At 54.2% G+C, this 57,671-nt stretch carries 54 protein-coding genes and 1 other annotated feature (1 of these 55 running past the window's edge); of the genes, 37 read left to right on the forward strand and 17 right to left on the reverse strand.

Features of this window, described 5'->3' with window-relative positions:
- Positions 1-284: 284 nt before the first annotated feature.
- Entirely contained in the window at positions 285-1,313 is a 1,029-nt protein-coding gene (gene rsmC / locus OGV67_RS16475; protein ID WP_047459087.1) for a 16S rRNA (guanine(1207)-N(2))-methyltransferase RsmC, read from the reverse strand.
- A gap of 103 nt (positions 1,314-1,416) precedes the next feature.
- Between rsmC and OGV67_RS16480 the strand changes: the two genes are divergently transcribed.
- From OGV67_RS16480 to OGV67_RS16515, 8 genes are all read left to right on the forward strand, one after another.
- Positions 1,417-1,830 (forward strand): DNA polymerase III subunit psi, encoded by a 414-nt coding sequence (locus tag OGV67_RS16480; protein ID WP_024130737.1) that lies wholly within the window; start codon positions 1,417-1,419, stop codon positions 1,828-1,830.
- Positions 1,799-2,245 carry a ribosomal protein S18-alanine N-acetyltransferase gene (gene rimI, locus OGV67_RS16485; protein WP_012134203.1) on the forward strand — a complete coding sequence of 149 codons (447 nt, stop codon included), beginning with the start codon at positions 1,799-1,801 and terminating at the stop codon, positions 2,243-2,245. The genes OGV67_RS16480 and rimI overlap by 32 nt, the downstream gene beginning before the upstream one ends.
- 14 nt (positions 2,246-2,259) lie before the next feature.
- Positions 2,260-2,937, forward strand: a complete 678-nt coding sequence (yjjG, locus tag OGV67_RS16490) for a pyrimidine 5'-nucleotidase (protein WP_024130736.1) — start codon at positions 2,260-2,262, stop codon at positions 2,935-2,937.
- A 92-nt stretch (positions 2,938-3,029) separates the two neighbouring features.
- Positions 3,030-4,619, forward strand: a complete 1,590-nt coding sequence (gene prfC / locus OGV67_RS16495) for a peptide chain release factor 3 (RefSeq protein ID WP_012134201.1) — start codon at positions 3,030-3,032, stop codon at positions 4,617-4,619.
- A 329-nt stretch (positions 4,620-4,948) separates the two neighbouring features.
- The gene (gene osmY / locus OGV67_RS16500) at positions 4,949-5,566 is read left to right on the forward strand and encodes a molecular chaperone OsmY (RefSeq protein WP_047459081.1); all 618 of its coding nucleotides are present in this window, start codon (positions 4,949-4,951) and stop codon (positions 5,564-5,566) included.
- A gap of 128 nt (positions 5,567-5,694) precedes the next feature.
- Positions 5,695-5,856 (forward strand): DUF1328 domain-containing protein, encoded by a 162-nt coding sequence (locus tag OGV67_RS16505; RefSeq protein ID WP_047459078.1) that lies wholly within the window; start codon positions 5,695-5,697, stop codon positions 5,854-5,856.
- Between the two features lie 123 nt (positions 5,857-5,979).
- A complete protein-coding gene (locus OGV67_RS16510; protein ID WP_047459075.1) occupies positions 5,980-7,053 on the forward strand; it encodes a patatin-like phospholipase family protein in 1,074 nt (357 codons plus the stop codon).
- Positions 7,050-7,826: a metal-dependent hydrolase gene (locus tag OGV67_RS16515; protein ID WP_286465770.1), complete on the forward strand. Its 777-nt coding sequence runs from the start codon at positions 7,050-7,052 to the stop codon at positions 7,824-7,826. Before OGV67_RS16510 ends, OGV67_RS16515 begins: the two co-directional genes overlap by 4 nt.
- Before the next feature lie 91 nt (positions 7,827-7,917).
- Here OGV67_RS16515 and OGV67_RS16520 read toward each other — a convergent pair whose 3' ends face one another.
- Together OGV67_RS16520 and OGV67_RS16525 are read right to left on the reverse strand one after the other, a co-directional pair.
- On the reverse strand, positions 7,918-8,772 hold the full coding sequence (locus tag OGV67_RS16520) for a YjjW family glycine radical enzyme activase (protein WP_049011482.1): 855 nt from the start codon (positions 8,770-8,772) through the stop codon (positions 7,918-7,920).
- A 70-nt stretch (positions 8,773-8,842) separates the two neighbouring features.
- Entirely contained in the window at positions 8,843-10,429 is a 1,587-nt protein-coding gene (locus tag OGV67_RS16525; protein WP_024130734.1) for a YjjI family glycine radical enzyme, read from the reverse strand.
- Positions 10,430-10,691: 262 nt separating this feature from the next.
- On the opposite strand from OGV67_RS16525, the gene deoC reads away from it, so the two are divergent.
- The 4 genes from deoC (at position 10,692) to deoD (ending at position 15,024) form a co-directional block, all read left to right on the forward strand.
- Entirely contained in the window at positions 10,692-11,471 is a 780-nt protein-coding gene (gene deoC, locus OGV67_RS16530) for a deoxyribose-phosphate aldolase (RefSeq protein ID WP_024130733.1), read from the forward strand.
- 135 nt (positions 11,472-11,606) lie between these two features.
- Positions 11,607-12,929 (forward strand): thymidine phosphorylase, encoded by a 1,323-nt coding sequence (deoA, locus tag OGV67_RS16535; protein WP_115615154.1) that lies wholly within the window; start codon positions 11,607-11,609, stop codon positions 12,927-12,929.
- Positions 12,930-12,981: 52 nt separating this feature from the next.
- On the forward strand, positions 12,982-14,205 hold the full coding sequence (gene deoB, locus OGV67_RS16540) for a phosphopentomutase (RefSeq protein ID WP_024130731.1): 1,224 nt from the start codon (positions 12,982-12,984) through the stop codon (positions 14,203-14,205).
- Between the two features lie 99 nt (positions 14,206-14,304).
- Positions 14,305-15,024: a purine-nucleoside phosphorylase gene (gene deoD, locus OGV67_RS16545; protein WP_012134191.1), complete on the forward strand. Its 720-nt coding sequence runs from the start codon at positions 14,305-14,307 to the stop codon at positions 15,022-15,024.
- Positions 15,025-15,217: 193 nt separating this feature from the next.
- Here deoD and OGV67_RS16550 read toward each other — a convergent pair whose 3' ends face one another.
- The 6 genes from OGV67_RS16550 to OGV67_RS16575 all read right to left on the reverse strand — a co-directional run bounded on the left by OGV67_RS16550 (position 15,218) and on the right by OGV67_RS16575 (position 21,841).
- The gene (locus OGV67_RS16550) at positions 15,218-15,784 is read right to left on the reverse strand and encodes a DUF1120 domain-containing protein (RefSeq protein WP_071257487.1); all 567 of its coding nucleotides are present in this window, start codon (positions 15,782-15,784) and stop codon (positions 15,218-15,220) included.
- Positions 15,781-18,201 (reverse strand): fimbrial biogenesis outer membrane usher protein, encoded by a 2,421-nt coding sequence (locus OGV67_RS16555; RefSeq protein ID WP_115182020.1) that lies wholly within the window; start codon positions 18,199-18,201, stop codon positions 15,781-15,783. The genes OGV67_RS16550 and OGV67_RS16555 overlap by 4 nt, the downstream gene beginning before the upstream one ends.
- Positions 18,202-18,232: 31 nt before the next feature.
- The gene (locus OGV67_RS16560; protein ID WP_047459060.1) at positions 18,233-18,943 is read right to left on the reverse strand and encodes a fimbria/pilus chaperone family protein; all 711 of its coding nucleotides are present in this window, start codon (positions 18,941-18,943) and stop codon (positions 18,233-18,235) included.
- A gap of 82 nt (positions 18,944-19,025) precedes the next feature.
- Entirely contained in the window at positions 19,026-19,724 is a 699-nt protein-coding gene (locus OGV67_RS16565; protein ID WP_200003589.1) for a DUF1120 domain-containing protein, read from the reverse strand.
- A 398-nt stretch (positions 19,725-20,122) separates the two neighbouring features.
- The gene (gene lplA, locus OGV67_RS16570; protein ID WP_012134186.1) at positions 20,123-21,139 is read right to left on the reverse strand and encodes a lipoate--protein ligase; all 1,017 of its coding nucleotides are present in this window, start codon (positions 21,137-21,139) and stop codon (positions 20,123-20,125) included.
- A gap of 54 nt (positions 21,140-21,193) precedes the next feature.
- Entirely contained in the window at positions 21,194-21,841 is a 648-nt protein-coding gene (locus tag OGV67_RS16575; RefSeq protein ID WP_012134185.1) for a YtjB family periplasmic protein, read from the reverse strand.
- A gap of 117 nt (positions 21,842-21,958) precedes the next feature.
- Between OGV67_RS16575 and serB the strand changes: the two genes are divergently transcribed.
- From serB to nadR, 3 genes are all read left to right on the forward strand, one after another.
- Entirely contained in the window at positions 21,959-22,927 is a 969-nt protein-coding gene (serB, locus tag OGV67_RS16580; protein ID WP_024130729.1) for a phosphoserine phosphatase, read from the forward strand.
- Between the two features lie 97 nt (positions 22,928-23,024).
- Positions 23,025-24,407, forward strand: a complete 1,383-nt coding sequence (gene radA, locus OGV67_RS16585) for a DNA repair protein RadA (RefSeq protein ID WP_024130728.1) — start codon at positions 23,025-23,027, stop codon at positions 24,405-24,407.
- A gap of 125 nt (positions 24,408-24,532) precedes the next feature.
- Positions 24,533-25,765, forward strand: coding sequence for a multifunctional transcriptional regulator/nicotinamide-nucleotide adenylyltransferase/ribosylnicotinamide kinase NadR (gene nadR, locus OGV67_RS16590; protein ID WP_012134180.1), 1,233 nt, complete (start codon positions 24,533-24,535; stop codon positions 25,763-25,765).
- 88 nt (positions 25,766-25,853) lie between these two features.
- On the opposite strand, the gene ettA is transcribed toward nadR, so the two are convergent.
- Positions 25,854-27,521 (reverse strand): energy-dependent translational throttle protein EttA, encoded by a 1,668-nt coding sequence (gene ettA, locus OGV67_RS16595; protein WP_024130727.1) that lies wholly within the window; start codon positions 27,519-27,521, stop codon positions 25,854-25,856.
- 214 nt (positions 27,522-27,735) lie between these two features.
- On the opposite strand from ettA, the gene sltY reads away from it, so the two are divergent.
- Positions 27,736-29,673 carry a murein transglycosylase gene (gene sltY, locus OGV67_RS16600; protein ID WP_012134178.1) on the forward strand — a complete coding sequence of 646 codons (1,938 nt, stop codon included), beginning with the start codon at positions 27,736-27,738 and terminating at the stop codon, positions 29,671-29,673.
- Between the two features lie 90 nt (positions 29,674-29,763).
- On the forward strand, positions 29,764-30,093 hold the full coding sequence (gene trpR, locus OGV67_RS16605; protein ID WP_024130726.1) for a trp operon repressor: 330 nt from the start codon (positions 29,764-29,766) through the stop codon (positions 30,091-30,093).
- Positions 30,094-30,333: 240 nt separating this feature from the next.
- Here trpR and yjjX read toward each other — a convergent pair whose 3' ends face one another.
- Complete coding sequence (gene yjjX / locus OGV67_RS16610; protein WP_012134176.1) at positions 30,334-30,849, reverse strand: inosine/xanthosine triphosphatase; 516 nt, start codon at positions 30,847-30,849, stop codon at positions 30,334-30,336.
- Between the two features lie 51 nt (positions 30,850-30,900).
- Between yjjX and gpmB the strand changes: the two genes are divergently transcribed.
- Positions 30,901-31,548 carry a 2,3-diphosphoglycerate-dependent phosphoglycerate mutase GpmB gene (gpmB, locus tag OGV67_RS16615; RefSeq protein WP_012134175.1) on the forward strand — a complete coding sequence of 216 codons (648 nt, stop codon included), beginning with the start codon at positions 30,901-30,903 and terminating at the stop codon, positions 31,546-31,548.
- Here gpmB and robA read toward each other — a convergent pair.
- On the reverse strand, positions 31,545-32,414 hold the full coding sequence (robA, locus tag OGV67_RS16620; RefSeq protein ID WP_012134174.1) for an MDR efflux pump AcrAB transcriptional activator RobA: 870 nt from the start codon (positions 32,412-32,414) through the stop codon (positions 31,545-31,547). The genes gpmB and robA overlap by 4 nt on opposite strands.
- 211 nt (positions 32,415-32,625) lie before the next feature.
- Between robA and creA the strand changes: the two genes are divergently transcribed.
- Positions 32,626-33,096, forward strand: coding sequence for a protein CreA (gene creA, locus OGV67_RS16625; RefSeq protein ID WP_024130725.1), 471 nt, complete (start codon positions 32,626-32,628; stop codon positions 33,094-33,096).
- A 109-nt stretch (positions 33,097-33,205) separates the two neighbouring features.
- On the opposite strand, the gene arcA is transcribed toward creA, so the two are convergent.
- On the reverse strand, positions 33,206-33,922 hold the full coding sequence (gene arcA, locus OGV67_RS16630) for a two-component system response regulator ArcA (protein WP_001194359.1): 717 nt from the start codon (positions 33,920-33,922) through the stop codon (positions 33,206-33,208).
- Positions 33,923-34,017: 95 nt separating this feature from the next.
- Between arcA and yjjY the strand changes: the two genes are divergently transcribed.
- From yjjY to OGV67_RS16665, 7 genes are all read left to right on the forward strand, one after another.
- Positions 34,018-34,158 carry a YjjY family protein gene (yjjY, locus tag OGV67_RS16635; RefSeq protein WP_001541509.1) on the forward strand — a complete coding sequence of 47 codons (141 nt, stop codon included), beginning with the start codon at positions 34,018-34,020 and terminating at the stop codon, positions 34,156-34,158.
- Positions 34,159-34,556: 398 nt separating this feature from the next.
- Positions 34,557-35,243, forward strand: coding sequence for a tRNA/rRNA methyltransferase (locus tag OGV67_RS16640; RefSeq protein WP_049010535.1), 687 nt, complete (start codon positions 34,557-34,559; stop codon positions 35,241-35,243).
- Positions 35,244-35,455: 212 nt separating this feature from the next.
- A complete protein-coding gene (gene thrL, locus OGV67_RS16645) occupies positions 35,456-35,521 on the forward strand; it encodes a thr operon leader peptide (RefSeq protein WP_060815970.1) in 66 nt (21 codons plus the stop codon).
- Positions 35,457-35,577: a sequence feature (Thr leader region), on the forward strand. Its footprint overlaps the gene before it by 65 nt.
- A 25-nt stretch (positions 35,578-35,602) precedes the next feature.
- Complete coding sequence (gene thrA / locus OGV67_RS16650) at positions 35,603-38,065, forward strand: bifunctional aspartate kinase/homoserine dehydrogenase I (RefSeq protein WP_115615152.1); 2,463 nt, start codon at positions 35,603-35,605, stop codon at positions 38,063-38,065.
- A 1-nt stretch (position 38,066) separates the two neighbouring features.
- Positions 38,067-38,996 carry a homoserine kinase gene (thrB, locus tag OGV67_RS16655; RefSeq protein WP_104867794.1) on the forward strand — a complete coding sequence of 310 codons (930 nt, stop codon included), beginning with the start codon at positions 38,067-38,069 and terminating at the stop codon, positions 38,994-38,996.
- Positions 38,997-38,999: 3 nt separating this feature from the next.
- Entirely contained in the window at positions 39,000-40,286 is a 1,287-nt protein-coding gene (thrC, locus tag OGV67_RS16660; protein WP_049010528.1) for a threonine synthase, read from the forward strand.
- A 237-nt stretch (positions 40,287-40,523) separates the two neighbouring features.
- On the forward strand, positions 40,524-40,814 hold the full coding sequence (locus OGV67_RS16665; protein WP_012134167.1) for a DUF2502 domain-containing protein: 291 nt from the start codon (positions 40,524-40,526) through the stop codon (positions 40,812-40,814).
- Positions 40,815-40,912: 98 nt separating this feature from the next.
- Here the strand turns inward: OGV67_RS16665 and yaaA are convergent, their stop codons facing one another.
- Together yaaA and OGV67_RS16675 are read right to left on the reverse strand one after the other, a co-directional pair.
- The gene (yaaA, locus tag OGV67_RS16670) at positions 40,913-41,689 is read right to left on the reverse strand and encodes a peroxide stress protein YaaA (protein ID WP_047459033.1); all 777 of its coding nucleotides are present in this window, start codon (positions 41,687-41,689) and stop codon (positions 40,913-40,915) included.
- A gap of 77 nt (positions 41,690-41,766) precedes the next feature.
- Positions 41,767-43,197 carry an alanine/glycine:cation symporter family protein gene (locus OGV67_RS16675; RefSeq protein WP_024130724.1) on the reverse strand — a complete coding sequence of 477 codons (1,431 nt, stop codon included), beginning with the start codon at positions 43,195-43,197 and terminating at the stop codon, positions 41,767-41,769.
- Between the two features lie 285 nt (positions 43,198-43,482).
- Here OGV67_RS16675 and tal point away from each other — a divergent pair, with 285 nt between their 5' ends.
- The 3 genes from tal to OGV67_RS16690 all read left to right on the forward strand — a co-directional run bounded on the left by tal (position 43,483) and on the right by OGV67_RS16690 (position 46,569).
- The gene (tal, locus tag OGV67_RS16680; RefSeq protein ID WP_012134163.1) at positions 43,483-44,436 is read left to right on the forward strand and encodes a transaldolase; all 954 of its coding nucleotides are present in this window, start codon (positions 43,483-43,485) and stop codon (positions 44,434-44,436) included.
- Positions 44,437-44,549: 113 nt separating this feature from the next.
- Complete coding sequence (gene mog, locus OGV67_RS16685) at positions 44,550-45,137, forward strand: molybdopterin adenylyltransferase (RefSeq protein ID WP_115615151.1); 588 nt, start codon at positions 44,550-44,552, stop codon at positions 45,135-45,137.
- A 124-nt stretch (positions 45,138-45,261) separates the two neighbouring features.
- On the forward strand, positions 45,262-46,569 hold the full coding sequence (locus tag OGV67_RS16690) for an MFS transporter (RefSeq protein ID WP_012134161.1): 1,308 nt from the start codon (positions 45,262-45,264) through the stop codon (positions 46,567-46,569).
- 34 nt (positions 46,570-46,603) lie between these two features.
- Here the strand turns inward: OGV67_RS16690 and satP are convergent, their stop codons facing one another.
- Positions 46,604-47,170: an acetate uptake transporter gene (satP, locus tag OGV67_RS16695; protein ID WP_012134160.1), complete on the reverse strand. Its 567-nt coding sequence runs from the start codon at positions 47,168-47,170 to the stop codon at positions 46,604-46,606.
- A gap of 400 nt (positions 47,171-47,570) precedes the next feature.
- Between satP and dnaK the strand changes: the two genes are divergently transcribed.
- The 4 genes from dnaK (at position 47,571) to nhaR (ending at position 53,020) form a co-directional block, all read left to right on the forward strand.
- Positions 47,571-49,487: a molecular chaperone DnaK gene (gene dnaK / locus OGV67_RS16700; protein WP_012134158.1), complete on the forward strand. Its 1,917-nt coding sequence runs from the start codon at positions 47,571-47,573 to the stop codon at positions 49,485-49,487.
- A gap of 87 nt (positions 49,488-49,574) precedes the next feature.
- Positions 49,575-50,708: a molecular chaperone DnaJ gene (gene dnaJ, locus OGV67_RS16705; protein WP_047463780.1), complete on the forward strand. Its 1,134-nt coding sequence runs from the start codon at positions 49,575-49,577 to the stop codon at positions 50,706-50,708.
- A 183-nt stretch (positions 50,709-50,891) separates the two neighbouring features.
- Positions 50,892-52,058 carry a Na+/H+ antiporter NhaA gene (gene nhaA / locus OGV67_RS16710; protein WP_012134155.1) on the forward strand — a complete coding sequence of 389 codons (1,167 nt, stop codon included), beginning with the start codon at positions 50,892-50,894 and terminating at the stop codon, positions 52,056-52,058.
- A 65-nt stretch (positions 52,059-52,123) separates the two neighbouring features.
- Positions 52,124-53,020, forward strand: coding sequence for a transcriptional activator NhaR (gene nhaR / locus OGV67_RS16715; protein ID WP_012134154.1), 897 nt, complete (start codon positions 52,124-52,126; stop codon positions 53,018-53,020).
- A 97-nt stretch (positions 53,021-53,117) separates the two neighbouring features.
- Here nhaR and rpsT read toward each other — a convergent pair whose 3' ends face one another.
- Positions 53,118-53,381, reverse strand: a complete 264-nt coding sequence (rpsT, locus tag OGV67_RS16720) for a 30S ribosomal protein S20 (RefSeq protein WP_001518655.1) — start codon at positions 53,379-53,381, stop codon at positions 53,118-53,120.
- Between the two features lie 102 nt (positions 53,382-53,483).
- Between rpsT and OGV67_RS16725 the strand changes: the two genes are divergently transcribed.
- The 4 genes in view from OGV67_RS16725 to lspA are tightly spaced (at most 37 nt apart) and all read left to right on the forward strand, a layout consistent with a single transcriptional unit that may run on beyond the window.
- Positions 53,484-53,684, forward strand: coding sequence for a DUF2575 family protein (locus OGV67_RS16725; protein ID WP_049008862.1), 201 nt, complete (start codon positions 53,484-53,486; stop codon positions 53,682-53,684).
- Between the two features lie 25 nt (positions 53,685-53,709).
- Complete coding sequence (ribF, locus tag OGV67_RS16730; RefSeq protein WP_115615150.1) at positions 53,710-54,648, forward strand: bifunctional riboflavin kinase/FAD synthetase; 939 nt, start codon at positions 53,710-53,712, stop codon at positions 54,646-54,648.
- Positions 54,649-54,685: 37 nt separating this feature from the next.
- On the forward strand, positions 54,686-57,502 hold the full coding sequence (ileS, locus tag OGV67_RS16735) for an isoleucine--tRNA ligase (protein ID WP_115615149.1): 2,817 nt from the start codon (positions 54,686-54,688) through the stop codon (positions 57,500-57,502).
- A protein-coding gene (lspA, locus tag OGV67_RS16740) for a signal peptidase II (protein WP_047459022.1) crosses the window boundary here: on the forward strand, positions 57,502-57,671 show its 5' portion. Its footprint extends 319 nt past the window's final position; the window shows 170 of its 489 coding nt (coding positions 1-170); its start codon is at positions 57,502-57,504; its stop codon lies beyond the right edge, outside the window. Before ileS ends, lspA begins: the two co-directional genes overlap by 1 nt.

The following is a 57,671-nucleotide window of genomic DNA, read 5'->3' on the forward strand; positions in this document are numbered from 1 at the left end:
GGGGGGGACTTGAACCCCCACGTCCGTAAGGACACTAACACCTGAAGCTAGCGCGTCTACCAATTCCGCCACCTTCGCATACCATCGATTCTTAAAAAGAATCGCTACCACGGAGGCGCATTCTAGTGGTTTTCAGCTTTTCGTCAATAGTTAATTACGCAGGATGGATTGATTGCTGCAAAAATGGGCGCTAACCGTAGGCCGGATAAGCGAAGTGCCATCCGGCATCCGCAAACCATGCCGGATGGCGGTGCAGGCACCTTATCCGGCCTACGATGACCACTCTATTTCTTCGCCTGGCGCGTCATCACCGTGCGGTAAACTTTAAAGCGTCCGGTTTGCGCAATCACTTCGTGGAAGCCAAACGTTTCATCCAGCACTTTCGGGTAGGGCAGGAAGGCGTTAGCCACGATACGTAACTCACCGCCGCTGTTGAGGTGGCGAACCGCGCCGCGAATCAGCGTTTGCGCGGCATCCAGGCTGGTTTGTATTCCATCGTGGAACGGCGGGTTAGAGATGATCATATCAAAACGCCCTTTTACGTCAGAAAAGACGTTACTGGCGAACACCTCACCCTCAACGCCGTTTGCCGCAAGCGTTGCGCGACTGGCCTCAACGGCAGGCGCGGAAACATCACACAGGGTTAAACGCACTTTTGGCGAGTGGCTGGCTAAGGCCGCAGAGAGCACGCCTGCGCCGCAACCGACATCCAGCACTTTGCCTTTGGTATGTGGCGTCAGCGTGGAAAGCAGCAACTGGCTGCCGACATCCAGACCGTCGCGGCTGAAAACGCCGGGCAGCGTTTTGATGGTCAGATCGTTAATGCGGTACTCGCCCCAGTATTTTTCCGCATCAAAGACAGGCTGTTTTTCCAGACGGCCATGATACAGCCCGCAGCGGCGCGCGCTGTCGATTTTGTTCAGCGGCGCGTAGTCGGCCAGCATTTGCTCTGCGCTGCGAACACCGCTACGGTTTTCGCCCACCACGAAGATGTCGGTGCCGAGCGGCAGCAGCGACAGGATATTCATCAACTGGAACTGGGCTTCAGGTTTATTTTTCGGCCAGTAGTAGATCAGCGTGTCGCAGTCCGCGACGTCGTCAGCGTGGGCGACCAGGCTAAAGCGCGCCTTCTCGCCCATCAGCTGGCTTAACAACTGCCAGTGGTGGAATTGTTGCGTATGCACGCGGCTGGCGGCGCTTTCGAAGCGGGCTGGCAGGTCATCCTGCAAATCTCCGGCAAACAGAATACGGCTTTGTTCGAAATCATCACTGTGGCGCAGCAAGACTTCACTTGCCGGGGTAAAAGCAGACATGAAAGGTTCCTCTATTGTTCCTGGCGGCGATTATAGTTGTTTGTTGGCGCAGTTTCGACGAATTTGCTATATTTGCGCCCCTGACAGACAGGAGCGTTTCGCTATGACATCCCGACGAGACTGGCAATTACAGCAACTGGGCATTACCCAGTGGTCGCTGCGTCGCCCTGGCGCGCTACAGGGGGAAATCGCGATTTCCCTTCCTGCGCACGTTCGTCTGGTGGTCGTGGCGGAAGAATTACCGGCGCTGACCGAACCCCTGATGAGCGATATTTTGCGCGCATTGACCGTCAGTCCCGACCAGGTATTACCGTTGACGCCTGACCGCGTCGCCATGCTGCCGGAAGGCAGCCGGTGCAACAGCTGGCGGCTGGGTACTGAAGAGCCTTTGCTGCTGGAAGGCGCTCAGGTGACAAGTCCTGCGTTTAATGAATTACGGGCAAACCCAACGGCACGCGCCGCACTATGGCAACAAATTTGCGCATATGAACACGATTTCTTCCCTCAATCCGACTGATTTACCTGCTGCGTTTCTGATTGAAAAACGCGCCCATGCGTTTCCGTGGAGTGAAAAAACCTTTGCCAGCAATCAGGGCGAACGTTACCTCAACTATCAACTGACGGTCGGCGGAAAGATGGCGGCGTTCGCGATTACGCAGGTGGTGCTGGATGAGGCGACGCTGTTCAATATTGCGGTCGACCCGGATTTTCAGCGTCGGGGGCTGGGGCGAGAACTGCTGGAACATCTGATTGATGAACTGGAAAAACGCGGTGTCCTGACGTTATGGCTGGAGGTGCGCGCCTCAAATGCCGCCGCCATCGCACTCTATGAAAGTTTAGGTTTTAATGAGGCAACGGTGCGCCGTAATTACTACCCGACGGCTGACGGGCGTGAGGACGCGATAATCATGGCATTGCCAATCAGTATGTAAGACAAGGTGGAATGATGAAGTGGGACTGGATTTTCTTTGATGCCGACGAAACGCTGTTTACGTTTGACTCGTTTACCGGCTTACAGCGGATGTTTCTCGACTATAGCGTCACCTTTACCGCTGAAGATTTTCAGGACTACCAGGCCGTCAATAAACCGCTGTGGGTGGATTATCAGAACGGCGCTATCACTTCGCTTCAGCTTCAGCGCCAGCGCTTTGTCGGCTGGGGCGAGCAACTGAACGTCCCGCCTGAAGAGTTAAATGATGCGTTTATGAATGCTATGGCGGAGATTTGCGCACCGCTGCCGGGTGCGGTTTCGCTGGTTAACGCCCTGCACGGTAAGGTGAAGATGGGCATCATCACCAACGGATTCACCTCATTGCAGCAAATTCGCCTTGAACGAACAGGGCTTCGCGATCGTTTTGATCTGCTGGTTATTTCTGAAGAAGTGGGCGTGGCGAAGCCCGATCCGCGCATCTTTGATTACGCGCTGGAGCAGGCGGGCAGCCCTGACCGCTCTCGCGTGTTAATGGTCGGCGATACCGCAGAGTCTGATATTCTCGGCGGCATTAACGCCGGGCTTTCCACCTGCTGGCTGAATGCGCACCATCGCGAGCAGCCTGCGGGTATTGAACCGACCTGGACCGTGGCGTCATTAAGCGAACTGGAGCAACTCCTGTGTAAACACTGATTGCCTCCCCCCCGTTGATGGGTAAAATAGCCGCAATTTTTCGTATTCAACATGCGTGGTCAGACGCCGCGCTTACTCAAGAAGATTGAACTATGACGTTGTCTCCTTATTTGCAAGAGGTGGCTAAGCGCCGCACTTTTGCCATTATTTCTCACCCGGATGCCGGTAAAACCACTATCACTGAGAAAGTATTGCTGTTCGGACAGGCTATCCAGACTGCCGGGACGGTAAAAGGCCGTGGCTCCAGCCAGCATGCAAAATCTGACTGGATGGAAATGGAAAAGCAGCGTGGTATTTCTATTACCACGTCGGTAATGCAGTTCCCGTATCATGATTGCCTGGTCAACCTGCTGGACACCCCCGGGCACGAAGACTTCTCGGAAGATACCTACCGCACGCTGACGGCGGTGGACTGCTGTCTGATGGTGATTGACGCGGCAAAAGGCGTCGAAGATCGTACCCGTAAGCTGATGGAAGTAACCCGCCTGCGCGATACGCCGATCCTCACCTTTATGAACAAACTTGACCGTGACATCCGCGACCCGATGGAGCTGCTGGATGAAGTTGAGAACGAGCTGAAAATCGGCTGTGCGCCGATCACCTGGCCGATTGGCTGCGGGAAGTTGTTCAAAGGCGTCTATCACCTTTATAAAGACGAAACTTACCTGTACCAGACCGGTAAAGGCCACACTATCCAGGAAGTGCGCATTGTAAAAGGTCTGGATAACCCGGAACTTGACGCTGCCGTAGGGGAAGACCTGGCGCAGCAGCTGCGCGACGAGCTGGAACTGGTGCAGGGCGCGTCCAACGAGTTCGACCATGAGCTGTTCCTGGCAGGTGAAATCACCCCGGTCTTCTTTGGTACAGCGCTGGGTAACTTCGGCGTTGACCATATGCTGGATGGTCTGGTGGAGTGGGCGCCTGCGCCGATGCCGCGCCAGACCGATACCCGTACGGTAGAAGCGAAAGAAGAGAAGTTCACCGGTTTCGTGTTTAAGATTCAGGCCAATATGGACCCAAAACACCGCGACCGCGTGGCGTTTATGCGTGTGGTCTCCGGTAAGTACGAGAAAGGCATGAAAATGCGTCAGGTACGTATCGGCAAAGACGTGGTGATTTCTGATGCGCTGACCTTTATGGCAGGCGATCGTTCCCACGTTGAAGAGGCGTATCCGGGCGATATTCTGGGTCTGCACAACCACGGCACCATTCAGATTGGCGACACCTTCACTCAGGGCGAAATGATGAAGTTCACCGGAATTCCGAACTTCGCGCCGGAGCTGTTCCGTCGTATCCGTCTGAAAGATCCGCTGAAGCAAAAACAGCTGCTGAAAGGGCTGGTTCAGCTGTCTGAAGAAGGCGCGGTACAGGTGTTCCGTCCGATCGCCAACAACGATCTGATCGTGGGCGCCGTCGGCGTGTTGCAGTTCGACGTGGTGGTTGCCCGTCTGAAGAGCGAATACAACGTTGAGGCTATCTATGAGTCCGTCAACGTCGCCACCGCACGCTGGGTTGAATGTACTGACGCGAAGAAATTCGAAGAGTTTAAGCGTAAGAATGAAGTTCAACTGGCGCTGGATGGCGGTGATAACCTCACCTATATCGCACCGACAATGGTGAACCTGAACCTGACGCAGGAACGCTATCCTGACGTTCAGTTCCGTAAAACGCGCGAGCACTAATTGTCCCTCCAGGGCGCGTCATCCGGCGCGCCCTGTTACTTTCCCTGCCTTTTTAACCGCTTGCGGAATGTTCTTAAATCCCTCAGTTTTTCTTATGGTTGCTTGTTTTTTAAGCGTATCAGCAAGCGATTTTGCGATTGTGATCTATATTTAACAAAGTGATGACATAAATGACGACTTTTAACACTGCTCAATGCGTGAATACTGGTTGTTAAGGCCGTCATTTATCTTGTCTGCGATATTAATAACTGAATAAAGATGGGATTAGCGCCGCGATTCTGCATAAGTATGTTGATTGTGACGGCTGCCATCCATACAGGAATGAATCGATGACGACGACAAGACTGAAGATTTCTAAAACTCTCCTGGCCGTAATGTTGACCTCCGCTGTCGCGACCGGTTCTGCATTTGCGGAAACCTCTACGCTGGATAAGGCACAGTCCAGCGCAGAAAGCGCGGGACAGAAAGTCGATAGCTCTATGAATAAAGTCGGTAACTTCATGGATGACAGCGCCATCACCGCAAAAGTGAAAGCGGCGTTGGTGGATCATGAAAGTATTAAGAGCACCGATATCTCGGTCAAAACCGATAACAAAGTGGTGACATTAAGCGGCTTTGTTGAAAGCCAGGCTCAGGCTGAAGAAGCCGTGAAAGTGGCGGAAGGCGTTGAGGGTGTGACCTCCGTCAGCGACAAACTGCATGTTCGCGACAGCAAGTCCGGCACGATGAAAGGCTATGCCGGGGATACGGCCACTACCAGCGAGATCAAAGCGAAACTGTTGGCGGATGACATCGTGCCTTCCCGCAAAGTGAAAGTCGAAACCACCGACGGCGTGGTGCAGCTCTCAGGAACCGTAGATTCTCAGGCGCAAATCGACCGTGCTGAAAGTATCGCAAAAGCGGTTGATGGTGTGAAAAGCGTCAAAAATGACCTGAAAACTCAGTAATTCGTCTTAATTCGCCCTCCCGACGTTTGTCGGGAGGCGCAATGTACACCACACTAAAAATATCGCGAATGAGCAACCTGAACGCTCATATCAAGCGGTCGACATTAACTATGGTAAAGGAGAAGCTTATGTTTCGTTGGGGCATTATATTTCTGGTTATCGCGTTAATTGCCGCCGCTCTGGGTTTTGGTGGACTGGCAGGCACCGCAGCTAGCGCAGCGAAAATTGTCTTCGTCGTCGGGATTGTCCTGTTCCTGATCAGCCTGTTTATGGGCCGTAAACGACCCTAGCACGTCACCCGTAATACCCATGATTCATGCTAAGCCAGTCCATCGGACTGGCTTTTACGGTTTTAGCTATCGCGAATTTGCGTTACTTTGTCATTCTATAAAATAAAACACAGGAAGGCAGAGGTGGGGCAGCGAATACCCGTGACGCTCGGCAATATTGCGCCATTATCATTAAACGCGTTCCGACCAGGCCGAATGGCTCTGGTGTGCGAGGGCGGAGGGCAGCGGGGAATCTTTACCGCTGGCGTGCTGGATGAGTTTATGCGCGCGAAGTTCAATCCATTCGACCTCTACCTCGGCACCTCTGCCGGGGCGCAAAACCTTTCTGCCTATCTCTGTAACCAGCCCGGCTATGGGCGCAAAGTTATTATGCGTTACACCACGAAGCGGGAGTTCTTCGACCCGGTGCGTTTTGTTCGCGGGGGGAACCTGATCGATCTCGACTGGCTGGTGGACGCGACATCCGGGCAGATGCCGCTGGCGATGGACACCGCTGCGCGTCTGTTCGATAGCGGAAAATCCTTCTATATGTGCGCCTGTCGTGGGGATGACTACACGGCGAACTATTTCTCGCCGACGAAGCAAAACTGGCTCGATATTATTCGTGCGACCAGCGCGATTCCGGGGTTCTACCGTACAGGCGTGGCGCTGGATGGCATCAATTATCTGGACGGCGGGATCAGCGATGCGATCCCGGTACAGGAGGCGGCAAAGCGTGGCGCGAAAACGATTGTGGTGATCCGCACGGTGCCTTCGCAAATGTACTATACGCCACAGTGGTTTAAGCGCATGGAGCGCTGGCTGGGGGAGAGCAGTTTGCAGCCGCTGGTGAATCTGGTACAGCACCACGAAACCAGCTATAGCGCCATTCAGCGTTTTATTGAGAAGCCGCCGGGTAAGCTGCGTATCATTGAAATCTACCCGCCGAAACCGCTGCAAAGCATGGCGTTGGGCAGCCGTCTTCCTGCGCTGCGCGAAGATTACAAAATTGGACGCCTGTGCGGGCGCTATTTTCTGGCGACGGTGGGGAAACTGCTGACGGAGAAACCGCCGCTCTCCCGCCACACGCCGAAGATTGTCATTCCTGGCCCGGTGGTGGTGCCTCCGGCGGCGGTGGCCAACGATATGCACGTAGCAACGGTCAGCGGCGCGGCGCAGGCCAACGACACTACCTTCAATAATGAGGATCTGGCGTGAGTTGCCGATTTATCGACACGCATTGTCATTTTGATTTTCCGCCTTTCACCGGTGATGAAGCGGCCAGCATCCAGCGTGCTGCTGATGCGGGGGTTGGCAAAATCATTGTTCCGGCGACGGCTGCGGCCTGTTTTTCACGTGTGCTGGCGCTGGCGGAACGCTTCCCGCCGCTGTTCGCGGCGCTGGGGCTGCACCCTGTGTTTATTGAGCAGCACGCAGATGACAGTCTGGAGCGCCTGCAACAGGCGCTGGATCAACGCCCGCAGAAAGTCGTGGCGGTAGGGGAGATCGGGCTGGATCTTTACCGCGATAATCCTCAGTTCGATGAGCAAGAACGGCTCCTGGAGGCGCAGCTTAAACTGGCGAAACGCTACGATCTGCCGGTGATCCTTCACTCGCGTCGCACCCATGACAAGCTGGCAATGCATCTCAAACGCCACGCCCTGGCGCGAACCGGGGTGGTACACGGTTTTTCCGGCAGTTTGCAACAGGCGGAACGCTTTGTTCAGTTAGGCTACAAAATTGGCGTTGGCGGCACGATTACTTATCCGCGCGCCAGTAAAACGCGTGATGTGATGGCGCAACTGCCGCTGGACGCATTGCTGCTGGAGACCGACGCGCCGGATATGCCGCTAAATGGTTTTCAGGGGCAGCCAAACCGCCCGGAGCAGGCGGCACGGGTATTCAGCGAGCTGTGTGCGCTACGCAATGAACCCTCTGAGGTGATAGCCGAAACGCTGTATCGCAATACGGCGGCGCTATTTCGTCTCTGATTGCCGGATGCGACGCAAAAGCGTCTTATCCGGCCAACGGGTCGACATCATTTGTAGGCCGGAGGATAAGGCGCAGCCGCCATCCGGCGATTCATAAATATAAAGCTGGGAAAATCAGGTTATGCACCCCGTGCGCCCATAATGCGTTTGCCAGTTGTTGCACGTCGTCAGGCGTTGCGCCCGGCCACGCTTTTGCTTCGCCATACACCCCATGCGCATGGAAAGCGTTTAACCGGACGGGAATATCGCCCAGACGGGAGATAAACGCGGCCAGCGGCGCTATCTGTTGCAGGTAATCCACCTGACCAGGAATCACCAGCAGCCGTAACTCGGCCAGCTTGCCATGCTCCGCCAATATCCTGATGCTGTGCTTGATCTGCGCGTTATCCCGCCCGGTAAGACGCTGATGGCAGGCGCTATCCCAGGCTTTTAGATCGAGCATCGCGCCATCACAAACGGGCAGCAGTTTCTGCCAGCCGGTTTCGCTCAACAGACCGTTGCTGTCGACCAGACACGTCAGCGTACACAGCTGCGGATCGGCCTTGATCGCGGCAAACAGCGCGCAAATAAACGGTAACTGAGTGGTGGCTTCGCCCCCGCTGACGGTGATGCCTTCAATAAATGGCGATGCCTTACGGATATGGCCCAGCACTTCATCGACGCTCATCGTCTGCGCCATCGGCGTGGCCTGCTGCGGGCACATCCGCAAACAGGTATCGCACTGCTCGCAGACGTCAGCCTGCCATACCACTTTCCCTGCGCTGAAGCCCAGCGCCTGATGAGGGCACTGGGGAACGCACTCACCGCAGTCGTTGCAGCGCCCGATCGTCCACGGATTATGGCAATTCTTACAGCGCAGATTGCACCCTTGTAAGAACAGAGCCAGACGACTGCCGGGGCCGTCCACGCAGGAGAACGGTATGATTTTACTGACTAAACACTTCATCCTTCGAACTGCCTCTTTGTTGGCTGCACTTATTCACCCCAGTCACGTACTACGTGTACGCTCCTGGGGGTCATTCGCTTGCCGCCTCGATGCCTCTCGAATGATTTTGCGTTAGGAAGCGCATCTGCTGTTCATGACTTATTACGCGTGCTTGTCGTTCCAGAATGCGCGTATTGCGCGCGGCTTCTTCCCCCAGCCAGGTGGTGTTTGTTCGCGATCCTTCGGCGCGATATTTTTCCAGATCCGACAGGCGCACCATATACCCGGTAACGCGCACCAGATCGTTGCCGCTGACGTTGGCGGTAAATTCCCGCATGCCGGCCTTGAACGCGCCCAGACAAAGCTGCACCAGCGCCTGAGGATTCCGCTTGATGGTTTCGTCCAGCGTCAGGATGTCGCTGATCCCGGCATGGTAGTGCGCATGATGGGGGGCGACGGTTTGCAGGTGGGTAATGGGATCGGGTTCATCGCCGTACGGTAAACGCGCGCCCGGCGTCGTACCGATATCGGAGCTGATGCCTGACTGGGCATGCAGCATCGCCCGCTGTTTCCAGCCATGCTTAACGGGCGTGTTTGCGACGAAATCGGCCAACTGCGCGCTGATGCGATAGCCCAGCGCATTGGCCGCGTCGTCTTTCCCGTAGCGCGCGTTCATCCCCGCGTTTTCACACAGCAGGTTTACCGCTTCGGCCAGGCCATACATCCCAAACATCGGTACAAAACGTCCGGGATCAAGCAACCCTTCCTGCACCAGGAAGCTATTCTCAAAGAAATGTGATTGTTCATAGAGGAAGTCACATCGGGCATCAATGATGGCGATTTGCTGCTGGCAGTAGTGCGGTAGCGTGCGCGTAAAGAAGTCATCGACAGAGGTGCTGCGCTCTGCAACGGCTTTCAGATTGATCCTGACCAGCGTGCTGCCGCCGCCCGCAAGCGGCAGAGAGTTGTAACAACTGACGACGCCATATTGACCTTTTGTGAAAATTTTATCATTTACCGGGCCATTAGAAATATGCGGTTTGCTGCATTCACAAATGTTTTTAGCGACATCAAGCAGTAAATCATCCGGTGTGATATCGGGATCGTAGATAAACGTCAGGTTAGGTGAAACCTGCTTTAACTCAGCATCGGCACGTAAAATAGCGCGGGTGACAGGCGTGTCGGCCGGGCCAATATTGGCATGCATAAAGGCGTCCGGCAGCGTTCTGTCGAGATAGCGCCAGAAACGTTTTATTCGAATATCGATCTCGTCTTGTGTTAGAATTTTAACATACGGCTGCAACAGCGCATCCAGTTGCCCCAGATAGACCGGCATCGATGTTACGGAAGGAACGTGATGGTAGAGGATGGTCAGCAAAGATAGTGCGTCATCCAGATCTTTTGCGCCTTCCAGCTCCAGCCACTGTGAGCCATTAGCCAGAAAACGGGCGTAATCGGGCAAAACATAACGAGGTTTGAACGGGGCATGACCTTCGAACATATCGCAGATAACCCCGTCGTCCAGCGCCTGGCGAGCCTCTGCGGGCAAGGCCGGATAAGGCAAAGCGTTCTCAGCTTCCAGCGCCAGAAAATGACGTTTTTGTTCGGGGCTGAGCACCGGACTGGTCACAATTTGCTGGCAACGATGTTGCAGCGCGGTTTCGCATGAAGTGGGCATCTTCGTTTCCTTTTTGTGCCGAAGGTTAAGCGCCATTGTAGGAAGTTGCGTGATGATGGCTTTTGATCAGGATGCGCCTGTTGCCCACTCGCGAGGCCGGGAAAGGTCATTTATTTGAAGTAGATCTCGTTACAGTAATGCAAATTTGTACGTAGTTTTCATTAACTGTGATGTATATCGAAGTGTAATGGCGAGCGGATGTTAGAATACTAACAAACTCGCAAGGTGAAATTTTATACCGGCGATGAGCCAGGAGAATGTAATGACTGATTTAACCGCAAGCAGCCTGCGTGCGCTGAAACTGATGGACCTGACCACCCTGAATGACGACGACACCAATGAAAAAGTGATCGCGCTGTGTCATCAGGCGAAAACCCCGGTTGGGAATACTGCCGCTATCTGCATCTACCCGCGTTTTATTCCGATTGCGCGTAAGACTCTGAAAGAGCAGGGCACGCCGGATATCCGCATTGCGACCGTCACCAACTTCCCGCACGGTAATGACGACATCGACATCGCGCTGGCAGAAACCCGCGCAGCCATCGCGTACGGCGCGGACGAAGTTGACGTGGTATTCCCGTACCGCGCGCTGATTGCTGGTAACGAGCAGGTGGGCTTCGATCTGGTGAAAGCCTGTAAAGACGCCTGTGCGGCGGCAAACGTGCTGCTGAAAGTGATCATCGAAACCGGTGAGCTGAAAGAAGAAGCGTTAATCCGTAAAGCGTCGGAAATTTCCATCAAAGCTGGTGCGGATTTTATCAAAACCTCTACCGGTAAGGTTCCGGTTAACGCAACGCCGGAAAGCGCACGCATCATGATGGAAGTGATCCGCGATATGGGGGTTTCCAAAACCGTTGGTTTCAAACCGGCTGGCGGCGTGCGTACCGCTGAAGATGCACAGCAGTTCCTGGCCATTGCTGACGAACTGTTTGGCGCTGACTGGGCGGATTCCCGTCACTACCGTTTCGGCGCATCCAGCCTGCTGGCAAGCCTGCTGAAAGCGCTGGGTCACGGGGACGGCAAGAGCGCAAGCAGCTACTAAGCCTTATATTGCCGGAGTTGTAGTGACGTAGGCCGGATAAGGCGCAGCCACCATCCGGCATCAATACGACTGCCGGGTGGCGCGTTGCTTACCCGGCCTACAATGGCCTTCTACTCTTTTCCCCTGGGGGTTACCGTGTTTCTCGCACAAGAAATTATTCGTAAAAAACGTGATGGTCATCCGTTAAGCGACGAAGAGATCCGCTTCTTTATCAATGGTATTCGTGATAACACCATCTCTGAAGGGCAGATTGCCGCTCTGGCGATGACCATTTTCTTCCACGATATGTCGATGCCTGAGCGTGTGTCGCTGACCATGGCGATGCGAGATTCAGGAACCGTTTTGGACTGGAAGAGTCTCAACCTTAACGGCCCCATTGTTGACAAACACTCCACCGGCGGCGTGGGTGATGTGACTTCGCTGATGCTTGGCCCTATGGTGGCGGCCTGCGGCGGCTACATTCCGATGATCTCCGGGCGCGGCCTCGGTCATACCGGCGGTACGCTCGACAAACTGGAAGCGATCCCGGGATTTGATATTTTCCCGGACGACAACCGTTTCCGCGAAATCATTAAAGACGTGGGTGTGGCGATTATTGGGCAGACCAGCTCGCTCGCACCGGCGGATAAACGTTTTTACGCCACCCGCGACATTACCGCGACGGTGGACTCCATCCCGCTGATCACCGCTTCAATCCTCGCGAAAAAACTGGCGGAAGGGCTGGATGCGCTGGTGATGGACGTGAAAGTGGGCAGCGGCGCCTTTATGCCAACCTATGAACTCTCTGCCGCACTGGCAGAAGCCATCGTTGGCGTTTCCAACGGTGCAGGCGTGCGCACAACTGCGCTGCTCACCGACATGAACCAGGTGCTGGCCTCCAGCGCTGGTAACGCCGTCGAAGTGCGCGAAGCGGTGCAGTTCCTGACAGGTGAATACCGCAACCCGCGTCTGTTCGACGTCACGATGGCGCTGTGCGTGGAGATGCTGATCTCCGGTAAGCTGGCGAAAGATGACGCTGATGCGCGAGTGAAACTACAGGCGGTGCTGGATAACGGCAAAGCGGCGGAAATCTTTGGTCGCATGGTAGCGGCACAGAAAGGGCCGAGCGATTTCGTGGAAAACTACGCGAAATACCTGCCGACGGCGATGCTCAGCAAAGCCGTCTATGCCGATACTGAAGGTTTTGTATCCGCGATGGACACTCGCGCGTTGGGCATGGCGGTGGTCTCAATGGGCGGCGGTCGTCGCCAGGCGTCGGACACCATTGATTACAGCGTCGGCTTTACCGACATGGCGCGTCTGGGCGACAGCGTTGACGGGCAGCGTCCGTTGGTTGTTATCCACGCCAAAGACGAAGCCAGCTGGCAGGAAGCGGCGAAAGCCGTCAAAGCGGCAATAAGCCTTGACGACAAAGCGCCTGAAATTACACCGACAGTCTATCGTCGTATTACCGAATAGCTGTATACTGATCTGATCGCTTTTTTGCAGCGCAAGATGTATGGAGAACAAGATGAAACGTGCATTTATTATGGTGCTGGACTCCTTTGGTATTGGTGCAACTGAAGATGCGGATCGCTTTGGCGACGTAGGTTCAGATACCCTGGGCCATATTGCAGAAGCCTGCGCCAGGGGCGAGGCCGACAATGGCCGTAAAGGCCCACTGAATTTGCCTAACCTGACCCGCCTGGGTCTGGTGAAAGCGCATGAAGGTTCTACCGGTAAAATTGCTGCGGGTATGGACGGCAATGCGGAAGTGATTGGCGCGTACGCGTGGGCGCACGAGCTCTCTTCCGGTAAAGATACCCCGTCTGGCCACTGGGAAATCGCGGGTGTTCCGGTTCTGTTTGACTGGGGCTACTTCAGCGACCACGAAAACAGCTTCCCGCAGGAACTGCTGGATAAGCTGGTAAAACGTGCCAACCTGCCGGGTTATCTCGGTAACTGTCACTCTTCCGGTACGGTCATTCTGGATCAATTGGGCGAAGAGCATATGAAAACCGGTAAACCGATTTTCTATACCTCCGCTGACTCCGTATTCCAGATCGCCTGCCATGAAGAGACCTTTGGGCTGGATAAACTGTACGAGCTGTGCGAAATCGCCCGTGAAGAGCTGACCGAAGGCGGCTACAACATTGGCCGCGTTATCGCGCGTCCGTTTATCGGCGATAAGGCCGGTAACTTCCAGCGTACCGGCAACCGTCACGATCTGGCCGTTGAACCGCCAGCGCCGACCATCTTGCAGAAACTGGTCGACGAGAAAAAAGGGCATGTGGTTTCCGTCGGTAAGATTGCGGATATCTACGCCAACTGCGGCATCACCAAAAAAGTGAAAGCCACCGGCCTGGACGCGCTGTTCGACGCCACCCTTAAAGAGATGAAAGAAGCGGGCGACGAGACGATCGTCTTTACCAACTTTGTTGATTTCGACTCATCCTGGGGGCATCGCCGCGACGTAGCGGGCTATGCTGCGGGTCTGGAGCTGTTTGACCGTCGTCTGCCGGAACTGATGGAACTGGTCGGTGAAGATGACATTCTGATCCTGACCGCCGACCACGGTTGCGACCCGACCTGGACCGGTACGGACCATACTCGCGAGCACATTCCGGTGCTGATTTATGGCCCGAAAGTGAAAGCGGGCTCGCTCGGTCACCGTGAAACCTTCGCGGATATCGGTCAGACGCTGGCAACGTACTTCGGTACGTCGCCGATGGACTACGGCAAAAACATGCTGTGATGCAATTGCCCGGTGGCGCAAGCTTACCGGGCCTACGGTTTTGTAGGCCTGATAAGGCGTAGCCGCCATCAGGCAATAACAACGAGATAAGGATAAAAGATGGCAACTCCACATATTAACGCAGAAATGGGTGATTTCGCTGACGTCGTTTTGATGCCGGGCGACCCGCTGCGTGCGAAGCACATTGCTGAAACTTTCCTTGAAGACGTGCGTGAAGTGAACAACGTTCGCGGCATGTTAGGTTTCACCGGGACGTACAAAGGCCGTAAGATCTCCGTCATGGGTCACGGTATGGGTATCCCGTCCTGCTCCATCTATACCAAAGAGCTGATCACCGATTTCGGCGTGAAGAAAATCATTCGTGTCGGTTCCTGCGGTGCGGTACGCAACGATGTGAAACTGCGCGATGTGGTGATTGGTATGGGTGCCTGCACCGATTCCAAAGTTAACCGTATCCGCTTCAAGGATCATGATTTTGCGGCGATCGCTGACTTTGACATGGTGCGCAACGCGGTAGACGCGGCGAAAGCGCTGGGTGTTGACGCGCGCGTGGGCAACCTGTTCTCCGCCGATCTGTTCTACTCTCCTGACGGCGAAATGTTCGACGTGATGGAAAAATACGGCATCCTGGGCGTGGAAATGGAGGCGGCGGGTATCTACGGCGTAGCGGCTGAGTTTGGTGCGAAAGCGCTGACCATCTGCACCGTGTCTGACCATATCCGTACTCACGAGCAGACCACTGCCGCTGAACGTCAGACGACCTTCAACGACATGATCAAAATCGCGCTGGAATCTGTTCTGCTGGGCGATAAAGCGTAAAAAAGAAGGGGGCACTTTGCCCCTTACGCCTGATGGCGCTTCGCTTATCAGGCCTACAAAATATTTTACGTGATTTGTAGGTCGGGTAAGGCCTGGCCGCCACCCGACATAAATGCTGCACAATCCTTTGTCAGCACTCTGAAGGGGCAGTTTGCCCCTTTTTCCTGCCTGTTTATTTACCGCCCTTTGGCGATTAATGCGTTAGCAACTCCCAGCTTAAATTACTCTCCATCTCAGTATTGTCGCTGACGTTACGGAACTGCTTTTCGTTCAGCACTGGCGTTAGCGTTAACGTAAAGTTCAACTGCTGCCCGCGCGCGGCTTCATTGTTCTCGATAGCGATAATGGCTTCATTATTGTGCAGCAGCTGTGTATCGGCATGGCCGTCTGCGGGAATGAACTCATTGCGATCGGTTGTTTTCCCGATCATATAGCTGCGGCCATCCAGTATCATTTGGCTGGCTTTCAATGCCAGCCCCCCGCCGTTACCGAAAAGAAATCGCCCTTGTGGGCCTGCGGCGCCATGTACAAATAGCGCCATCACCTGTGGTTGCGGGCAATAGATGCTGACATTGATATCGCGCGAGGGCATTTTAAACCAGTTTTGCTGTGAGCCGACGTTGTCATTTCGCTGCATCGGGGGAAAGGCCACGGTAGCGCGAGAGAGCGATACCTGGCAGTTCTCGTCTGCCCATGCTATGCGTGACCCCAGCGCTGCTAACGTACATAATGCAATGATCCACTTTCCGTATGACTTCATTGGCAAATACCCTCCGCCGTTTCGTAAAACGCCTCTTTATTCTGCACATTGCTTAATGTGTAAGTGATTTTGCAGATACGGTTCATATTGTCATCAACGCTATAGAGCGTTGGCGTTTCGTCAATATTGCTAATAAAGACGCGGCCGCTGTCCACTGCGCTGACCAGGTAGTTTCCTTTTTCATCAACAACAGACGTGCCTTTAGGAAGCCAGGAGCCATCCTGCTGTTTTATCTTCAGCATGACGCGACGGGTGTTTAGCACGTTAAAATCCAGGTCGCTGACGGTGGCATGAGCGGGCACCAGTAGCTTTGTTCCATTAGCCAGATCCATATTTTTGGGCAGCGTATTTGCATTCACCTCAATACGTGACTTACGCCACTCCGTCAGTCCAGGCACCACGGCCTGCCCCCAGAAATCTGTCCAGACCGGGCCTTGCGGTGTTGCGATTTCGATGCCGCTTTCCGGTTCGCTCAGGTGGGCAATACCAAAGGTATCTTTAATGGTATAGGGGGAGAAGGTTACCCCCTGGCGATGCAGGGCAATGCCGCCCGACAGCATTGCGCTGTAGGTACGCTGATCGTCATTGTTGGTTGTTGCGCCAACGCTCATCTGCGTGTAGTGCAGGTTGCTGTTGATGTTGCCGTTGAGGGTGTTGAGATCGTTTCCGATATCGCGATCCGCCGAAACGGAATAGCTGGTATTGTCGCTGAGAGGGCCACTGCTGCGTAAGCCATATGTCGTTCGGTCGCCCTGATTACGCATATATGCGTTAATCGACTGCGACTGGAAAGGAATGTTGAGGTTGATGTAAAACACATCATCGTCATAGTTGTCATCGTTGATGTCGTCATTATCGTTATCGTTGCTAACAGAGTGCTGCCAGTTCACGTTTATTGACGCGTATTTAAATGTTTTTCCCCATGAAAGACTCACGTAACTGGAGTCTTCATAATCATCCGTGGCCTGATTATAGCTATAGGCTAACGAGAAGGTTCCTGCTGTTCTGCCGCTCCAGTTCACATTGGCGCTATAGCTGCTTTGATAGCTTGCGCTGTCGTCGTCCATCGCCTCGGACAACTCACGATAGTCGTCAGAATAACGTGCGGTGCTGACCCCAACAGAGACATGGCCGGGAAGCGTCAGCTGGTTTTGAATTTCCGCCTTTATACCGCTGCGCGTATCACCGAAGGATTCGCGGCTGCCCAGCAGACTGGCAAATACTTGCCATTTCTCGTTTGAACTCCACTCCAGCATTGCACCGCTTGCCTGATAATCCTCGGCAAGAACCCCTGCCGCCAGTAAACTTGTTTGTGGGGTAAGGCGCCAGCCGTCTGAAATGTTATATACCCAGGGGTCGCTGTAATCGCTGTCGACGTTGCGCACCTGGCCTACTGACATCATAAGCCCTTGTGGTCGCGGAAGGCCGTTCAGGTTGATTGAGGAGGCAGGTACGATGAAACTGGTTGTGACGTTGTCGGTTTCGACGATGCTGACCTGAAGATCGGCGTTATTTAACAGGATAGGGACATTGTCCAGCCTGAATGCCCCCGCGTTTACCAGCGTGGAATAAACAAGCTGCCCCGCCTGGCGGACTTCTACTCGCGCCTGGTTCGTGCGGGCAATCCCCGTCACGGTGACGCCTGAATTATCAGAGGTCATGCTGGACTCGGGGAGTAACTGAATGCCGCTGAGGGATGTTCCAGAAAACAGCGCCGATCTGGAGCTGATCTGCCCAACCTGGACACGCATCTGTTGCGCTTCAAAAACGTGTTCGCCATAAGTGAATAAATTTTTAGCGCTGCGATCGCCGTCAGAGTCCAGCAGAAAATAGCGGCTGCGCAATGCCCAGTTGGCCAGATTGGCGCCCGCTTCGAGATCGCCCTGCGTGTAGTTATGGCTGTCGCCGCCGTTGTATTCATTTCGCGTGGAAAACAGGCTGTAGTTGAGCAGCCCGGCGCTGCCGCCGTGGCTATAGTTTTTCTCCCGGGACGCGCTATTTTCCAGTGCGTCGGGCGGGACAGTTAACTCCAGCATCTCCTTACCGGGAAGGGACTTTATGACGGCGGAGGGATAATCTTTTTGCAGGTCATGACAGTGTTCTTGCAGGGAAATCCCCAGAGGACGTAGCCCGATCGCTGTCAGAAAATCGTCATCTACGCAGAGTTGCCCTTGTTCGTCAAATTTGGCGCCCAGCGAACCTTTTTCTGACCCGTTTACGTTGATTAGAACGCTATGTACACCGGGCAAAAAACGCGGCTCTTCTGCGAAGTAATTTGCGATATTTTTACTGATGCCCCGCGTATTGAGTATATCGGTACTGAACGTTACCTCACGGGCTAACGCCGTTGAGGTTAATAACGTACATGAATATAACGCGATCTGAATATGGCGAGACAGCAGGTTGATTCCTTTCATATACACTTACTTTGTCCCCGTTTTTTATTGATTATGGTGTTAACGGCGCAGTGAAATTGGGTATGTCGATGCCGTAGCGGCTGGCCGGGAAGAAGCGTACAGATTGATCGGAAATGATGGATTTCTTGACGGTTACATCCAGAACTTCTCCGGGTAAAATATAGGTTTTTGCAATTTCCCCGGCCGTTTGCGAAGGTAAAAAAATCACCTGTTGCGCCAGGCGCACCACATAGGCGGAAGGGTTGCTGACTTTAATATGCTGCCCGGAGCCGGACCATTTCAGCAGCTTCCACGCATCGGTGACGACCGGTAAATTTTTGGGGCGAATTAATACCGGCAGATCCTGACGCAAATTGAAGTTAACTTTCATTGCGCCTTTAGACACGCCTGATGGCGGGATGCCTTCAAAGGTGACGCGTTTATAGTGCTCTTTGGTTAGCGGGGCGCTGCTTTCCATAATAAAGCGGACCTGCTGTTCCTGACCGGGTTCCACGCGTACGACGGGCTGGGTGACGTTGACGGTGATACCACTGTCATCTTTTACATCTTCTATTGTGGTGTACAGCAACATCGGAACCGTATCGCTGTTTTTGACATTTATCGTTCCGCCATTATGGCTTTCTTCAATAACCAGTAGCGTGGAGGCGGGAACCATTCCTGCCGCATAAGCCTGAGATAAAGGTAAACAGAGAAGCGTGGCGGCAAATATATACGCTTTAACGGTACAAGATTTGTCAGACATTATTGTAATTCCTTCTATTGGAAAAACTCCCCACCCATCCATGTAGGGAGTTGTTGTACAGATATGATTAATAACGATGTGATTAGATATATCTCAGGGTAATGGTGGCGGAACCTGAAATATCGGTATCATCGCTAATGGCCAGTTTGGTGGTATTATCTACAGCCAGAGAAACCTTAAGCGGATAAGTTGCATTGCTATAGGCTGCTGGTTCCAGCGTGCCTTTGGCTCCGACGGTGATGATATCCTGCGTCCCTTCCTGGTTCCGAAAAGAAGTTGCCGTTGTCGCCTTAGCCCACGAACCCATACTTGCGGCGGCGCCTATAATATAGTCAACGTCAAAGGTGTCTTCGCCATTGACGGCTTGCGCGTTTGCTGCCTTGGCAGAATCGATGGATACGGCATAGGCGCCAATGTTGACATTGCCTGCTGTTTTACCTACGCCGAATGAGACTCCTTTACCTTTAATGATGCCGGTTATCCAGATCTCTGCGTTGCTATCCGCTTTGTTATCGGTCAGCGTCCAGCCTACTTTTGTGGCGCTGGGGCACTCGATGACCAGATCGGTGTCTTTCGTGGCGATATCGTTGACGGCCGTTGAACTAAGGTCGCTGATCAGATGCGAGCCGAAGTCAAGTGCGTTGCCGCCGTTGACTGTCGCGGTACAGCCACCGACCAGCAGTTTCCCCGTTACGCGCAGTTCAGTGGTGGCGCCGTCGGCCGCCCATGCGTTAGACATGGTCAGTGCCGCGATTGCGGTGGCAAGAAGTGCTTTTTTCATTTGTTGATCCTTAACTTGAATTGTGTGATGGTACGAAAAGGCATGTTACTTGCCTTCTGAATACGTTTTATATCAACCAGATAGCTATGGAATATGGTTGGGATAGAGTTATATTCCAGAAGTAATATATTATCTGGACACAGCAGACAGTGGTTTTAGTTTTATTTAAAACTGATTTCTGGTGATCTTTGTTATTTTTTGTTTTAGAGTTGCTGCTATTTTGTATGCGGTTGGAATATGGCGAGAGTGTATGTTTATATATTCATGCGGTGAATATTATTGATAAATAATATGCCAGCCTGAGCGTTAATCGGCAGGCTTTTAATGTATTGCTGATGGTTATTGAGAAAATAACGTGCCGCCCTTGTTAAGGGGAAACGGGCACGTCCTGGAGAGGGTTAACGCACCGCCCGCGCAATCCACGCCGACAATTCCCGTAGCTCTTTTTCCTGCTCTGGAAAATCGACTAACAGCGCATCACACTCCTGTTGCAGCATATCCGCACGGTACAGACACCCCTGTAAACGGCCCGCCAGCGCTTCCAGCGGCGCAGGATTAAGGCTGTCGGTAAAAACCTGAGTGCGCGTGATGTGCCCTTTTTCAACGTCGAAGTGCAGTTCAACGCCGCCCCAGATAAAGCGTTCGTCCAGAAGATGCGTAAAAGCTGGCGCCTGGCCGAAGTTCCATTCCCAACTGCTCTGGCGAGCAAACGTTTCGGCAAAATTGGGCAGATCCGGCGTTTTATCTGGAGAGATTATTTCGGCTTCCACGCGTTCGCCGTAGTGGCTGAAGAACGCCTCGGTAATGGCGTCGCAGATGTGTTCATGGGTAATACCAGGCAGCAGTTCGACCAGATTGGCGACGCGCCCGCGTACGGAAGCGATCCCTTTGGCCTGTAATTTTTTCTTATCAGGATTGAGGTAGTTCGCCAGACGGCTGAGATCGGCATTCAACAGCAATGTGCCGTGGTGGAAGCCGCGATCTTTGGTTTCCCGATAGGCGGAGCCGGAAACCTTGCGGTCGCCTTCCGGCGTTTTCACCACCAGATCGTTACGACCGGAAGCCTCTGCGGTAACGCCCAGCGCGTTCAGCGCATTGAGCACTATCGCGGTGGAGATCGTTTTGTCGTACTCCGGCTTCCCGGCCATAAATGTAAAACAGGTATTGCCGAGATCGTGGAACACCGCGCCGCCGCCGCTGCTGCGACGCGCCAGCCGGACATTGTCTTCTTCCATGCGCCGGGTGTTGCACTCTTTCCACGGGTTTTGCGCCCGGCCGATGACGACCGTATCAGCGTTGCGCCACAGGAACAAAACGCGCTGTGTCGCGGGCATCTGGCGAAAAATACACTCTTCAACCGCCAGGTTGAACCAGGGATCGTAAGAGTCAGAGATAAGCAGACGTAATGTCGTCATGGCAGTATTCCTTTTCGTGGTCTCAACTATATTAACGACAAAGCGGCGGCTATCCTATGGTTCTTTCTTCTCGCTCTCTTCCTCTTCCGGTACGGATTTACTGGCGGTGAGCAGGAAAGGCGATTGCTGCCAGCGCGTGCGTTTGCCCTGTAGCAAGGTGCGCGTGAGCACCACGCCAATTGCCAGTGACAGGAGCAGCATCAGGCGTAAAATGTTGGTGGTGTTATCGACCTGTTTCGCTTCGGTCGCCAGCGTATGCGTATCCAGCGTCAGGCGCAGATAGCCCAGCGGGCCATTTTTACCCTGAATAGGTTCGACAATCTGCTGATTAAAATAGCCGCCCGCTTTTTTACCGTCCAGCGCCAGCCTGTCGCGCACATTGACGCTTTCGCCTGCGCGCGTAATAAGATCGCCTTGCTCGTCGTAGACGCCAGCATCCAGAATGCGGCTCTCTTCCGTTAGCTGGCGGAGTACGACGGCGATCCGCTTCTCATCCGGCGTTTCGGTGCGCATCAGCGGCGCGATATTTAAGGTCACCTGGCGCGCCAGCGTGCGGGCCAGTTCTTCGAGCTGCGGATTGCGCTGCCGTTGATGGTTTTGACTGAACCAGGACGCCCCCTGCATCAGCCCGACGAGCAGTGCGAGACAGAACAATACAATCACTGCACGATGAAGCCGGAATTTCAGTTTTGCGCGAGCCATATTCCACCTGCTGAAAATTTGAGGCTTAATGTTGCCAGAAGCGATGGTTACAGGGTAGCCTCATGCGTTATTTTCCCCAGGATGATTCCCGACCCGAACGATTTTACAGGAGCTTTAATGCCTAACATTACCTGGTGCGATCTGCCTGAAGATGTTTCTTTGTGGCCTGGTTTACCCCTTTCATTAAGTGGTGACGAGGTGATGCCACTGGATTACCACGCAGGCCGTAGCGGCTGGCTGCTGTACGGTCGCGGGTTGGATAAGCAGCGCTTAACGCAGTACCAGAGCAAGCTGGGCGCGGCGATGGTGATCGTGGCGGCCTGGTGCGTTGAAGATTATCAGGTGATTCGTCTGGCGGGTTCCTTAACGCCGCGCGCGACGAAGCTGGCGCACGGCGCCGGGCTGGATGTCGCGCCGCTGGGCAAAATTCCGCATCTGCGTACGCCAGGCCTGCTGGTTATGGATATGGATTCGACGGCGATTCAGATCGAATGCATCGATGAAATCGCGAAGCTGGCCGGGACGGGCGAAATGGTTGCGGAAGTCACGGAACGCGCGATGCGCGGCGAACTGGATTTTACCGCCAGCTTACGCAGCCGGGTGGCGACGCTGAAAGGCGCGGATGCCGATATTCTGCGCCAGGTGCGCGAGAATTTGCCGTTGATGCCGGGTCTGACGCAACTGGTGCTGAAGCTGGAAACGCTCGGCTGGAAAGTGGCGATCGCCTCCGGCGGGTTTACCTTTTTTGCAGAATACCTGCGTGAAAAGCTGCGTTTAACCGCGGTGGTGGCGAACGAGCTGGAGATCATCGACGGAAAATTTACCGGCAATGTCATTGGCGATATCGTCGATGCCCAGTACAAAGCTAACACGCTGACCCGACTGGCGCAGGAGTATGAAATTCCCGTGGCGCAGACGGTGGCGATTGGCGATGGCGCTAACGATCTGCCGATGATCAAAGCGGCCGGGCTGGGGATTGCGTACCACGCCAAACCGAAAGTGAATGAAAAGACGGAAATCACGATTCGTCACGCTGACCTGATGGGGGTGTTCTGCATTCTCTCCGGCAGTATGAATCAAAAATGATTGAATTGCCCGATGGCGCCGGGCCTACGGGAAAGTGATTGTAGGCCGGATAAGCGCCAGCGCCATCCGGCAACTGCATGAAATAAAGAGGTAAACCGTGGCAAAAGCTCCAAAACGCGCCTTTGTTTGTAATGAATGCGGGGCCGATTATCCGCGCTGGCAGGGGCAATGCAGCGCCTGTCATGCCTGGAACACCATCACCGAGGTGCGTCTTGCCGCGTCGCCAACGGTGGCGCGTAATGAGCGACTCAGCGGCTATGCCGGTAACGCAGGCGTGGCAAAGGTGCAGAAATTGTCTGACATCAGCCTTGAGGAGCTGCCGCGTTTTTCCACCGGGTTTAAAGAGTTCGATCGTGTGCTGGGCGGCGGTGTCGTGCCCGGCAGCGCCATCCTGATTGGCGGCAACCCCGGTGCGGGGAAATCCACGCTGCTGCTGCAAACGCTTTGCAAACTGGCCGAGCAGATGAAAACCCTGTACGTCACGGGCGAAGAGTCCCTGCAACAGGTAGCGATGCGCGCGCATCGGCTGGGATTGCCGACGGCTAACATGAATATGCTGTCAGAAACCAGTATTGAACAGATCTGCCTGATTGCGGAAGAAGAACAACCGAAGCTGATGGTGATCGACTCCATCCAGGTGATGCATATGGCGGATATCCAGTCCTCGCCGGGCAGCGTGGCCCAGGTGCGTGAGACGGCCGCTTATCTGACGCGCTTTGCCAAAACGCGCGGCGTGGCCATCGTGATGGTTGGTCATGTAACCAAAGACGGCTCGCTGGCTGGCCCGAAGGTGCTGGAGCACTGCATTGACTGCTCGGTGCTATTGGACGGCGACGCTGACTCCCGCTTTCGCACGCTGCGTAGCCATAAAAACCGTTTTGGCGCGGTAAACGAGCTGGGCGTTTTTGCGATGACGGAGCAGGGGCTGCGTGAAGTCAGCAACCCGTCCGCAATTTTCTTAAGCCGTGGCGATGAGGTGACTTCCGGCAGTTCGGTCATGGTGGTGTGGGAAGGGACGCGCCCGCTGCTGGTAGAGATTCAGGCGCTGGTCGATCACTCGATGATGGCGAATCCGCGTCGCGTGGCGGTCGGTCTGGAACAAAACCGTCTGGCGATCCTGCTGGCGGTGCTGCACCGTCATGGCGGATTGCAGATGGCCGATCAGGATGTATTCGTCAATGTCGTGGGCGGCGTGAAGGTCACGGAGACCAGCGCGGATCTCGCGCTATTGCTGGCGATGGTCTCCAGCCTGCGCGACAGGCCGCTGCCGCAGGATCTGGTGGTGTTTGGCGAAGTGGGGCTGGCAGGGGAAATTCGCCCGGTACCCAGCGGTCAGGAACGTATTTCTGAAGCGGCTAAACACGGTTTCCGCCGCGCTATCGTACCGGCTGCCAACGTGCCGAAAAAGCCGCCGGAAGGGATGCAGGTTTTTGGCGTTAAAAAGCTTGCGGATGCGTTAAGTGTGTTTGACGACTTATAATCATCTGTATGCACTGATGTTGTATAATTTGCCGGATAGCGACGCCGGCCTACGGATTGATGTTGTAGGCCTGATAAGCGAAGCGCCATCAGGCATTGTTACGCGTTTTTTAGCAGGAGGCTCTTGTGTCATCGTTCGACTATCTCAAAACCGCGATCAAGCAAAAGGGGTGTACCCTGCAACAGGTGGCGGATGCCAGCGGCATGACCAAAGGGTATTTGAGCCAACTTCTGAACGCGAAGATTAAAAGCCCCAGCGCGCAAAAGCTGGAGGCGCTGCATCGTTTTTTGGGGCTGGAGTTTCCCCGGCAGCGGAAAAACATCGGCGTGGTGTTTGGCAAGTTCTACCCCCTGCATACCGGGCATATCTATTTGATTCAGCGCGCCTGTAGCCAGGTGGATGAACTGCATATCATTATGGGTTATGACGATACCCGCGACCGCGAACTGTTTGAAGACAGCGCCATGTCGCAACAGCCTACCGTGTCGGATCGTCTGCGTTGGCTACTACAGACCTTTAAATATCAGAAGAATATTCGTATTCATGCCTTCAATGAGGAAGGGATGGAGCCGTACCCGCATGGCTGGGATGTGTGGAGCAACGGCATCAAAGCCTTTATGGAAGAGAAGGGGATTCAGCCCAACTGGATCTACACGTCCGAGGAAGCCGATGCGCCGCAGTATCTCGAACACCTGGCTATTGAAACGGTGCTGGTCGATCCGAAACGAACCTTTATGAGTATCAGCGGGGCGCAGATCCGTGAAAACCCGTTCCGCTACTGGGAATACATTCCGACGGAAGTGAAGCCCTTTTTCGTGCGCACCGTGGCGATATTAGGCGGGGAGTCGAGCGGGAAATCCACGCTGGTGAACAAGCTCGCCAATATTTTTAATACCACCAGCGCGTGGGAGTACGGGCGCGACTATGTCTTCTCGCATCTGGGCGGTGACGAGATGGCATTACAGTATTCCGATTACGATAAGATCGCACTGGGCCATGCGCAATATATTGATTTTGCGGTGAAATACGCCAATAAAGTGGCCTTTATCGATACCGATTTCGTTACCACGCAGGCCTTTTGTAAAAAATACGAAGGGCGTGAGCATCCGTTTGTACAGGCGTTGATCGATGAATACCGCTTTGATCTGGTGATCCTGCTGGAGAACAATACGCCCTGGGTCGCGGATGGGTTACGGAGTCTGGGCAGTTCGGTGGATCGTAAAGAGTTCCAGAATCTGCTAGTGGATATGCTGCGGGAGAACAACATCAATTTCGTCCACGTAGAAGAGGCCGATTACGATGGTCGATTTTTGCGCTGCGTGGAGTTAGTGAAAGAGATGATGGGCGAGCAGGGTTAAGCCTGAAGCGCCGGATGGCGGCCTACAAGGTGTAGGCCGGATAAGTCTGTAGGCCGGATAAGCGTAGCGCCATCCGGCATCTGATACATTACTTAGCGATACGTTTGTACTTGATACGCTTCGGCTCCAGCGCGTCGGCGCCCAGCGTGCGTTTCTTGTACTCTTCGTACTCGGTAAAGTTACCCTCGAAGAACTCCACCTTGCCTTCATCCTGGTAATCCAGAATGTGCGTGGCGATACGGTCGAGGAACCAACGGTCGTGCGAGATAACCATTGCACAGCCCGGGAACTCCAGCAGGGCGTTTTCCAGCGCGCGCAGGGTTTCGATATCCAGGTCGTTGGTCGGTTCATCGAGCAGCAGCATATTGCCGCCAACCTGCAACAGCTTCGCCAGATGCAGACGACCGCGCTCACCGCCGGACAGTTCGCCCACGCGTTTACCCTGATCGACGCCTTTGAAGTTAAAGCGGCCCACATAGGCGCGGCTTGGCATTTCGGTGTTGCCGATCTTCATGATATCCAGCCCGCCGGAAACTTCTTCCCACACGGTTTTGCTGTTATCCATCGCGTCACGGAACTGGTCAACGGAAGCCAGTTTTACGGTTTCCCCCAGCGTGATGGTGCCGCTATCCGGCTGTTCCTGACCGGACATCATGCGGAACAGGGTGGATTTACCCGCGCCGTTCGGACCAATGATGCCGACAATCGCGCCTTTTGGTACTGAGAAGCTGAGATCGTCGATCAGCAGGCGATCGCCGTAGGATTTACGCAGGTTGCTGACTTCAACGACCTTGTCGCCCAAACGTGGTCCAGGTGGAATAAACAGTTCGTTGGTTTCGTTACGTTTCTGGTATTCGGTGCTGTTCAGCTCTTCAAAGCGCGCCAGACGGGCTTTGCCTTTAGACTGGCGGCCTTTAGTACCCTGACGCACCCACTCCAGCTCTTTCTCAATGGATTTACGGCGGGCCGCTTCCTGAGAGGCTTCCTGCGCCAGACGCTGATCTTTCTGTTCCAGCCAGGAGGAGTAGTTGCCTTCCCACGGAATCCCTTCGCCACGGTCAAGTTCGAGGATCCAGCCCGCTACGTTGTCGAGGAAGTAACGGTCGTGGGTAATCGCCACAACGGTGCCTTCGAAGTCGTGCAGGAAGCGTTCCAGCCACGCGACGGATTCCGCATCCAGGTGGTTGGTCGGTTCGTCGAGCAGCAGCATGTCCGGTTTTTCCAGCAGCAGACGGCACAGCGCGACGCGGCGGCGCTCACCACCGGAAAGATTCGCGATTTTGGCATCCCAGTCCGGCAGACGCAGGGCGTCAGCGGCGCGCTCCAGCTGTACGTTCAGGTTGTGGCCGTCATGCGCCTGGATGATCTCTTCCAGCTTGCCCTGTTCGGCGGCCAGCTTGTCAAAGTCCGCATCTGGATCGGCGTACAGCGCGTACACTTCATCCAGACGTTTCAGGGCGCCGACCACTTCGGCCACCGCCTCTTCGATCGATTCGCGAACGGTGTGTTCAGGGGTGAGCTGAGGTTCCTGCGGCAGGTAGCCAATTTTGATGCCTGGCTGTGGGCGAGCTTCGCCCTCAATATCTGTATCGATGCCAGCCATAATGCGCAGCAGGGTAGACTTACCGGCGCCGTTCAGACCCAGTACGCCGATTTTCGCCCCAGGGAAGAAGCTCAGCGAGATGTTTTTCAAAATATGACGTTTCGGCGGAACCACTTTGCCGACACGATGCATGGTATAAACGAATTGAGCCACGTTGGACTTCGCCTCTATAGGTTTATCGTGATGAAGAATAATTTTCAAAGGCGAAGTGTAGCCTTTTTCCCGGGCTAATCCCAGCCAGCAACTCTCACTCGCAATAAAAGTAAAAAAGTGTCCGTAACGTGGCGCATTTAGCAATGTCTGGTTAGCATAAATTCATTACGCGGCATGATGCTGCATTGATGTATTACGACAAGAGGAAGAGCTTGTGGACAAAGCCAAACCATTTACCTGGCGTCTTATCGCCGCCAGCGTATGCCTGCTGACGGTAAGTCAGGCGGCGCGAGCGGATTCTCTGGATGAGCAGCGCAATCGCTATGCGCAAATCAAACAGGCCTGGGATAACCGACAGATGGATGTCGTTGAGCAGATGATGCCTGGCCTGAAGAATTACCCGCTGTATCCCTATCTTGAGTATCGCCAGATCACCGACGATCTGATGAACCAGCCTGCGGTCACCGTCACCCAGTTTGTGCGCGCCAACCCTACGCTTCCTCCTGCGCGTACGCTGCAATCGCGTTTCGTTAATGAGCTGGCGCGTCGCGAAGACTGGCGTGGACTGTTAGCGTTCAGCCCCGAGAAGCCGGGCACCACCGAAGCGCAATGTAATTACTACTACGCGAAATGGAATACCGGGCAGACGGAAGAGGCCTGGCAGGGGGCGAAAGCGCTTTGGCTGACCGGGAAAAGCCAGCCGAACGCCTGTGACAAACTGTTCAGCGTCTGGCGCGCTTCCGGCACCCAGGACCCGCTGGCCTGGCTGGAGCGCATCCGCCTGGCGATGAAAGCAGGCAACACGGGGCTGGTAACGGTGCTGGCCGGGCAGATGCCTGCGCAGTACCAGACCATTGCTTCGGCGATCATCGCGCTGGCGAACGATCCCAATAGCGTGATGACTTTTGCGCGTACGACCGGCGCGACCGATTTTACCCGTCAGATGGCGGCAGTGGCCTTTGCCAGCGTGGCGCGTCAGGACGCAGAGAATGCGCGTTTGATGATCCCGTCACTGGTGCAGGCCCAGCAGCTTAATGAGGAGCAAACCCAGGAACTGCGCGATATCGTCGCCTGGCGGCTGATGGGGAACGATGTGACCGATGCGCAGGCGAAGTGGCGCGATGATGCGATTATGCGCTCGCAATCCACCACGCTGGTGGAACGCCGCGTGCGGATGGCGCTGGGCACCGGCGATCGGCGTGGGCTGAATACCTGGCTTGCCCGACTGCCGATGGAAGCGAAGGAGAAGGATGAATGGCGCTACTGGCAGGCGGATTTGTTGCTTGAGCGCGGGCGTGAGGCTGAGGCAAAAGAGATCCTCCATGCGCTGATGCAACAGCGTGGTTTCTACCCGATGGTCGCCGCACAAAAGCTGGGTGAAGCGTATGTACTGAAGATCGATAAAGCGCCGACGACAGTGGACGCTTCGCTTACGCAGGGCGCGGAAATGGCGCGAGTCCGCGAACTGATGTACTGGAACCTGGATAATACGGCGCGCAGCGAGTGGGCGAATCTGGTCTCCAGCAGGACGAAGTCGGAGCAGGCGCAGCTGGCGCGTTATGCCTTCAATAACCACTGGTGGGATCTGAGCGTGCAGGCGACGATCGCAGGGAAACTGTGGGATCATCTGGAAGAGCGTTTCCCGCTGGCGTACAAGGATCTTTTCGCCCGTTACACTGGCGGCAAAGCGATCTCGCAAAGTTACGCTATGGCGATTGCGCGTCAGGAGAGCGCCTGGAATCCGAAAGTGAAATCCCCGGTAGGGGCCAGCGGTCTGATGCAAGTTATGCCGGGCACGGCGACGCATACGGTGAAAATGTTCTCGATACCGGGCTACAGCAGCCCTAGCCAGTTGCTTGACCCGGAGACGAACATCAACATTGGCACCAGTTACCTGCAATACGTTTATCAACAGTTTGGTAATAACCGTATTTTCTCTTCAGCGGCTTACAATGCCGGGCCGGGGCGCGTTCGTACCTGGCTTGGCAACAGCGCAGGGCGCATCGACGCCGTCGCGTTTGTTGAAAGTATTCCGTTCTCAGAAACGCGGGGCTACGTGAAGAACGTGCTGGCTTATGATGCCTACTATCGCTACTTCATGGGCGATAAACCAACGTTGATGAATGACGCAGAATGGCAGCGCCGTTACTGATCGCATCGGTTATGTTATGCTATCGTACTCGTTAAAGAGTACAATCGGGGGAGGCAGATACGTTTCCCCCTGCAACGATGGCGACATTCTATGACTCAGCAATCACCCTATTCAGCAGCGATGGCAGAACAGCGTCACCAGGAGTGGTTACGCTTTGTTGAGCTGCTCAAGCACGCTTGTGCGGAAGACCTGCATCTTCCCTTACTCAATTTGATGCTGACGCCGGATGAGCGTGAGGCGCTGGGAACGCGCGTGCGTATCATTGAAGAGTTGTTACGCGGTGAAATGAGCCAGCGCGAGCTTAAAAATGAGCTGGGGGCGGGCATCGCCACCATTACGCGCGGTTCCAACAGCCTGAAATCCGCACCGGTAGAGTTACGCCAGTGGCTGGAGCAGGTGTTGCTCAAGAGCGAAAGGTAATTTCGCCTGATGGCGCTACGCTTATCAGGCCTACAGGAATGGTGAACGCTCACGCCTGATGGCGCTACGCTTATCAGGCCTACAGGAATGGTGAACGCTCACGCCTGATGGCGCTACGCTTATCAGGCCTACAGGAATGATGAACGTTCACGCCTGATGGCGCTACGCTTATCAGGCCTACAGAAACGGTGAACGTAGGCCGGATAAGGCGAAGCCGCCATCCGGCGTGGATCGCGAGCCCTACCGATACACCGCATTATGAAACGGACTGAGCGCCAGAATCACCGCCTGGTGATAAACGCTGGAGCGGGTCAGTTTTCCGGCGGTAAACACCCCGATAGCCCCCTCTTTACGGCCAATCTCATCAATACCGGTATACTGCGACATCACCGGGCCGAGCGCTTCGCCCTGACGAACTTTTTCAAGGATAACCGCAGGAAGCGGCAGCGTTGCCGATCGCGCCTCGCCTCGCTGGGCGGCATTCTCTATTACCACCCAACTGAACGTACTGTCATCATCAATCCCCGCTTCGATAGCCACCCAAAAATCGGCCTGAGGACGCAGACAGCGCGCATTTTCTACCCGATTCCGTGCGCCAGCGCGCGTTTCCTGACTTCCAAAAGGTTGTTCCGGCACGCCGCTCTCGACGGAGACGGACTCAATATGGCAGGATCCTTCACCGAAAATCTCGTTAAATGCTTGCAGAATTGCCTGAATTTTAGCGGGATTGGTGGTTGCTGAGACAACATGGTGCATAATCAGAATTACTCAGAAATGAATGTCATCGCAGTATAACGGATAAAAAGCATGTTACAGGTATACCTTGTTCGCCACGGTGAAACGCAGTGGAACGCCGAGCGACGTATTCAAGGCCAGTCTGACAGTCCGCTGACCGCTAAAGGTGAGCAACAAGCTATGCAAGTGGGAGAACGCGCCAGAACGCTCGGCATCACCCATATCGTCAGTAGCGATCTCGGTCGCACCCGCCGCACGGCTGAAATCATCGCCCAGGCATGCGGTTGCGATATCACTTTCGACGCCCGCCTGCGTGAGCTGGACATGGGCGTGCTGGAAAAACGACACATCGACACCCTCACCGAAGAAGAAGAGAACTGGCGTCGCCAGTTAGTGAACGGCACGGTTGACGGGCGCATTCCTGATGGCGAATCCATGCAGGAACTGAGCGATCGCGTCAATGCCGCTCTCGCGTCCTGTCTGGAACTGCCGCAGGGCAGCCGCCCGCTGCTGGTCAGTCACGGTATCGCGCTGGGTTGCCTGGTCAGCACCATTCTGGGATTACCGGCCTGGGCGGAGCGTCGGTTACGTCTGCGTAACTGCTCTATTTCCCGCGTCGATTATCAGGAAAGTTTGTGGCTGGCGCCTGGTTGGGTCGTTGAAACGGCAGGGGACGTCTCGCATCTCGATGCCCCTGCGTTAGATGAGCTACAGCGTTAACGGCGAACGGGGATCAGGAATTCGCAACGCAGGTTAATAGGGCGACCACCTGTTTTGGCATCTTCTGCCGGGTAGTATCGCTCTATATCCTGCCCTTTACGGCGGGTCAGGTTCAGCATCGGCATACAGGTGCCGTATACCGTCAGGATAAACTCCTGTACCCCGGTTCCTAAACCTTCGTAGGTGAACATCACATATTCGCCGCCCTGTAGGGTAACAGGCTGCGCTGACGGCACATACCCGTTGGCATGTTCTTGCGGTAGCGCGGTGGTGTAGAACACCTCCTGTTCGTCATCTTTCTCAAGGCTGGGGCGCGTTTCGTTAAGGCCGTAGAGCAGTGGAGGAATCGTTGGCGCCTGGCTGAGAAAGTCTTGCCAGAACTGTACGCGCATTTCGTGTCGAAAATCGGAGATTTGCTCCAGCGAACAGGAATAGCTCTGGGTGGTGCCGAGCAGTTGCGTATCTTCCAGGGTGACAAACTGATGTTCAGGCATGGCGAACTCACCCAGACGCATCGGCGGACGAATGCCAAAGGCGCTCCATTCTGGAGAGCGGCGATATAACGCCGGCGTCTGAGAGAACTGCTTTTTAAACGCGCGGGTAAAGGTTTGCTGAGAATCGAAGCGGTACTGCAACGCGATATCCAGAATCGGACGTGCCGTCAGGCGCAGGGCCACGGCGGATTTAGATAAGCGGCGAGCGCGGATGTAAGCGCCAATAGCATGGCCCGTCACGTCCTTAAACATTCTTTGCAGGTGCCACTTGGAATAACCTGCTTTTGCCGCCACATTGTCAAGCGACAGAGGCTGATCCAGATGGCCTTCCAGCCAGGTTAAGAGGTCGCGAATAATGCCAGCCTGATCCATAAAATATCCTCATCCTTTCCACAACGAGCACCTGACATCAGGTAAGTGGATAATAGCATTTTTTGCTGTTTTAGCATTCGGTGTTTTTTTTGCTCATCTGTGCTTTTTTGGGGCACACTAAAGCATGATTATTCTAATCCTGTGATCTGTAAACAGTTTATCCAGACGTGTCGAATAATTGCGCAGTGTAACTTTTATGAATGGTAACAATATGAAATACAAGAGCTTAATACTTTCCTCAATTCTGTTGATGCTGGGGCAGTTTGCGCATGCAGAACAGGTAGGTTCCGTCGATACCGTATTTAAAATGTTTGGGCCTGACCATAAAATCGTCGTCGAAGCGTTTGACGATCCCGACGTCAAAAATGTGACGTGCTATGTAAGTCGGGCGAAAACGGGGGGGATTAAAGGCGGTCTGGGACTGGCCGAAGATACCTCCGACGCGGCGATCTCCTGTCAGCAGGTAGGGCCGATTGAGCTGAGCGATAAAATTAAGAACGGGAAAGCGCAAGGGGATGTCGTTTTCCAGAAGCGCACGTCGCTGGTGTTTAAAAAATTACAGGTCGTGCGTTTTTATGATGCCAAACGCAATACGCTGGCGTATCTGGCCTATTCTGACAAGGTCGTTGAAGGGTCGCCAAAAAATGCCATAAGCGCGGTGCCCGTTATGCCGTGGCGGTAACGTTCCTGACGCGTCATCTGGAAGTGATTCCCGTTCTGGTCGGATAACCCATTGACAGACAATAAAAAACGGCGCGTTTTGCGCCGTTTTTGCTGCCGGTGGTAACCGATTAGTCCTGTAGATCACCGCAGAAACGGTAACCTTCACCGTGAATGGTCGCGATGATTTCCGGGGTATCCGGCGTGGATTCGAAATGCTTACGAATACGACGGATAGTCACGTCAACAGTACGGTCATGCGGCTTCAGCTCGCGACCGGTCATTTTCTTCAGCAGTTCTGCACGAGACTGGATCTTGCCCGGGTTCTCGCAGAAGTGAAGCATGGCGCGGAATTCGCTGCGTGGCAGTTTGTACTGCTCACCATCTGGGCCGATCAAAGAACGGCTGTTGATGTCGAGTTCCCAACCGTTGAACTTGTAGCTTTCGACGCTACGGCGCTCTTCACTGACCGTACCCAGATTCATGGTACGGGACAGCAGGTTGCGCGCACGGATAGTCAGTTCGCGTGGGTTAAACGGCTTGGTGATGTAATCGTCTGCGCCGATTTCGAGGCCGAGGATTTTATCGACTTCGTTATCGCGGCCAGTCAGGAACATCAACGCAACGTTAGCCTGTTCGCGCAGTTCACGCGCTAACAGAAGACCGTTTTTCCCTGGCAGGTTGATATCCATGATCACCAGGTTGATGTCATATTCAGAGAGGATCTGATGCATTTCCGCGCCATCTGTCGCTTCGAATACATCATAGCCTTCCGCTTCGAAAATACTTTTCAACGTGTTGCGTGTTACCAACTCGTCTTCAACGATAAGAATGTGCGGGGTCTGCATGTTTGCTACCTAAATTGCCAACTAAATCGAAACAGGAAGTACAAAAGTCCCTGACCTGCCTGATGCATGTCGCAAATTAACATGATCGGCGTAACATGACTAAAGTACGTAATTGCGTTCTTGATGCACTTTCCATCAACGTCAACAACATCATTAGCTTGGTCGTGGGTACTTTCCCTTTGGACCCGACAGTGTCAAAAACGGCTGTCATCCTAACCATTTTAACAGCAACATAACAGGCTAAGACGTACCGGACACCCAATAAAACTACGCTTCGTTGACATATATCAAGTTCAATTGTAGCACGTTAACAGTTTGATGAAATCATCGTATCCAAATGCTAGCGTTCATCACAAATTTGCAATAATCCAACTAGTTGCGCATGCCAACTAATAAATGTAATGAATCCAATAGGTGTGATTCATTCTAAATTAAATTATCCTAAATAAACAGAAGGATATGTAGTATTTCTTAACATAAAACGCAATAGTAAAGATAAGAAATAGTTTAGTGCCTTTTACTGAATGTGAAATGGTTTTTCAACGATTTTCGTTAAAAAATTGTAAATTCGTGCTGCGTAATATGTTGACATTGGTCACATTATTGCCAGCGGCTGGTCAAAAAGAGAATCGAAATGCGTGTAACAATTATTCTGGTCGCGCCTGCCAGAGCGGAAAATATTGGCGCGGCGGCACGGGCAATGAAGACGATGGGGTTTGGCGATATGCGTATTGTCGACAGCCAGGCGCACCTGGAGCCGGCGACCCGTTGGGTCGCACATGGTTCCGCTGATATTATTGATAATATTAGTGTTTATCCAACGCTGGCGGAAGCGCTGCACGATGTTGATTTCACTGTCGCCACCACGGCCCGCAGTCGCGCGAAGTTCCACTACTACGCAACGCCCGCAGAACTGCTGCCGCTGTTGCAGGAAAAATCGCAGTGGATGAACCATGCGGCGCTGGTTTTTGGCCGGGAAGATTCGGGCCTGACGAATGAAGAACTGGCGCTGGCAGACGTTTTAACCGGCGTGCCAATGGTTGCTGATTATCCTTCACTCAATTTAGGGCAGGCAGTAATGGTGTATTGCTATCAATTAGCAGGCTTAATGCAACAATCGGCGAAACAAACAGAGGTGACTGACGCGCCGCAATTGCAGGCGTTACGCACACGCGTTTCGCAGTTACTGGCGACGCTGGATGTTGCTGATGACATCAAACTGGCGGACTGGCTGCAACAACGACTGGGGCTGTCAGGGCAGCGCGACACGGCCATGCTGCACCGTTTATTGCATGATATTGAGAAAAATATAACAAAATAAAATCTTGTTGAATTGCTTGATGTGAGATTTTAAATCTGGTTTCAAGAGGTTGCTTCATTCCGTATTGGTTGAAAATAAATGCGCAAGCAGCAGCTCGTGAACATGTTGCGGAATGTGATCAAATTAAAAATTTATTGACTTAGGTCACGAGATACTTTAACCCTTTAAAGATACAAGACAGACAGATAATAATTACAGAGTACACAACATCCATGAATCGCATCAGCACCACCATTACCACAACCATCACCATTACCACAGGTAACGGTGCGGGCTGACGCGTACAGGAAACACAGAAAAAAGCCCGCACCTGAACAGTGCGGGCTTTTTTTTCGACCAAAGGTAACGAGGTAACAACCATGCGAGTGTTGAAGTTCGGCGGTACATCAGTGGCAAATGCAGAGCGCTTTCTGCGTGTTGCCGATATTCTGGAAAGCAATGCCAGGCAGGGGCAGGTAGCGACTGTTCTCTCTGCCCCCGCCAAAATTACTAACCATCTGGTGGCGATGATTGAAAAGACCATCAGCGGTCAGGATGCTTTACCGAATATCAGCGATGCCGAACGTATTTTTTCCGAACTTCTTACGGGTCTTGCAGCCGCTCAGCCGGGGTTCCCGCTGGCGCAGTTGAAAGTTTTCGTTGAGCAAGAATTTGCGCAAATCAAACATATCCTGCACGGAATCAGCCTGCTGGGCCAGTGCCCGGATAGCATCAATGCTGCGCTGATCTGCCGTGGCGAGAAGATGTCGATCGCGATCATGGCTGGCCTGCTGGAAGCGCGCGGTCATGGCGTGACGGTTATCGATCCGGTCGAAAAATTGTTGGCGGTCGGGCATTACCTCGAATCGACCGTTGATATCGCCGAATCTACGCGCCGTATCGCGGCGGGCCGCATTCCGGCTGACCACATGGTGCTGATGGCAGGTTTCACCGCCGGTAACGAAAAAGGCGAGTTGGTCGTGCTGGGCCGCAACGGTTCTGATTACTCCGCTGCGGTATTGGCTGCCTGCTTACGCGCCGACTGTTGTGAGATCTGGACTGACGTCGACGGCGTGTATACCTGCGACCCGCGCCAGGTGCCGGACGCCAGGTTGCTGAAGTCGATGTCCTATCAGGAGGCGATGGAGCTTTCTTACTTCGGCGCCAAAGTCCTTCATCCTCGCACCATCACCCCCATTGCCCAGTTCCAAATCCCATGCCTGATTAAAAACACCGGAAACCCGCAAGCCCCTGGTACGCTGATCGGCGCTAGCGTCGATGAAGACGAACTGCCGGTGAAAGGGATCTCGAACCTGAACAATATGGCGATGTTCAGCGTTTCCGGCCCAGGAATGAAAGGGATGATCGGGATGGCGGCGCGCGTCTTCGCGGCAATGTCCCGCGCGGGGATCTCCGTGGTGCTGATCACGCAATCCTCTTCTGAATACAGCATCAGTTTCTGCGTACCGCAGGGCGACTGCGCGCGGGCCCAGCGTGCAATGCAGGATGAGTTCTACCTGGAACTGAAAGAAGGGTTGCTGGAGCCGCTGGCGGTGACTGAACGTCTGGCGATCATCTCGGTGGTTGGCGACGGTATGCGCACGCTGCGCGGCATCTCGGCGAAGTTCTTTGCGGCGCTGGCGCGCGCGAATATCAATATTGTCGCGATTGCGCAGGGCTCGTCCGAACGATCGATTTCGGTGGTCGTGAATAACGATGACGTCACAACGGGCGTACGTGTTACCCACCAGATGCTGTTCAACACCGATCAGGTGATTGAAGTGTTCGTTATCGGCGTTGGCGGCGTTGGCGGAGCGTTACTTGAGCAGCTGAAACGCCAGCAGTCCTGGCTGAAAAACAAGCATATCGACCTGCGCGTCTGCGGCGTGGCGAATTCGAAAGCGCTGTTGACCAATGTGCATGGCCTGAACCTGGATAACTGGCAGGCGGAACTGGCGGAAGCGAAAGAACCGTTTAATTTAGGGCGCTTAATTCGCCTGGTGAAAGAGTATCACCTGCTTAACCCGGTTATTGTTGACTGTACCTCCAGCCAGGCGATGGCGGATCAATACGCCGACTTCCTGCGTGAAGGCTTCCATGTGGTAACGCCGAACAAAAAAGCCAACACGTCGTCGATGGATTACTACCATCAACTGCGTTTTGCCGCGGCGAAATCCCGACGTAAGTTCCTGTACGACACCAACGTAGGTGCGGGATTACCGGTTATCGAGAACCTGCAAAACCTGCTGAACGCGGGTGACGAACTGCAACACTTCTCCGGTATCCTGTCTGGATCGCTCTCTTTTATTTTCGGCAAGCTGGATGAAGGCATGAGCCTTTCGGCCGCGACCACGATGGCGCGCGAGTTGGGCTATACCGAACCCGATCCGCGTGACGATCTTTCCGGGATGGATGTGGCGCGCAAATTGCTGATCCTCGCTCGTGAAACGGGACGTGAGCTGGAACTGTCCGATATCGTGATTGAGCCGGTGCTGCCGGAAGGTTTCGACGATTCCGGCGATGTCGCCACGTTTATGACCAATCTGCCGCAGCTTGACGACGCGTTTGCCGCTCGTGTGGCGAAAGCCCGTGATGAAGGCAAAGTATTGCGCTATGTTGGCAACATTGAAGACGACTGCGTGTGTCGCGTGAAGATCGCCGAGGTTGACGGCAACGATCCGCTGTTTAAAGTGAAAAACGGGGAGAACGCGCTGGCGTTTTACAGTCACTATTATCAACCGCTGCCGCTGGTTCTGCGCGGTTACGGTGCGGGGAACGATGTGACGGCGGCGGGTGTTTTTGCCGATCTGCTGCGTACCCTTTCATGGAAGTTAGGAGTCTAAAATGGTGAAAGTCTATGCTCCGGCTTCCAGTGCCAATATGAGCGTCGGATTTGATGTGCTTGGGGCGGCCGTCACGCCGGTTGATGGCTCACTGCTGGGCGATGTGGTCTCGGTGGATGCGGCAGAAAGCTTCACGCTGAATAATTTAGGGCGTTTTGCCGACAAGCTGCCGTCAGCGCCGCGTGAAAATATCGTTTATCAGTGCTGGGAGCGTTTTTGCCAGGAGTTGGGTAAACAGATTCCGGTGGCGATGACGCTGGAAAAGAACATGCCGATTGGTTCCGGGTTAGGGTCCAGCGCCTGTTCCGTGGTTGCTGCGCTGGTGGCGATGAATGAGTTCTGTGGCAAACCGCTGAACGACATGCGTCTGCTGGCGATCATGGGGGAACTGGAAGGGCGTATCTCTGGCAGCATTCATTACGATAACGTCGCGCCGTGCTTTCTTGGCGGCATGCAGTTGATGATCGAAGAAAACGGCATTATCAGCCAGCAGGTGCCAGGATTTGATGAGTGGCTGTGGGTACTGGCCTATCCGGGGATTAACGTTTCGACGGCTGAAGCGCGGGCGATTTTACCCGCGCAGTATCGCCGTCAGGACTGTATCGCTCACGGGCGGCATCTGGCCGGGTTTATTCATGCCTGCTATTCCCGTCAGCCGCAGCTTGCTGCAAAGCTGATGAAGGATGTGATTGCCGAACCGTACCGCGCTCGTCTGCTGCCGGGCTTCAGCCAGGCGCGTCAGGCGGTGGCGGAAATTGGCGCGCTGGCCAGCGGTATTTCCGGGTCCGGGCCGACGCTCTTCGCGCTCTGTGATAAACCGGATACGGCGCAGCGCGTAGCAGACTGGCTGGGTAAAAATTACCTGCAAAATCAGGAAGGCTTTGTTCATATTTGTCAGCTGGATACGGCGGGCGCACGAGTACTGGGATAAACAATGAAACTCTACAATCTGAAAGATCATAATGAGCAGGTCAGCTTTGCGCAGGCCGTTACGCAGGGGCTTGGCAAGAATCAGGGACTCTTTTTCCCGCACGACCTGCCGGAATTTAGCCTGACTGAAGTTGATGAGATGCTGAATCAGGACTTTGTGAGTCGTAGCGCAAAGATCCTTTCCGCGTTTATCGGGGATGAGATCCCGCAGGAAATCTTAGAAGAGCGCGTTCGCAAGGCATTCGCTTTTCCGGCGCCGGTGCGTCAGGTGGAAGGCGATGTCGGGTGCCTGGAGTTGTTCCACGGCCCGACGCTGGCCTTTAAGGATTTTGGCGGTCGCTTTATGGCGCAAATGCTGACGCACATCAGCGGCGACAAACCGGTGACTATCCTGACGGCGACCTCTGGCGATACCGGCGCGGCAGTTGCTCACGCATTCTACGGTCTGAAAAATGTACGCGTCGTGATCCTCTACCCACGCGGCAAGATCAGCCCGTTGCAGGAAAAACTGTTCTGTACGCTGGGCGGCAACATCGAAACGGTTGCGATTGACGGTGATTTCGATGCCTGCCAGGCGCTGGTAAAACAGGCGTTTGATGATGAAGAACTGAAGGCGGCGCTGGGGCTGAATTCGGCGAACTCCATCAACATCAGCCGTCTGCTGGCGCAGATTTGCTATTACTTTGAAGCGGTCGCTCAACTGCCGCAGGACGCGCGTAATCAGTTAGTGATTTCCGTGCCCAGCGGTAACTTTGGCGACCTGACGGCGGGGCTGTTGGCGAAGTCGCTCGGCCTGCCGGTGAAACGCTTTATCGCCGCCACTAACGTCAACGATACGGTGCCGCGCTTCCTGAAAGAGGGGCAGTGGTCGCCGAAAGCGACGCAGGCTACCTTGTCGAACGCGATGGATGTCAGCCAGCCCAATAACTGGCCGCGCGTGGAAGAGCTGTTCCGCCGTAAAATCTGGCGTCTGACGGAGCTGGGCTACGCTGCGGTTGACGATGAGACGACGCAGGAGACCATGCGCGAACTGAAAGCGGCAGGTTATACCTCTGAACCGCACGCTGCCGTGGCGTACCGCGCGCTGCGTGATCAACTGCACCCGGGGGAGTATGGCTTGTTCCTCGGGACCGCGCATCCGGCGAAATTCAAAGAGAGTGTGGAGGCGATTCTTGGTGAAACATTGGATCTGCCAAAAGAGCTGGCGGATCGTGCCGACCTGCCGCTGCTCTCGCATAATCTGCCTGCGGATTTTGCCGAATTGCGTAAGCTGATGATGACACGCGGCTAACAGTTGTGCCCGGTGGCGCTTCGGGGCTATTGTAGATATTGTAGGCCGGATAAGGCGTTAGCCGCCATCCGGCTTTTTTATGGAGAAAATAAGGAGAAATTTAGCAGGTAAAAAGGAGTAATTCTCAATAAATGCGGTAACTTAGAGATTAGGATTGCAGAGAATAACAACCCGCGTTCTCATCAAGTAATCTCCTTTCATCGACCCAAATCGGGCAATGGTAAAAAGGAGTACCTCATGAACAAGTTGAAACCCGTGCTTCTTGCACTTTCCATGATGCTGGTGGCTCCCCTCGCAGCACAGGCTGCCGAAATTACTCTCGTACCGGCAGTTAAACTTCAGATTGGCGATCGCGATAACCACGGTAATTACTGGGATGGCGGTCACTGGCGCGACCACGGCTGGTGGCAGAAGCATTATGAGTGGCGAGAAAACCGCTGGCAGCCGCATGGACCACGTCCGCAACCGCATCATAATAAGCATGACGAGCATCGTCATGATGATCGCCGCGACGACCACCGTCATTAAGTACACAGGCCTGATAAGCATAGCGCTATCAGGCAGTTATGCGATTTTAGCGCCGGATAGCGACAAAAGGCGTCTTATCCGGCCTGCGCTTCAGGGCATCAGTTTTGCTCGTGGCGTTTAAACACCAGTTCGCCTTTTCCTGACGCTTGCTCATCATAGAAATAGCCTTCGCTGTTAAATGCGGTGAGCTGTTCCGGCTTCGTCAGCCGGTTTTCAATGATGTAACGGCTCATCAGGCCGCGCGCTTTTTTGGCGTAGAAGCTGATAACTTTGAATTTGCCGTTTTTCTCGTCAAGGAACACAGGCTTGATAACCTCCGCATTCAGCTGCTTCGGCTTCACGGATTTATAATATTCATCCGAGGCCAGGTTGATGACGATTTTATCGCCTTGCGCAGCCAGCGCTTCGTTCAGCTTATCGGTAATCACATCGCCCCAGAACTGATAAAGGTCTTTCCCTTTGGCGTTCTCAAGGCGAATGCCCATCTCCAGACGGTAAGGCTGCATCAGATCCAGCGGACGCAGGACGCCGTACAACCCGGAAAGCATACGCAAATGCTGCTGCGCGAAATCAAAATCGGCTTCGCTGAACGTTTCCGCCTGTAGTCCGGTATAGACGTCGCCTTTAAACGCCAGAATCGCCTGGCGGGCGTTTTCAGGGGAGAAGTCAGGCTGCCAGTCATGAAAACGGGTGGCATTCAGATCGGCCAGTTTGTCGCTAATGCCCATTAGCTTGCCAATCTGCGGCGCCGAGAGCTTGCGCGCCTCGCGGATCAACTGCTGGGAGTAATCCAGCAGTTCAGGCCGCGTATAGCGCGTCGTGGCCAGCGGGCTTTGGTAATCGAGCGTTTTTGCAGGTGAAATCAGAATCAGCATATCCAGTCCTTGCAGGAAATTTACTGCGACTTTAGCAAAAAAACCGACCGATTTGATCGATGGTTGTGATTGCCGCGCTAGTGACGCGGCAACTCATCCCATGTATCCGGCGCCAGTTGCTGCTCAATTTCAGGGTAGCGGAACGGGTCGAATACGGGTTGTACGCCGAGCTTACGCTGTCGCAGATAGTCGCTGGCGATCGTATGCACCACCGGCGAGAGCAGCAGAATCGCCGTCAGGTTGGTGATGGCCATACAGGCCATAATAATGTCGGCCAACTGCCAGACGAGCGGAAAGCTGAGTAACGTGCCCGCCACGACCATCCCGACGGTGACAATACGCAGCGCCCAGCGCATTCGCAGACTGTCCAGACGCAGAAAAATCAGGTTATTTTCGGCGTAAACGTAGTTGGCGACAATCGAGCTGAAGGCGAACAACACCACAATAAACGCGACAAGGCTTGCGCCCCATTCGCCGGTCAGTGAAATCATTGCCTGTTGCACCAGCTGGATGCCTTCCGTTGGCATATGCGAGGCGCCATTGCCTGCCAGCAGAATAATCATCGCGCTGGCGGTGCAGATAATAATGGTATCGGTAAAGACGCCGATCATCTGCACAATTCCCTGCGCGGCAGGGTGCGGCGGCCAGGATGAAGCGGCGGCCGCAATGTTAGGCGCAGAACCCATTCCCGCTTCGTTGGAGAACATGCCGCGCTGGAAACCGCTGGTAATCGCCTGGCTGAGCGTATACCCGGCCGCCCCGGCAGTGGCTTCCTGCCAGCCGAATGCGCTTTTCACAATCGACGCGATAATGTCGGGCAGCTGTTCAATGTGCCAGAGGCAAATCACTAAACCGGTGAGTGTCCACAGAAGGGCCATCGCAGGGACGAACCATTGCATGAGTTTTGCGACATCTTTAATGCCGCGAACGATGACAAAAAAGGCCGCCAGCGCCAGCACGATACCGGAGATAATGGGCGGTATGTCAAAGGCAAAAGCGAGCGCCCGCGAGACGGAGTTCGCCTGTACGCTATTAAAAATCAGACCATACGCAATGAGTAAGAAAATCGCGAAGAGAACGCCCATCCAGCGCATACCCAGGCCACGCGCCATATACCATGCCGGGCCGCCGCGATACTGCCCTGTGCTGTCGCGCTCTTTGTAGAGCTGGGCCAGAGAGCATTCGGCAAACGAGGTCGCCATACCGATAAGCGCAGATACCCACATCCAGAATACGGCGCCTGGCCCGCCTGCGGCGATGGCCAACGCAACGCCTGCCAGGTTACCGCTGCCAATACGCGCGGCAAGGCTGGTACACAGCGCCTGAAATGACGTAAGCCCGCCCGGCTGGGGATGTATGCTGTTTTTAAGACTTTTGCCAAACTGGCGGATATAGCGAAACTGAACGAATCCGGTACGGTAAGTAAACCAAAAACCTGCGCCAAGCAGGAGGTAGATCATTACCGAACCCCAGAGTATTTCATTAATAAAGGCGAAGAAATCAGGCATTAACATCCCTCTTGTTGATGCCGGTACGCTTTTGGGTTCCAGTGTAAGCGTTACCAATTCACGAACAGTATAGACCCTGTCAGGCTATTGAATGGGGGGAGTCTACCATACTATATGGCAATATCCTTTAATTGCGCGCAGCCCTGGCGAGGGGCTGAAAAGGGGCAAACAAAGAGGGGAGTGGGATAACCGCATTGTCTGCGGTTGCGCTGTGAGTGCGTCGTGTTATCATCAAGGCAGACCGGTTACATCCCCCTAACAAGCTGTTTAAAGAGAAACACTATCATGACGGACAAATTGACCTCCCTTCGTCAGTTCACCACCGTGGTGGCCGACACCGGAGACATCGCGGCAATGAAGCTGTACCAGCCGCAGGATGCCACAACCAACCCTTCTCTCATTCTTAACGCAGCACAGATCCCGGAATACCGTAAGCTGATTGACGATGCCGTTGCCTGGGCGAAACAGCAGAGCAGCGATCGCGCGCAGCAGATTGTTGACGCGGCCGACAAGCTGGCGGTGAACATTGGTCTGGAGATCCTGAAACTGGTTCCGGGCCGTATCTCCACCGAAGTTGACGCTCGTCTGTCCTACGACACCGACGCGTCTATCGCCAAAGCAAAACGCATCATCAAGCTCTACAACGACGCGGGCATCAGCAACGATCGCATCCTGATCAAACTGGCGTCTACCTGGCAGGGGATTCGTGCTGCTGAACAGCTGGAAAAGGAAGGTATCAACTGTAACCTGACTCTGCTGTTCTCCTTCGCACAGGCGCGTGCTTGTGCGGAAGCGGGCGTATACCTGATCTCTCCGTTCGTGGGCCGTATTCTTGACTGGTACAAAGCCAATACCGACAAGAAAGAGTACGCTCCGGCAGAAGATCCGGGCGTGGTTTCCGTTACGGAAATCTACGAATACTACAAACAGCACGGTTATGAGACAGTGGTGATGGGCGCGAGCTTCCGCAACGTCGGTGAAATTCTGGAGCTGGCGGGTTGCGATCGTCTTACCATCGCTCCGGCGCTGCTGAAAGAGCTGGCAGAAAGCGAAGGCGCTATCGAACGTAAACTGTCCTTCTCTGGCGAAGTGAAAGCGCGTCCAGAACGCATCACCGAGTCTGAGTTCCTGTGGCAGCACAACCAGGACCCGATGGCGGTAGACAAACTGGCGGACGGTATCCGTAAGTTTGCTATTGACCAGGAAAAACTGGAAAAAATGATCGGCGATCTGCTGTAATCATTCGGCGTGACCAGGCAGGTTTCTGGTCACGCTACCTCTTCTGAAACCTGTCTGTCCTTTCCTTTGCAGTGTATCATTCTGTTTAACGAGACTGTTTAGACGGAATAATCATGAACACCTTACGTATTGGTTTAGTTTCCATTTCTGACCGCGCGTCCAGCGGCGTATACCAGGATAAAGGCATTCCTGCTCTTGAAGAGTGGCTGGCCTCCGCGCTGACCACCCCTTTTGACGTGCAAACCCGACTGATCCCGGATGAGCAGGCGATCATTGAGCAAACGCTGTGTGAGCTGGTGGATGAAATGAGCTGTCACCTGGTACTGACGACGGGCGGTACGGGGCCGGCGCGTCGTGATGTCACGCCTGACGCGACTCTGGCCGTCGCCGACAGAGAAATGCCCGGCTTTGGCGAGCAGATGCGCCAGCTCAGCCTGCACTTTGTTCCTACGGCGATCCTTTCCCGCCAGGTTGGCGTGATCCGCAAGCAGGCGCTGATCCTGAACTTACCGGGGCAGCCAAAATCCATCAAAGAGACCCTGGAAGGGGTGAAAGATGCCGAGGGTAAGGTTGTCGTGCCGGGAATTTTCGCAAGCGTACCGTATTGTGTACAGTTGCTTGAAGGGCCTTATGTGGAAACCGCAGCGGAAGTGGTAGCATCTTTCCGCCCGAAAAATGCCAGACGCGACATAAACGCCTGAAGTTGGCCTTTCTGTGACATAAATTACGCAGGTGGTGGAGTATTGAATTGTTTACGATATAGTAATTTTTGATTTACACATATCGATAAGCGCCCTCAATAACTCCACTGACTCATGGTTTGCTATGTCACGACACACACGACCTCTGAATCGCCAGGATTATAAGACTCTTTCACTTGCCGCTCTCGGCGGCGCGCTCGAGTTTTACGACTTCATCATCTTTGTTTTCTTCGCAGCGGTTGTGGGCGAACTGTTTTTCCCCGCCGATATTCCTGAGTGGCTTCGTCAGGTTCAGACGTTTGGGATCTTCGCCGCCGGTTATCTGGCGCGCCCGCTGGGCGGCATTATCATGGCGCACTTTGGCGATCTGGTAGGGCGCAAGAAGATGTTCACCCTGAGTATTCTATTGATGGCTGTTCCAACGCTGGCGATTGGCCTGCTGCCGACTTACGCCTCAATGGGCATCCTTGCGCCGTTGTTATTGCTGCTGATGCGTATTTTGCAAGGCGCAGCGATTGGCGGCGAAGTGCCGGGAGCGTGGGTGTTTGTGGCTGAACATGTGCCGGAGCGCCGTATCGGCATCGCTTGCGGCACACTGACTGCGGGACTGACGGTCGGTATCCTGCTTGGCTCTGTCGTGGCGACGCTGGTGAATACCAGTATGACCCAGCAGGCGGTGCATGATTATGGCTGGCGTATTCCCTTCCTGCTCGGCGGCGTATTTGGTCTGATTGCGATGTATTTACGTCGTTGGTTGCAGGAAACGCCCATCTTCCTTGAAATGCAGCAGCGCAAAACGCTCGCGCAGGAATTGCCCGTCAAAGCGGTAGTGGTGAAACATAAAAAAGCGGTGGCGATTTCGATGCTGCTGACCTGGTTGTTATCGGCCGGCATTGTCGTCGTGATTTTGATGTCGCCGGTCTGGTTGCAAAAGCAGTACGGGTTTGCGCCCGCGTTAACTTTACAGGCAAATAGCGTGGCGACCATTATGCTGTGCGTGGGATGCCTGCTGGCAGGGTTCATTGTCGATCGGGTCGGCGCCAGCAAAACCTTTATTGTAGGCAGTTTTCTGCTGGCCTGCTCAAGCTGGATCTTCTATCACCTGTCTGGCGCGCATCCCGAGCAGTTGTTTTTATTATACGGGCTGGTGGGGCTGTGTGTTGGTGTTGTTGGCGCGGTGCCGTACGTAATGGTGCGAGCCTTCCCGGCGGAAGTGCGTTTCACCGGCATCTCTTTTTCTTACAACGTCTCGTATGCCATTTTTGGCGGCCTGACGCCAATTGCGGTCACCATGTTGATGGGCGTGTCGCCAATGGCGCCGGCCTGGTATGTGCTGGCGTTGTCACTGGTGGGGCTGGGGTTGGGCGTCTGGTTGCGACAGGATATTTATTATCGCGATGCGGATGTGCAGGCAGAATTACAACAGTTGTAAAAATTATCCCCCCGGTCGGGGGGATAACGGAATATTAGTGCGCTTCACCGATTGGCAGGATGGTGCGGCCAAACTGTTCGTTCAGCACTTCGCCCATCGCCAGGTAAATGGCGCTGGCGCCACACACTAAGCCAATCCAACCCGCAACGTGGATCACCGCTTCATTACCCGCGATGTTGCCGAAGGCCAACAGGGCGAACAGTACGGTCAGGCTCAGGAAGACAAACTGTAGCGCGCGAGCGGCTTTCAGCGTGCCAAAGAACATGAACAGTGTGAACACGCCCCACAGCCCCAGGTAGGCGCCCAGGAACTGCGCGTTCGGCGCTTCTGTCAGACCCATTTTCGGCATTAACAGGATCGCGACCAGCGTCAGCCAGAAAGAACCGTAAGAGGTAAATGCGGTTAAGCCGAAGGTGTTGCCTTTTTTGTATTCCAGCAGGCCAGCAAAAATTTGCGCGATACCGCCGTAGAAAATGCCCATCGCCAGAATAATGCCGTCTAAAGCGAAGAAACCCGCGTTGTGCAGGTTAAGCAGAATGGTGGTCATGCCGAAGCCCATCAGGCCCAGCGGAGCCGGGTTAGCCAACTTAGTGTTGCCCATAATTCCTCAAAATCATCATTAATCGAATGGTGAAATAGTTTCCCCGAACAACCGATACCGTATTCGGGGCGCGGCATGATAATCAGGGGAATAGAGGCTGTCTATGATCTAATAGGGGGAAAATGAAATATTTCCCCTTGTGATGACGATCACGGAAGGAAAAGGCTTAACCGCCGCACAGGCAGAGGTGTTTTCCGTATGCCCGGTGAAGAAAATTATCGTTTTTCGCAAAAAAAAATTTTCATGCCCCCTTGATGACGTGGGTTACGACCCCATCTTGTAGTCAACCGCAGTGAGTGAGTCTGAAAAAAAACGATTCAGGGTAGTTGAAACCGCACGTTTCGCCCTTATTACAGATTCACAACCACATGATGACCGAATTTTTAGTGGAGACGTTTAGATGGGTAAAATTATTGGTATCGACCTGGGTACTACCAACTCTTGTGTAGCGATTATGGATGGCACAACTGCACGTGTGCTGGAGAACGCCGAGGGCGATCGCACCACGCCTTCTATCATTGCTTATACCCAGGATGGTGAAACTCTGGTTGGTCAGCCGGCTAAACGTCAGGCAGTGACAAACCCGCAAAACACCCTGTTTGCGATTAAACGCCTGATTGGCCGCCGCTTCCAGGACGAAGAAGTTCAGCGTGACGTTTCCATCATGCCGTACAAAATCATCGGCGCCGATAACGGCGACGCATGGCTTGATGTGAAAGGTCAGAAAATGGCACCGCCGCAGATCTCTGCTGAAGTGCTGAAAAAAATGAAGAAAACCGCAGAAGATTACCTGGGCGAACCGGTAACTGAAGCTGTTATCACCGTACCTGCCTACTTCAACGATGCTCAGCGTCAGGCAACGAAAGATGCTGGTCGTATCGCAGGTCTGGAAGTAAAACGTATCATCAACGAACCGACCGCCGCCGCGCTGGCTTATGGTCTGGATAAAGAAGTCGGCAACCGTACTATCGCGGTTTACGACCTCGGTGGTGGTACTTTCGATATCTCTATTATCGAAATCGACGAAGTTGACGGCGAAAAAACCTTCGAAGTTCTGGCAACCAACGGTGATACCCACCTGGGTGGTGAAGACTTCGACAGCCGTATGATCAACTACCTGGTTGAAGAATTTAAGAAAGATCAGGGCATTGACCTGCGTAACGACCCGCTGGCGATGCAGCGTCTGAAAGAAGCGGCAGAAAAAGCGAAAATCGAGCTTTCTTCCGCACAGCAGACCGACGTGAACCTGCCGTACATCACCGCAGATGCCACCGGTCCGAAACACATGAACATCAAAGTGACTCGCGCGAAACTGGAAAGCCTGGTCGAAGACCTGGTGAACCGTTCCATCGAGCCGCTGAAAGTCGCGTTGCAGGATGCTGGCCTGTCCGTATCTGATATCAACGACGTTATCCTCGTTGGTGGTCAGACGCGTATGCCGATGGTGCAGAAAAAAGTGGCGGAGTTCTTTGGTAAAGAACCGCGTAAAGACGTTAACCCGGACGAAGCTGTTGCTATCGGCGCAGCGGTGCAGGGCGGCGTACTGACCGGTGATGTGAAAGACGTTCTGCTGCTGGATGTTACCCCGCTGTCTCTGGGTATCGAAACCATGGGCGGCGTAATGACGGCGCTGATCAGCAAAAACACCACTATCCCGACCAAGCACAGCCAGGTGTTCTCTACCGCGGAAGACAACCAGTCAGCGGTAACCATCCATGTGTTGCAGGGTGAGCGTAAACGCGCGTCTGATAACAAATCTCTGGGTCAGTTCAACCTGGATGGCATCAACCCGGCGCCGCGCGGTATGCCGCAGATCGAAGTCACCTTTGATATCGATGCTGACGGTATCCTGCACGTTTCCGCGAAAGACAAAAACAGCGGTAAAGAGCAGAAGATCACCATCAAGGCTTCTTCTGGTCTGAACGAGGACGAAATTCAGAAAATGGTTCGCGATGCTGAAGCGAACGCAGAATCTGACCGTAAGTTCGAAGAGCTGGTTCAGACGCGCAACCAGGGCGACCATCTGCTGCACAGCACGCGTAAGCAGGTTGAAGAAGCGGGCGATCAGCTGCCAGCAGACGACAAAACGGCTATCGAGTCTGCACTGAGCGCGCTGGAAACGGCGCTGAAAGGCGAAGACAAAGCGGCTATCGAAGCGAAAATGCAGGAACTGGCGCAGGCTTCCCAGAAACTGATGGAAATCGCTCAGCAGCAGCATGCACAGCAGCAGGCTGGCGGCGCTGACGCTTCTGCAAACAACGCGAAAGATGACGATGTTGTCGACGCTGAGTTTGAAGAAGTGAAAGACAAAAAATAATCGCCCTTTGAACGGGTAAAATACTGGCACGGGCGAAGAGGGTTCCTCTCCGCCCGTGCACGCATGTTAGGGGCAGATAAAAACAAGATGGCTAAGCAAGACTATTACGAGATTTTAGGCGTTTCCAAAACAGCGGAAGAGCGTGAAATCAAAAAGGCGTACAAGCGCCTGGCCATGAAATATCACCCGGACCGTAACCAGGGTGATAAAGAGGCCGAGGCCAAGTTCAAAGAGATCAAGGAAGCCTACGAAGTTCTGACCGATGCGCAAAAACGTGCGGCATACGATCAGTACGGGCACGCCGCGTTTGAACAAGGCGGTGGTGGATTTGGCGGCGGCTTCGGCGGCGGCGCTGACTTCAGCGATATCTTTGGTGACGTTTTCGGCGATATCTTTGGCGGCGGACGTGGTCGTCAGCGCGCAGCGCGTGGTGCTGATTTACGTTACAACATGGATCTCACCCTGGAAGAAGCCGTACGTGGCGTGACCAAAGAGATCCGTATTCCGACGCTGGAAGAGTGCGACGTTTGCCACGGCAGCGGTGCGAAAGCAGGTACTCAGCCGCAGACCTGTCCAACCTGTCATGGTTCCGGCCAGGTGCAGATGCGTCAGGGTTTCTTCGCCGTGCAGCAAACCTGCCCGCACTGTCAGGGGCGCGGTACGCTGATTAAAGATCCGTGCAACAAATGCCACGGTCATGGTCGCGTAGAGAAAACCAAAACCCTGTCGGTTAAAATCCCGGCGGGTGTGGACACAGGCGATCGTATTCGTCTCTCCGGCGAAGGTGAAGCGGGCGAGCATGGCGCGCCAGCGGGCGATCTGTACGTTCAGGTACAGGTGAAGCAGCACCCGATCTTCGAGCGTGAAGGCAACAACCTGTATTGCGAAGTGCCGATTAACTTTGCAATGGCGGCGCTGGGTGGCGAGATTGAAGTCCCGACGCTGGATGGTCGTGTGAAGTTGAAAGTGCCGCACGAAACGCAAACCGGCAAGCTGTTCCGTATGCGTGGAAGAGGCGTGAAATCCGTACGCGGCGGCGCGCAGGGCGATCTGCTGTGCCGTGTTGTGGTCGAAACGCCGGTAGGTCTGAACGAGAAGCAGAAGCAGTTGCTGAAAGATCTGCAAGAAAGCTTCGGCGGCCCGACAGGTGAGAAAAACAGTCCGCGTTCGAAGAGTTTCTTCGATGGTGTGAAGAAGTTCTTTGACGATTTGACGCGTTAATCACCGCTGTCACATTGCATAAAAAGCCCGGGATTGTGCAATCCCGGGCTTTTTTGTTTGTCGGCGGTGATGATTTTATTTCGTAAAAACCGAACATTTCACCATAAATAATCTAATTTTAACGATAGATCATGCGAGGTAAGATAGACGCCACGAGGTTTGATTATATTGAGAGAATAAAAAGTGAAACACCTGCATCGTTTTTTTAGCAGTGATGCCTCCGGGGGCATCATTCTCATTATCGCCGCCGTGCTGGCTATGCTGATGGCGAACAGCGGATTCACCAGCGGATGGTATCACGCCTTTCTGGAGACGCCCGTTCAGCTGCGGGTTGGGGCGCTTGAGATCAACAAAAATATGCTGCTGTGGATCAACGACGCGCTAATGGCGGTATTTTTCCTGCTGATTGGTCTGGAGGTCAAGCGCGAGCTTATGCAGGGCTCGCTTGCCAGTTTACGTCAGGCGGCGTTTCCGGTGATTGCCGCCATTGGCGGCATGATTGTTCCGGCGCTGCTCTATCTGGCTTTTAACTATTCCGACCCGATTACGCGCGAAGGCTGGGCGATTCCGGCGGCAACGGATATTGCTTTTGCGCTGGGCGTATTGGCCTTGCTGGGCAGCAGGGTGCCGCTGGCGTTGAAGATATTCCTGATGGCGCTGGCTATTATTGACGATCTGGGCGCGATTGTGATCATTGCGCTGTTCTACACCAGCGATCTTTCGATGGTCTCGCTGGGGGTTGCGGCATTTGCGATTGTGCTTCTGGCCGTGCTGAACCTGTGTGATGTCAGACGAACAGGGGTTTATATCCTGGTCGGCGTGGTGCTGTGGACTGCCGTATTGAAATCTGGCGTTCATGCCACTCTTGCCGGGGTGATCGTCGGCTTCTTCATCCCATTGAAGGAGAAGCATGGTCGTTCTCCGGCGAAGCGTCTGGAACATGTGCTACATCCGTGGGTGGCGTATCTGATTCTGCCGCTGTTCGCCTTCGCCAATGCGGGCGTCTCGCTACAGGGGGTAACGCTTGACGGGCTGACCTCAATACTCCCGCTGGGAATCATTGCCGGGTTGCTGATCGGTAAACCGCTGGGGATTAGCCTGTTTTGCTGGCTGGCGCTGCGTCTCAAACTGGCGAAGTTGCCGGAAGGAACACGTTTTCAGCAAATAATGGCGGTCGGTATTCTGTGCGGGATCGGTTTTACGATGTCGATTTTCATCGCCAGTCTGGCGTTTGGTAGTGTAGATCCGGCACTGATTAACTGGGCGAAGCTGGGGATTTTGATTGGTTCTCTGCTTTCGGCAGTGATCGGCTACAGCTGGTTACGTACACGTTTAAGCCCGGTGGTCTGAGCGGGGAGAGGGGTGGGGGGCTGATGTGGCCCCCCTTGCGACACAGATCAGGGAGAGGAGTGAGCATGTCTCATATTAACTACAACCATCTTTATTATTTTTGGCATGTGTATAAAGAAGGTTCCGTTGTCGGGGCGGCAGAAGCGCTTTACCTGACGCCGCAAACCATCACTGGTCAGATCAAAGCCCTTGAGGAGCGCTTGCAGGGAAAATTATTCAAGCGTAAAGGGCGTGGGCTGGAGCCCAGTGAATTAGGGGAACTGGTGTTTCGCTATGCGGACAAAATGTTTACCTTAAGCCAGGAAATGCTGGATATCGTTAACTACCGCAAAGAGTCTAATCTGCTGTTTGATGTCGGCGTGGCGGATGCGTTGTCAAAACGTCTGGTCAGCAATGTGCTGGATGCGGCCGTGGTTGACGACGAACAAATTCATTTGCGCTGTTTTGAATCCACCCATGAGATGCTGCTTGAGCAGCTTAGCCAGCATAAGCTGGATATGATTATCTCGGATTGCCCAATCGACTCTACTCAGCAGGAGGGGCTGTTTTCGGTGAAGATAGGTGAATGCAGCGTGAGCTTCTGGTGTACGAAACCGCTGCCTGCAAAACCCTTCCCGGCGTGTCTGGAAGAGCGTCGGCTGCTGATCCCGGGCCGTCGCTCTATGCTCGGTCGCAAATTATTAAACTGGTTTAATTCGCAGGGCTTAAATGTCGAAATCCTCGGCGAGTTTGATGATGCGGCGCTGATGAAAGCGTTTGGCGCTACCCACAATGCGATTTTTGTCGCGCCGACGCTCTATGCGCATGACTTTTACGCCGATGAATCGATCGTTGAGATTGGCCGTGTGGAAAACGTCATGGAAGAGTACCACGCCATTTTTGCCGAGAGGATGATTCAGCACCCGGCCGTACAGCGCATTTGTCACGCGGATTACTCGGCGCTATTTAGCCACAAAGGGTAAGCGCTACAGGCTGGATAAGGCGTTTGCCCGCTATCCGGCAGACATAAAAAAACCCGCTTGCGCGGGCTTTTTTACAAAGCTGATAACAAGCGGGCGATTAAGCCAGTTTGTTGATCTGTGCAGTCAGGTTTGCTTTATGACGTGCAGCTTTGTTTTTGTGGATCAGACCTTTAGCAGCCTGACGGTCCACGATCGGTTGCATTTCGTTAAATGCTTTCAGTGCAGCAGCTTTGTCGCCAGCTTCGATAGCTGCGTATACTTTCTTGATGAAAGTACGCATCATAGAGCGACGGCTTGCGTTGTGCTTACGAGCCTTTTCAGACTGAACGGCGCGCTTCTTAGCTGATTTGATATTAGCCAAGGTCCAACTCCCAAATGTGTTCTATATGGACAATTCAAAGGCCGAGGAATATGCCCTTTTAGCCTTCTTTTGTCAATGGATTTGTGCAAATAAGCGCCGTTAATATGGCGGCACTCGTTACGTAGTGATGGCGCAGGATTCTACCAGCTTGCGGGGCGTGAATACAGCTTTTCCACGATAAAAATTACATTGAATGGGCAGTTTCTTGTTCTGATTTGCCCCATAACAATGAAAACAATCTTCTTTATGTTTCACAGGGGCAATCGTCGGTTAACCTTGACCGCTGTACAAGGTATACTCTGACGATTTTCACTGTTTTGAGCCAGACATGAAGCTGATACGCGGCATACATAATCTCAGTCAGGCCCCGCATGGGTGTGTGCTGACTATTGGTAATTTCGACGGTGTGCATCGTGGCCATCGTGCATTGCTGCAGGGCTTGCGGGAAGAAGGGCGCAAGCGGGGTTTACCGGTGATGGTAATGATTTTCGAACCGCAGCCGCTGGAACTCTTCGCTACGGAAAAGGCCCCTGCGCGCCTGACCCGCCTGCGGGAAAAACTGCGTTACCTGGCGGAATGCGGCGTGGACTACGTGCTGTGCGTACGCTTCGATCGCCGCTTTGCCGCCCTGACCGCACAAAACTTTATCAGCGATCTGCTGGTGAAGCGTCTCGGCGTGCGGTTCCTCGCTGTCGGTGATGATTTCCGTTTTGGCGCTGGCCGCGAAGGCGATTTCTTGTTATTACAGAAAGCCGGAGCGGAGTACGGTTTTGACATCACCAACACGCAGACCTTTTGCGAAGGTGGCGTACGAATCAGCAGTACGGCCGTGCGTCAGGCGCTGGCGGAGGACAACCTGCCGCTGGCTGAAAGTTTGCTGGGGCATCCGTTTACCATCTCCGGGCGTGTCGTCCACGGCGATGAGTTAGGGCGCACCATTGGTTTCCCGACGGCGAATTTACCGCTGCGTCGTCAGGTCTCCCCGGTAAAAGGGGTTTATGCGGTGGAAGTGATGGGGCTGGGTGATAAACCCATGCCTGGCGTTGCCAATATCGGCACGCGTCCGACAGTGGCAGGCGTACGCCAACAGTTAGAAGTGCATCTGCTGGACGTTGTAATGGACCTCTATGGTCGCCATATAGATGTAATACTGCGTAAAAAAATACGCAACGAACAGCGATTCGCATCGCTGGATGAACTAAAAGCGCAGATTGTGCGTGATGAGTTAACTGCCCGCGATTTTTTTGGGCTATCAAAACCGGCTTAATGCCTATACGAGTTTTAAATACGGAACCGAGAATCTGATGAGTGACTATAAATCAACCCTGAATTTGCCGGAAACAGGGTTCCCGATGCGCGGCGATCTCGCCAAGCGTGAACCGGGAATGCTGGCGCGTTGGACCGATGATGACCTGTACGGCATCATTCGTGCGGCCAAAAAAGGCAAAAAAACCTTCATTCTGCATGATGGCCCTCCTTATGCGAATGGCAGCATTCATATTGGTCACTCGGTTAATAAGATTCTGAAAGACATTATCGTGAAGTCCAAAGGACTCGCGGGATTTGACTCGCCTTACGTTCCGGGCTGGGACTGCCACGGTCTGCCGATCGAGCTGAAAGTCGAGCAGGAATACGGTAAGCCGGGCGAAAAATTCACGGCTGCGGAATTCCGTGCGAAGTGTCGCGAATACGCCGCCACCCAGGTTGACGGCCAGCGTAAAGACTTCATCCGTCTGGGCGTGCTGGGCGACTGGTCGCATCCGTATTTGACGATGGACTTCAAAACTGAAGCCAACATCATTCGCGCGCTGGGTAAAATCATCGGCAACGGCCATCTGCATAAAGGCGCGAAGCCGGTGCACTGGTGCGTGGACTGCCGTTCCGCGCTGGCGGAAGCGGAAGTTGAATATTATGACAAAACGTCTCCGTCTATCGACGTGGCGTTCCACGCCGCTGACCAGGATGCGGTGAAAACGACGTTTGGCGTTTCCAGCGTCAACGGCCCGATCTCGCTGGTTATCTGGACCACCACGCCGTGGACGCTGCCTGCGAACCGCGCGATCTCTCTGGCGCCGGATTTTGATTACGCGCTGGTACAAATTGACGGCCAGGCGCTGATTCTGGCGAAAGACCTGGTGGAAAGCGTGATGCAGCGCCTTGGCGCGGCTGACTATACCATCCTCGGCACCGTAAAAGGCGCGGAGCTGGAACTGTTGCGCTTTACCCATCCGTTTATGGACTTCGACGTTCCGGCGATCCTCGGCGATCACGTCACGCTGGATGCCGGTACGGGGGCGGTGCATACCGCGCCTGGTCATGGCCCGGACGACTATGTCATCGGTCAAAAATACGGTCTGGAAACCGCTAACCCGGTCGGACCGGACGGCGCTTACCTGCCAGGCACGTATCCGACGCTCGATGGCGTGAACGTTTTCAAAGCGAACGACATCGTCGTTGCGCTGTTGCGTGAAAAAGGCGCGCTGCTGCACGTTGAGAAGCTGCAACACAGCTATCCGTGCTGCTGGCGTCACAAAACGCCGATCATCTTCCGTGCGACGCCGCAGTGGTTCGTCAGCATGGATCAGAAAGGCCTGCGCGAGCAGTCGCTGAAAGAGATCAAAGGCGTACAGTGGATCCCGGACTGGGGTCAGGCACGTATTGAATCAATGGTTGCGAACCGTCCTGACTGGTGTATTTCCCGTCAGCGTACCTGGGGCGTGCCGATGTCTCTGTTCGTACATAAAGACACCGAAGAGCTGCACCCGCGCGCCATCGAACTGATGGAAGAAGTGGCGAAGCGCGTTGAAGTGGACGGCATTCAGGCATGGTGGGGCCTCGATCCGAAAGAGATCCTCGGCGACGACGCTGACCAGTACGTAAAAGTGCCGGATACGCTGGACGTCTGGTTTGACTCCGGTTCGACACACGCTTCTGTGGTCGATGTGCGTCCTGAGTTTGCCGGTCATGCGGCGGATATGTATCTGGAAGGTTCCGACCAGCATCGCGGCTGGTTCATGTCCTCCCTGATGATCTCCACTGCGATGAAGGGCAAAGCGCCGTACCGTCAGGTACTGACCCACGGCTTCACCGTGGATGGTCAGGGCCGCAAAATGTCCAAATCCATCGGTAACACCGTTTCTCCGCAGGATGTGATGAACAAACTGGGCGCGGATATTCTGCGTCTGTGGGTGGCGTCTACCGACTACACCGGCGAAATGGCCGTTTCCGACGAGATCCTGAAACGCGCTGCCGACAGCTATCGTCGTATCCGTAACACCGCGCGCTTCCTGCTGGCGAACCTGAACGGGTTTGATCCGGTAAAAGATATGGTGAAACCGGAAGAGATGGTGGTGCTGGATCGCTGGGCGGTGGGCTGCGCGAAAGCGGCGCAGGACGATATCCTGAAAGCCTACGAAGCCTATGATTTCCACGAAGTGGTACAGCGTCTGATGCGCTTCTGCTCTGTTGAGATGGGCTCGTTCTACCTCGACATCATCAAAGACCGCCAGTACACCGCGAAAGCCGACAGTGTGGCGCGTCGTAGTTGCCAGAGCGCGCTGTACCATATCGCAGAAGCGCTGGTGCGCTGGATGGCGCCAATCATGTCCTTCACCGCAGATGAAATCTGGGGTTATCTGCCAGGCGATCGTGAGAAGTACGTCTTTACCGGTGAGTGGTATGAAGGTCTGTTTGGCTTAGGCGAAACCGAAGCGATGAATGACGCTTACTGGGATGAGCTGCTGAAAGTGCGTGGCGAAGTGAACAAGGTTATCGAGCAGGCGCGTGCGGACAAGAAAGTCGGTGGTTCTCTCGAAGCGGCTGTCACCCTGTACGCTGAACCGGAACTGGCGGCGAAGCTGACTGCACTGGGCGATGAATTACGATTTGTCCTGTTGACCTCTGGCGCGAAAGTCGCTGACTATGCGGAGGCTTCTGCTGATGCGCAGCAGAGCGAACTGCTCAAAGGGCTGAAAGTCGCGTTGAGTAAAGCCGAAGGTGAGAAGTGCCCACGCTGCTGGCACTACACCACGGATGTCGGCAAGGTAGCGGAGCACGCAGAGATCTGCGGCCGCTGTGTCAGCAACATCGCCGGTGATGGCGAAAAACGTAAGTTTGCCTGATGAGTAAGCCTCTTTGTTCAACAGGACTGCGCTGGCTGTGGCTGGTGGTGGTCGTGCTGATTATCGATTTAGGCAGCAAGTACCTGATCCTCCAGAACTTTGCTCTGGGAGATACGGTGTCGCTGTTCCCGTCGCTTAATCTGCACTACGCGCGTAACTATGGTGCGGC

Origin of the sequence: Citrobacter sp. CK188, assembly GCF_030333525.1 — a bacterium.
Taxonomy (GTDB): Bacteria; Pseudomonadota; Gammaproteobacteria; order Enterobacterales; family Enterobacteriaceae; genus Citrobacter_B; species Citrobacter_B koseri.

Coding starts and splice junctions, on each gene's coding strand:
- rsmC (WP_047459087.1), bottom strand. CDS start 1,313: ATGTCTGCTTTTACCCCGGCAAGTGAAGTCTTGCTGCGCCACAGTGAT.
- OGV67_RS16480 (WP_024130737.1), top strand. CDS start 1,417: ATGACATCCCGACGAGACTGGCAATTACAGCAACTGGGCATTACCCAG.
- rimI (WP_012134203.1), top strand. CDS start 1,799: ATGAACACGATTTCTTCCCTCAATCCGACTGATTTACCTGCTGCGTTT.
- yjjG (WP_024130736.1), top strand. CDS start 2,260: ATGAAGTGGGACTGGATTTTCTTTGATGCCGACGAAACGCTGTTTACG.
- prfC (WP_012134201.1), top strand. CDS start 3,030: ATGACGTTGTCTCCTTATTTGCAAGAGGTGGCTAAGCGCCGCACTTTT.
- osmY (WP_047459081.1), top strand. CDS start 4,949: ATGACGACGACAAGACTGAAGATTTCTAAAACTCTCCTGGCCGTAATG.
- OGV67_RS16505 (WP_047459078.1), top strand. CDS start 5,695: ATGTTTCGTTGGGGCATTATATTTCTGGTTATCGCGTTAATTGCCGCC.
- OGV67_RS16520 (WP_049011482.1), bottom strand. CDS start 8,772: ATGAAGTGTTTAGTCAGTAAAATCATACCGTTCTCCTGCGTGGACGGC.
- OGV67_RS16525 (WP_024130734.1), bottom strand. CDS start 10,429: ATGCCCACTTCATGCGAAACCGCGCTGCAACATCGTTGCCAGCAAATT.
- deoC (WP_024130733.1), top strand. CDS start 10,692: ATGACTGATTTAACCGCAAGCAGCCTGCGTGCGCTGAAACTGATGGAC.
- deoB (WP_024130731.1), top strand. CDS start 12,982: ATGAAACGTGCATTTATTATGGTGCTGGACTCCTTTGGTATTGGTGCA.
- deoD (WP_012134191.1), top strand. CDS start 14,305: ATGGCAACTCCACATATTAACGCAGAAATGGGTGATTTCGCTGACGTC.
- OGV67_RS16550 (WP_071257487.1), bottom strand. CDS start 15,784: ATGAAGTCATACGGAAAGTGGATCATTGCATTATGTACGTTAGCAGCG.
- OGV67_RS16555 (WP_115182020.1), bottom strand. CDS start 18,201: ATGAAAGGAATCAACCTGCTGTCTCGCCATATTCAGATCGCGTTATAT.
- OGV67_RS16560 (WP_047459060.1), bottom strand. CDS start 18,943: ATGTCTGACAAATCTTGTACCGTTAAAGCGTATATATTTGCCGCCACG.
- OGV67_RS16565 (WP_200003589.1), bottom strand. CDS start 19,724: ATGAAAAAAGCACTTCTTGCCACCGCAATCGCGGCACTGACCATGTCT.
- lplA (WP_012134186.1), bottom strand. CDS start 21,139: ATGACGACATTACGTCTGCTTATCTCTGACTCTTACGATCCCTGGTTC.
- OGV67_RS16575 (WP_012134185.1), bottom strand. CDS start 21,841: ATGGCTCGCGCAAAACTGAAATTCCGGCTTCATCGTGCAGTGATTGTA.
- serB (WP_024130729.1), top strand. CDS start 21,959: ATGCCTAACATTACCTGGTGCGATCTGCCTGAAGATGTTTCTTTGTGG.
- trpR (WP_024130726.1), top strand. CDS start 29,764: ATGACTCAGCAATCACCCTATTCAGCAGCGATGGCAGAACAGCGTCAC.
- yjjX (WP_012134176.1), bottom strand. CDS start 30,849: ATGCACCATGTTGTCTCAGCAACCACCAATCCCGCTAAAATTCAGGCA.
- gpmB (WP_012134175.1), top strand. CDS start 30,901: ATGTTACAGGTATACCTTGTTCGCCACGGTGAAACGCAGTGGAACGCC.
- robA (WP_012134174.1), bottom strand. CDS start 32,414: ATGGATCAGGCTGGCATTATTCGCGACCTCTTAACCTGGCTGGAAGGC.
- creA (WP_024130725.1), top strand. CDS start 32,626: ATGAAATACAAGAGCTTAATACTTTCCTCAATTCTGTTGATGCTGGGG.
- arcA (WP_001194359.1), bottom strand. CDS start 33,922: ATGCAGACCCCGCACATTCTTATCGTTGAAGACGAGTTGGTAACACGC.
- yjjY (WP_001541509.1), top strand. CDS start 34,018: ATGACTAAAGTACGTAATTGCGTTCTTGATGCACTTTCCATCAACGTC.
- OGV67_RS16640 (WP_049010535.1), top strand. CDS start 34,557: ATGCGTGTAACAATTATTCTGGTCGCGCCTGCCAGAGCGGAAAATATT.
- thrA (WP_115615152.1), top strand. CDS start 35,603: ATGCGAGTGTTGAAGTTCGGCGGTACATCAGTGGCAAATGCAGAGCGC.
- thrB (WP_104867794.1), top strand. CDS start 38,067: ATGGTGAAAGTCTATGCTCCGGCTTCCAGTGCCAATATGAGCGTCGGA.
- thrC (WP_049010528.1), top strand. CDS start 39,000: ATGAAACTCTACAATCTGAAAGATCATAATGAGCAGGTCAGCTTTGCG.
- OGV67_RS16665 (WP_012134167.1), top strand. CDS start 40,524: ATGAACAAGTTGAAACCCGTGCTTCTTGCACTTTCCATGATGCTGGTG.
- yaaA (WP_047459033.1), bottom strand. CDS start 41,689: ATGCTGATTCTGATTTCACCTGCAAAAACGCTCGATTACCAAAGCCCG.
- OGV67_RS16675 (WP_024130724.1), bottom strand. CDS start 43,197: ATGCCTGATTTCTTCGCCTTTATTAATGAAATACTCTGGGGTTCGGTA.
- tal (WP_012134163.1), top strand. CDS start 43,483: ATGACGGACAAATTGACCTCCCTTCGTCAGTTCACCACCGTGGTGGCC.
- mog (WP_115615151.1), top strand. CDS start 44,550: ATGAACACCTTACGTATTGGTTTAGTTTCCATTTCTGACCGCGCGTCC.
- OGV67_RS16690 (WP_012134161.1), top strand. CDS start 45,262: ATGTCACGACACACACGACCTCTGAATCGCCAGGATTATAAGACTCTT.
- satP (WP_012134160.1), bottom strand. CDS start 47,170: ATGGGCAACACTAAGTTGGCTAACCCGGCTCCGCTGGGCCTGATGGGC.
- dnaK (WP_012134158.1), top strand. CDS start 47,571: ATGGGTAAAATTATTGGTATCGACCTGGGTACTACCAACTCTTGTGTA.
- dnaJ (WP_047463780.1), top strand. CDS start 49,575: ATGGCTAAGCAAGACTATTACGAGATTTTAGGCGTTTCCAAAACAGCG.
- nhaR (WP_012134154.1), top strand. CDS start 52,124: ATGTCTCATATTAACTACAACCATCTTTATTATTTTTGGCATGTGTAT.
- ribF (WP_115615150.1), top strand. CDS start 53,710: ATGAAGCTGATACGCGGCATACATAATCTCAGTCAGGCCCCGCATGGG.
- ileS (WP_115615149.1), top strand. CDS start 54,686: ATGAGTGACTATAAATCAACCCTGAATTTGCCGGAAACAGGGTTCCCG.